This is a genomic window from Nocardia sp. NPDC050408, from assembly GCF_044458905.1.
Taxonomy (GTDB): Bacteria; Actinomycetota; Actinomycetes; order Mycobacteriales; family Mycobacteriaceae; genus Nocardia.
Genome location: NZ_JBITIL010000008.1, coordinates 173,015 through 228,103, shown reverse-complemented (window position 1 = coordinate 228,103; position 55,089 = coordinate 173,015). Strand labels below are relative to the sequence as shown.

Annotated in this window: 59 protein-coding genes and 6 pseudogenes (2 of these 65 only partly in view); 45 read left to right on the top strand and 20 right to left on the bottom strand. The window is 63.8% G+C overall.

Annotated elements, in window-relative coordinates; genetic code table 11:
- The 10 genes from ACIBJI_RS24580 to ACIBJI_RS24535 all read left to right on the top strand — a co-directional run.
- Positions 1 to 273, top strand: the 3' portion of a protein-coding gene (locus ACIBJI_RS24580; RefSeq protein WP_397086065.1) for a hypothetical protein. 603 nt of this gene lie to the left of the window's left edge; 273 of the gene's 876 nt are visible here — the last part of the coding sequence; its start codon lies off the left edge, out of view; the stop codon is at positions 271 to 273.
- Positions 274 to 345: 72 nt separating this feature from the next.
- Positions 346 to 1,287, top strand: coding sequence for a hypothetical protein (locus ACIBJI_RS24575; RefSeq protein ID WP_397086063.1), 942 nt, complete (start codon positions 346 to 348; stop codon positions 1,285 to 1,287).
- A gap of 46 nt (positions 1,288 to 1,333) precedes the next feature.
- On the top strand, positions 1,334 to 2,254 hold the full coding sequence (locus ACIBJI_RS24570; RefSeq protein WP_397086061.1) for a hypothetical protein: 921 nt from the start codon (positions 1,334 to 1,336) through the stop codon (positions 2,252 to 2,254).
- Between the two features lie 145 nt (positions 2,255 to 2,399).
- Positions 2,400 to 3,269, top strand: coding sequence for a hypothetical protein (locus tag ACIBJI_RS24565; protein WP_397086059.1), 870 nt, complete (start codon positions 2,400 to 2,402; stop codon positions 3,267 to 3,269).
- On the top strand, positions 3,266 to 4,531 hold the full coding sequence (locus ACIBJI_RS24560) for a hypothetical protein (protein WP_397086057.1): 1,266 nt from the start codon (positions 3,266 to 3,268) through the stop codon (positions 4,529 to 4,531). The genes ACIBJI_RS24565 and ACIBJI_RS24560 overlap by 4 nt, the downstream gene beginning before the upstream one ends.
- A 64-nt stretch (positions 4,532 to 4,595) precedes the next feature.
- A complete protein-coding gene (locus ACIBJI_RS24555) occupies positions 4,596 to 6,446 on the top strand; it encodes a type IV secretory system conjugative DNA transfer family protein (protein WP_397086055.1) in 1,851 nt (616 codons plus the stop codon).
- Positions 6,443 to 7,339 (top strand): DUF4913 domain-containing protein, encoded by an 897-nt coding sequence (locus tag ACIBJI_RS24550; protein ID WP_397086053.1) that lies wholly within the window; start codon positions 6,443 to 6,445, stop codon positions 7,337 to 7,339. The genes ACIBJI_RS24555 and ACIBJI_RS24550 overlap by 4 nt, the downstream gene beginning before the upstream one ends.
- Positions 7,336 to 8,280: a hypothetical protein gene (locus ACIBJI_RS24545; protein WP_397086051.1), complete on the top strand. Its 945-nt coding sequence runs from the start codon at positions 7,336 to 7,338 to the stop codon at positions 8,278 to 8,280. Before ACIBJI_RS24550 ends, ACIBJI_RS24545 begins: the two co-directional genes overlap by 4 nt.
- Positions 8,277 to 9,218 (top strand): hypothetical protein, encoded by a 942-nt coding sequence (locus tag ACIBJI_RS24540; protein WP_397086049.1) that lies wholly within the window; start codon positions 8,277 to 8,279, stop codon positions 9,216 to 9,218. The genes ACIBJI_RS24545 and ACIBJI_RS24540 overlap by 4 nt, the downstream gene beginning before the upstream one ends.
- A 229-nt stretch (positions 9,219 to 9,447) precedes the next feature.
- Entirely contained in the window at positions 9,448 to 10,299 is an 852-nt protein-coding gene (locus ACIBJI_RS24535) for an MBL fold metallo-hydrolase (protein ID WP_397086047.1), read from the top strand.
- A gap of 128 nt (positions 10,300 to 10,427) precedes the next feature.
- Here ACIBJI_RS24535 and ACIBJI_RS24530 read toward each other — a convergent pair whose 3' ends face one another.
- The gene (locus ACIBJI_RS24530) at positions 10,428 to 10,793 is read right to left on the bottom strand and encodes a hypothetical protein (protein WP_397086141.1); all 366 of its coding nucleotides are present in this window, start codon (positions 10,791 to 10,793) and stop codon (positions 10,428 to 10,430) included.
- On the opposite strand from ACIBJI_RS24530, the gene ACIBJI_RS24525 reads away from it, so the two are divergent.
- The 4 genes from ACIBJI_RS24525 to ACIBJI_RS24510 all read left to right on the top strand — a co-directional run bounded on the left by ACIBJI_RS24525 (position 10,683) and on the right by ACIBJI_RS24510 (position 13,305).
- Positions 10,683 to 11,126: a GNAT family N-acetyltransferase gene (locus tag ACIBJI_RS24525; RefSeq protein WP_397086135.1), complete on the top strand. Its 444-nt coding sequence runs from the start codon at positions 10,683 to 10,685 to the stop codon at positions 11,124 to 11,126. The genes ACIBJI_RS24530 and ACIBJI_RS24525 overlap by 111 nt on opposite strands.
- Before the next feature lie 75 nt (positions 11,127 to 11,201).
- Positions 11,202 to 11,654, top strand: a complete 453-nt coding sequence (locus ACIBJI_RS24520) for a hypothetical protein (protein WP_397086045.1) — start codon at positions 11,202 to 11,204, stop codon at positions 11,652 to 11,654.
- Positions 11,655 to 12,084: 430 nt separating this feature from the next.
- A complete protein-coding gene (locus ACIBJI_RS24515; RefSeq protein WP_397086043.1) occupies positions 12,085 to 12,414 on the top strand; it encodes a hypothetical protein in 330 nt (109 codons plus the stop codon).
- Positions 12,415 to 12,912: 498 nt separating this feature from the next.
- Entirely contained in the window at positions 12,913 to 13,305 is a 393-nt protein-coding gene (locus ACIBJI_RS24510; protein ID WP_397086041.1) for a hypothetical protein, read from the top strand.
- Positions 13,306 to 13,480: 175 nt separating this feature from the next.
- On the opposite strand, the gene ACIBJI_RS24505 is transcribed toward ACIBJI_RS24510, so the two are convergent.
- The 5 genes and pseudogenes from ACIBJI_RS24505 to ACIBJI_RS24485 all read right to left on the bottom strand — a co-directional run bounded on the left by ACIBJI_RS24505 (position 13,481) and on the right by ACIBJI_RS24485 (position 16,423).
- The gene (locus tag ACIBJI_RS24505) at positions 13,481 to 13,657 is read right to left on the bottom strand and encodes a group II intron maturase-specific domain-containing protein (RefSeq protein ID WP_397086133.1); all 177 of its coding nucleotides are present in this window, start codon (positions 13,655 to 13,657) and stop codon (positions 13,481 to 13,483) included.
- A pseudogene (locus tag ACIBJI_RS24500) lies at positions 13,653 to 14,006 on the bottom strand (reverse transcriptase domain-containing protein); the annotation flags it as partial. The gene ACIBJI_RS24505 and the pseudogene ACIBJI_RS24500, both read right to left, overlap by 5 nt.
- Before the next feature lie 99 nt (positions 14,007 to 14,105).
- A complete protein-coding gene (locus ACIBJI_RS24495; RefSeq protein WP_397086039.1) occupies positions 14,106 to 14,525 on the bottom strand; it encodes a hypothetical protein in 420 nt (139 codons plus the stop codon).
- Positions 14,522 to 14,701, bottom strand: a complete 180-nt coding sequence (locus ACIBJI_RS24490; protein WP_397086037.1) for a hypothetical protein — start codon at positions 14,699 to 14,701, stop codon at positions 14,522 to 14,524. The genes ACIBJI_RS24495 and ACIBJI_RS24490 overlap by 4 nt, the downstream gene beginning before the upstream one ends.
- 381 nt (positions 14,702 to 15,082) lie before the next feature.
- Entirely contained in the window at positions 15,083 to 16,423 is a 1,341-nt protein-coding gene (locus tag ACIBJI_RS24485) for a lipase family protein (protein ID WP_397086035.1), read from the bottom strand.
- A gap of 614 nt (positions 16,424 to 17,037) precedes the next feature.
- Here ACIBJI_RS24485 and ACIBJI_RS24480 point away from each other — a divergent pair.
- Both ACIBJI_RS24480 and ACIBJI_RS24475 read left to right on the top strand, forming a co-directional pair.
- Positions 17,038 to 17,523: a MarR family winged helix-turn-helix transcriptional regulator gene (locus tag ACIBJI_RS24480; RefSeq protein WP_397086033.1), complete on the top strand. Its 486-nt coding sequence runs from the start codon at positions 17,038 to 17,040 to the stop codon at positions 17,521 to 17,523.
- A gap of 89 nt (positions 17,524 to 17,612) precedes the next feature.
- Positions 17,613 to 17,891, top strand: a pseudogene (locus ACIBJI_RS24475) (carboxylesterase family protein); the annotation flags it as partial.
- A 40-nt stretch (positions 17,892 to 17,931) separates the two neighbouring features.
- Here the strand turns inward: ACIBJI_RS24475 and ACIBJI_RS24470 are convergent.
- The 4 genes from ACIBJI_RS24470 to ACIBJI_RS24455 all read right to left on the bottom strand — a co-directional run bounded on the left by ACIBJI_RS24470 (position 17,932) and on the right by ACIBJI_RS24455 (position 19,972).
- On the bottom strand, positions 17,932 to 18,204 hold the full coding sequence (locus ACIBJI_RS24470; protein ID WP_397086139.1) for a hypothetical protein: 273 nt from the start codon (positions 18,202 to 18,204) through the stop codon (positions 17,932 to 17,934).
- Positions 18,205 to 18,384: 180 nt separating this feature from the next.
- Positions 18,385 to 18,786: a RidA family protein gene (locus tag ACIBJI_RS24465; RefSeq protein WP_397086030.1), complete on the bottom strand. Its 402-nt coding sequence runs from the start codon at positions 18,784 to 18,786 to the stop codon at positions 18,385 to 18,387.
- Between the two features lie 47 nt (positions 18,787 to 18,833).
- Positions 18,834 to 19,487, bottom strand: coding sequence for an NAD(P)-binding oxidoreductase (locus tag ACIBJI_RS24460; RefSeq protein ID WP_397086028.1), 654 nt, complete (start codon positions 19,485 to 19,487; stop codon positions 18,834 to 18,836).
- Positions 19,488 to 19,540: 53 nt separating this feature from the next.
- Entirely contained in the window at positions 19,541 to 19,972 is a 432-nt protein-coding gene (locus ACIBJI_RS24455; protein WP_397086026.1) for a VOC family protein, read from the bottom strand.
- Between the two features lie 129 nt (positions 19,973 to 20,101).
- Here ACIBJI_RS24455 and ACIBJI_RS24450 point away from each other — a divergent pair, with 129 nt between their 5' ends.
- Positions 20,102 to 20,770 (top strand): GntR family transcriptional regulator, encoded by a 669-nt coding sequence (locus tag ACIBJI_RS24450; protein WP_397086024.1) that lies wholly within the window; start codon positions 20,102 to 20,104, stop codon positions 20,768 to 20,770.
- A gap of 58 nt (positions 20,771 to 20,828) precedes the next feature.
- Positions 20,829 to 21,088: pseudogene (locus tag ACIBJI_RS24445) on the top strand (2Fe-2S ferredoxin); the annotation flags it as partial.
- A 25-nt stretch (positions 21,089 to 21,113) separates the two neighbouring features.
- On the opposite strand, the pseudogene ACIBJI_RS24440 reads toward ACIBJI_RS24445, so the two are convergent.
- Both ACIBJI_RS24440 and ACIBJI_RS24435 read right to left on the bottom strand, forming a co-directional pair.
- Positions 21,114 to 21,508: pseudogene (locus tag ACIBJI_RS24440) on the bottom strand (excinuclease ABC subunit A); the annotation flags it as partial.
- Positions 21,509 to 21,591: 83 nt separating this feature from the next.
- A complete protein-coding gene (locus tag ACIBJI_RS24435; protein ID WP_397086131.1) occupies positions 21,592 to 22,131 on the bottom strand; it encodes a CarD family transcriptional regulator in 540 nt (179 codons plus the stop codon).
- Positions 22,132 to 22,745: 614 nt separating this feature from the next.
- Between ACIBJI_RS24435 and ACIBJI_RS24430 the strand changes: the two genes are divergently transcribed.
- The 7 genes from ACIBJI_RS24430 to ACIBJI_RS24400 all read left to right on the top strand — a co-directional run bounded on the left by ACIBJI_RS24430 (position 22,746) and on the right by ACIBJI_RS24400 (position 28,682).
- Positions 22,746 to 24,416 carry a CocE/NonD family hydrolase gene (locus tag ACIBJI_RS24430; RefSeq protein WP_397086021.1) on the top strand — a complete coding sequence of 557 codons (1,671 nt, stop codon included), beginning with the start codon at positions 22,746 to 22,748 and terminating at the stop codon, positions 24,414 to 24,416.
- A complete protein-coding gene (locus tag ACIBJI_RS24425; RefSeq protein WP_397086019.1) occupies positions 24,409 to 24,954 on the top strand; it encodes a flavin reductase family protein in 546 nt (181 codons plus the stop codon). The genes ACIBJI_RS24430 and ACIBJI_RS24425 overlap by 8 nt, the downstream gene beginning before the upstream one ends.
- A gap of 70 nt (positions 24,955 to 25,024) precedes the next feature.
- On the top strand, positions 25,025 to 25,552 hold the full coding sequence (locus tag ACIBJI_RS24420; protein WP_397086017.1) for an aromatic-ring-hydroxylating dioxygenase subunit beta: 528 nt from the start codon (positions 25,025 to 25,027) through the stop codon (positions 25,550 to 25,552).
- A 50-nt stretch (positions 25,553 to 25,602) separates the two neighbouring features.
- Positions 25,603 to 26,982: an aromatic ring-hydroxylating dioxygenase subunit alpha gene (locus ACIBJI_RS24415; protein WP_397086015.1), complete on the top strand. Its 1,380-nt coding sequence runs from the start codon at positions 25,603 to 25,605 to the stop codon at positions 26,980 to 26,982.
- Positions 26,983 to 26,986: 4 nt separating this feature from the next.
- A complete protein-coding gene (locus ACIBJI_RS24410; RefSeq protein ID WP_397086013.1) occupies positions 26,987 to 27,229 on the top strand; it encodes a dihydrodiol dehydrogenase in 243 nt (80 codons plus the stop codon).
- A complete protein-coding gene (locus ACIBJI_RS24405) occupies positions 27,229 to 28,488 on the top strand; it encodes an NADH-ubiquinone oxidoreductase-F iron-sulfur binding region domain-containing protein (protein WP_397086011.1) in 1,260 nt (419 codons plus the stop codon). Before ACIBJI_RS24410 ends, ACIBJI_RS24405 begins: the two co-directional genes overlap by 1 nt.
- Positions 28,485 to 28,682 (top strand): ferredoxin, encoded by a 198-nt coding sequence (locus ACIBJI_RS24400; RefSeq protein WP_397086009.1) that lies wholly within the window; start codon positions 28,485 to 28,487, stop codon positions 28,680 to 28,682. Before ACIBJI_RS24405 ends, ACIBJI_RS24400 begins: the two co-directional genes overlap by 4 nt.
- Here ACIBJI_RS24400 and ACIBJI_RS24395 read toward each other — a convergent pair.
- Positions 28,663 to 29,394 (bottom strand): GntR family transcriptional regulator, encoded by a 732-nt coding sequence (locus tag ACIBJI_RS24395; RefSeq protein ID WP_397086007.1) that lies wholly within the window; start codon positions 29,392 to 29,394, stop codon positions 28,663 to 28,665. The two genes, ACIBJI_RS24400 and ACIBJI_RS24395, sit on opposite strands and share 20 nt — an antisense overlap.
- Positions 29,395 to 29,678: 284 nt before the next feature.
- On the opposite strand from ACIBJI_RS24395, the gene ACIBJI_RS24390 reads away from it, so the two are divergent.
- Both ACIBJI_RS24390 and ACIBJI_RS24385 read left to right on the top strand, forming a co-directional pair.
- Positions 29,679 to 30,257, top strand: coding sequence for a phospholipase (locus ACIBJI_RS24390; protein ID WP_397086005.1), 579 nt, complete (start codon positions 29,679 to 29,681; stop codon positions 30,255 to 30,257).
- A 235-nt stretch (positions 30,258 to 30,492) separates the two neighbouring features.
- Positions 30,493 to 31,185: a GntR family transcriptional regulator gene (locus tag ACIBJI_RS24385; protein WP_397086003.1), complete on the top strand. Its 693-nt coding sequence runs from the start codon at positions 30,493 to 30,495 to the stop codon at positions 31,183 to 31,185.
- 94 nt (positions 31,186 to 31,279) lie between these two features.
- Here ACIBJI_RS24385 and ACIBJI_RS24380 read toward each other — a convergent pair whose 3' ends face one another.
- Entirely contained in the window at positions 31,280 to 32,254 is a 975-nt protein-coding gene (locus ACIBJI_RS24380) for an alpha/beta hydrolase (protein WP_397086001.1), read from the bottom strand.
- Between the two features lie 166 nt (positions 32,255 to 32,420).
- Between ACIBJI_RS24380 and ACIBJI_RS24375 the strand changes: the two genes are divergently transcribed.
- From ACIBJI_RS24375 to ACIBJI_RS24310, 14 genes are all read left to right on the top strand, one after another.
- Positions 32,421 to 33,908, top strand: coding sequence for an aldehyde dehydrogenase family protein (locus tag ACIBJI_RS24375; protein WP_397085999.1), 1,488 nt, complete (start codon positions 32,421 to 32,423; stop codon positions 33,906 to 33,908).
- Positions 33,908 to 34,690: a hypothetical protein gene (locus ACIBJI_RS24370; RefSeq protein WP_397085997.1), complete on the top strand. Its 783-nt coding sequence runs from the start codon at positions 33,908 to 33,910 to the stop codon at positions 34,688 to 34,690. Before ACIBJI_RS24375 ends, ACIBJI_RS24370 begins: the two co-directional genes overlap by 1 nt.
- The gene (locus ACIBJI_RS24365; RefSeq protein ID WP_397085995.1) at positions 34,687 to 35,085 is read left to right on the top strand and encodes a nuclear transport factor 2 family protein; all 399 of its coding nucleotides are present in this window, start codon (positions 34,687 to 34,689) and stop codon (positions 35,083 to 35,085) included. Before ACIBJI_RS24370 ends, ACIBJI_RS24365 begins: the two co-directional genes overlap by 4 nt.
- Positions 35,082 to 35,429 carry an EthD family reductase gene (locus ACIBJI_RS24360; protein ID WP_397085993.1) on the top strand — a complete coding sequence of 116 codons (348 nt, stop codon included), beginning with the start codon at positions 35,082 to 35,084 and terminating at the stop codon, positions 35,427 to 35,429. Before ACIBJI_RS24365 ends, ACIBJI_RS24360 begins: the two co-directional genes overlap by 4 nt.
- On the top strand, positions 35,426 to 36,811 hold the full coding sequence (locus tag ACIBJI_RS24355) for an amidohydrolase family protein (protein ID WP_397085990.1): 1,386 nt from the start codon (positions 35,426 to 35,428) through the stop codon (positions 36,809 to 36,811). The genes ACIBJI_RS24360 and ACIBJI_RS24355 overlap by 4 nt, the downstream gene beginning before the upstream one ends.
- 5 nt (positions 36,812 to 36,816) lie before the next feature.
- Positions 36,817 to 37,554, top strand: coding sequence for a cysteine hydrolase family protein (locus ACIBJI_RS24350; protein WP_397085988.1), 738 nt, complete (start codon positions 36,817 to 36,819; stop codon positions 37,552 to 37,554).
- Between the two features lie 105 nt (positions 37,555 to 37,659).
- Positions 37,660 to 38,724, top strand: a complete 1,065-nt coding sequence (locus ACIBJI_RS24345) for an LLM class flavin-dependent oxidoreductase (RefSeq protein WP_397085986.1) — start codon at positions 37,660 to 37,662, stop codon at positions 38,722 to 38,724.
- A 39-nt stretch (positions 38,725 to 38,763) separates the two neighbouring features.
- The gene (locus ACIBJI_RS24340) at positions 38,764 to 40,827 is read left to right on the top strand and encodes a hydantoinase/oxoprolinase family protein (RefSeq protein WP_397085984.1); all 2,064 of its coding nucleotides are present in this window, start codon (positions 38,764 to 38,766) and stop codon (positions 40,825 to 40,827) included.
- Positions 40,824 to 42,680 (top strand): hydantoinase B/oxoprolinase family protein, encoded by a 1,857-nt coding sequence (locus ACIBJI_RS24335; protein ID WP_397085982.1) that lies wholly within the window; start codon positions 40,824 to 40,826, stop codon positions 42,678 to 42,680. Before ACIBJI_RS24340 ends, ACIBJI_RS24335 begins: the two co-directional genes overlap by 4 nt.
- A gap of 12 nt (positions 42,681 to 42,692) precedes the next feature.
- Positions 42,693 to 43,754 carry an LLM class flavin-dependent oxidoreductase gene (locus ACIBJI_RS24330; protein ID WP_397085980.1) on the top strand — a complete coding sequence of 354 codons (1,062 nt, stop codon included), beginning with the start codon at positions 42,693 to 42,695 and terminating at the stop codon, positions 43,752 to 43,754.
- Positions 43,755 to 43,846: 92 nt separating this feature from the next.
- Positions 43,847 to 44,638 (top strand): alpha/beta fold hydrolase, encoded by a 792-nt coding sequence (locus ACIBJI_RS24325; protein ID WP_397085978.1) that lies wholly within the window; start codon positions 43,847 to 43,849, stop codon positions 44,636 to 44,638.
- A 79-nt stretch (positions 44,639 to 44,717) separates the two neighbouring features.
- Positions 44,718 to 45,206 carry a hypothetical protein gene (locus tag ACIBJI_RS24320; protein WP_397085976.1) on the top strand — a complete coding sequence of 163 codons (489 nt, stop codon included), beginning with the start codon at positions 44,718 to 44,720 and terminating at the stop codon, positions 45,204 to 45,206.
- A gap of 123 nt (positions 45,207 to 45,329) precedes the next feature.
- Complete coding sequence (locus ACIBJI_RS24315) at positions 45,330 to 46,187, top strand: SDR family NAD(P)-dependent oxidoreductase (RefSeq protein WP_397085974.1); 858 nt, start codon at positions 45,330 to 45,332, stop codon at positions 46,185 to 46,187.
- 206 nt (positions 46,188 to 46,393) lie between these two features.
- Positions 46,394 to 47,164, top strand: coding sequence for a hypothetical protein (locus ACIBJI_RS24310; RefSeq protein WP_397085972.1), 771 nt, complete (start codon positions 46,394 to 46,396; stop codon positions 47,162 to 47,164).
- Positions 47,165 to 47,243: 79 nt separating this feature from the next.
- On the opposite strand, the gene ACIBJI_RS24305 is transcribed toward ACIBJI_RS24310, so the two are convergent.
- Entirely contained in the window at positions 47,244 to 47,501 is a 258-nt protein-coding gene (locus tag ACIBJI_RS24305) for a hypothetical protein (protein ID WP_397085970.1), read from the bottom strand.
- Positions 47,502 to 47,577: 76 nt separating this feature from the next.
- A complete protein-coding gene (locus ACIBJI_RS24300) occupies positions 47,578 to 47,742 on the bottom strand; it encodes a transposase family protein (RefSeq protein WP_397085968.1) in 165 nt (54 codons plus the stop codon).
- Between the two features lie 371 nt (positions 47,743 to 48,113).
- On the opposite strand from ACIBJI_RS24300, the gene ACIBJI_RS24295 reads away from it, so the two are divergent.
- The gene (locus ACIBJI_RS24295; protein ID WP_397085966.1) at positions 48,114 to 48,641 is read left to right on the top strand and encodes a hypothetical protein; all 528 of its coding nucleotides are present in this window, start codon (positions 48,114 to 48,116) and stop codon (positions 48,639 to 48,641) included.
- Between the two features lie 191 nt (positions 48,642 to 48,832).
- Positions 48,833 to 49,669 carry an IS5 family transposase gene (locus ACIBJI_RS24290; RefSeq protein WP_397085965.1) on the top strand — a complete coding sequence of 279 codons (837 nt, stop codon included), beginning with the start codon at positions 48,833 to 48,835 and terminating at the stop codon, positions 49,667 to 49,669.
- Positions 49,670 to 50,172: 503 nt separating this feature from the next.
- On the opposite strand, the gene ACIBJI_RS24285 is transcribed toward ACIBJI_RS24290, so the two are convergent.
- From ACIBJI_RS24285 to ACIBJI_RS24270, 4 genes and pseudogenes are all read right to left on the bottom strand, one after another.
- Entirely contained in the window at positions 50,173 to 51,198 is a 1,026-nt protein-coding gene (locus tag ACIBJI_RS24285) for an LLM class flavin-dependent oxidoreductase (RefSeq protein WP_397085963.1), read from the bottom strand.
- Positions 51,199 to 51,316: 118 nt separating this feature from the next.
- The gene (locus ACIBJI_RS24280; protein ID WP_397085960.1) at positions 51,317 to 51,700 is read right to left on the bottom strand and encodes a nuclear transport factor 2 family protein; all 384 of its coding nucleotides are present in this window, start codon (positions 51,698 to 51,700) and stop codon (positions 51,317 to 51,319) included.
- A 243-nt stretch (positions 51,701 to 51,943) separates the two neighbouring features.
- Entirely contained in the window at positions 51,944 to 52,717 is a 774-nt protein-coding gene (locus tag ACIBJI_RS24275) for an NAD(P)H oxidoreductase (protein WP_397085958.1), read from the bottom strand.
- Positions 52,718 to 53,409: 692 nt separating this feature from the next.
- Positions 53,410 to 53,484, bottom strand: a pseudogene (locus ACIBJI_RS24270) (hypothetical protein); the annotation flags it as partial.
- On the opposite strand from ACIBJI_RS24270, the pseudogene ACIBJI_RS24265 reads away from it, so the two are divergent.
- Together ACIBJI_RS24265 and ACIBJI_RS24260 are read left to right on the top strand one after the other, a co-directional pair.
- A pseudogene (locus ACIBJI_RS24265) lies at positions 53,471 to 53,779 on the top strand (ATP-binding protein). The pseudogenes ACIBJI_RS24270 and ACIBJI_RS24265 sit on opposite strands and share 14 nt — an antisense overlap.
- 618 nt (positions 53,780 to 54,397) lie before the next feature.
- Positions 54,398 to 55,089, top strand: partial view of an LLM class flavin-dependent oxidoreductase gene (locus tag ACIBJI_RS24260; RefSeq protein ID WP_397085955.1) — the 5' portion only. The gene runs 469 nt beyond the window's last position; 692 of the gene's 1,161 nt are visible here — the first part of the coding sequence; the start codon lies at positions 54,398 to 54,400; its stop codon lies off the right edge, out of view.

Here is a 55,089-nt window from a genome sequence, read left to right as displayed (position 1 = left end):
TCCGATACCGCAGCAGCCGGGCAACTACCACTAGCCCCGCAAGAGCTGATCGCGCTCGCCGAGAACGCACTCGACACCACGACCACCCGCGCCGCAGACCCGGACCCGACCCTTGATGCGACCAGTGCGCGGGCAGGGGATGGGGCTGTGATCCACACGGCGATCGAGCAGGCGGGCCTGAGCAGCGACACCCACACCACACACCTGGACGAGGCTACCGATCCGCCATCGCAGCCACTGCCGCTGACCACAGTGCGCGGCATCGAACCGTAACCGACAGGAGTCGCATATGAACACACGAAACACAATGCAGTGCAACCAGATTCGACGACCAGGGAGGCGACTGTGAGCGGAGTGTCGCGACCGTGGGAGTCGCTGCCGCCGTGGAAAACTCGACTGCTCGAGCAGGTACAAGATCTGTCGTATCACCATCAGCGGGTCCTGCATCACGGTTACCCCGACTACAACCTCACGCCCGGCAGCGATGACACGCGAGTCCGTGTTTGGCTGACCCAGCTGCGGGAACTGGACGCCGAACGCGAGCAGGCCGTGATCCGCGCCCGCGCCAACGGACTTCCCGAACCGATGCTCGAGCAGGCCCGCTCGCTCGGTGATCACGGAATCCGCTGGAACGCTCGCCAACCACCGCCGCCGGAACCTGCGCGCGGAACCGACGTGGCGCGCGAGGCGATGCTTGACAGTGTCGCGGACGATGTCTGGCAGCTCGAACACACCGCCGCCATCCTCGCCGCGCACCGGCAACGCCGCATCGCGGCCGGGATTCACTCTGAATCCCGGCCGGTCGCGGCGAGCCAGATCCACACCAACATGTCCGCGCTGTGGGTGCGCGCGGCCGACACCGCCGTCGTCGCTGACCTCACCGATACCGAACGCGCTCAGCTGTGGGGCCGCGACGCATCGGCCTGGCGAACTCTGGTGGAGGCGACGGTCAATCGCTACAGCGACACGGTCCTGGAACAACACTGGCGCACCCGAGCGTGGCCGGGGATCGAGTACGACGCCCGAGAGCACATGCGCCCCATCGACAGCAGCGGGCCGGGCCGCACGGTCTTTCCTGGTGAGCTCCCACCGACACCACGGGCGATGATCGACCACGCCCAACAGGCGCTTGCTATCACCGATGCCGCCCGCGCCGAAGGGCAGCTCAGCGAGGCAATCGCGGCGGCACGGCTGGACGAGTTGACCCGTAGTTGGGGGGCTGAACCAGTCGGAGAGCCGGATATCACCGCCTCGGGTTCGACACGCAATCTGGACCGGGACTTCTGATGGCACTGGTGGGCATCGATTGGTCGCGGGAGCAGGAGTTTCGATCGTGACCGGTCCTGACCTGACACCTCACCAGCGTGAACTCGCACGGTGGCAAACCGAGTTGCTGCGACGAATCCAGCACCTCGAAGGTGAACACACCCGCATCTCGCGGCTGGGGTTGCGCGGTTACGACGGGCCCGACCCGCAACTGGAATGGACCACACATCTGCAAGCGCTGAGCGCCGAACGGGAATCGGTCGAACAGCAAGCGCTGCAAGCCGGGGTCAACCCCGACTGGATCGCCGATGTGCGCGAGCTCGGATCCCGGACCGCGACGGTGCCGCAGCAGGTCGAGTTGCCGAGCGCATCGAGTGAGGTCCGAGGGTTCTGGTTCGACATGATGGCCCCGGATCTTTGGAATCTGGAGCGGATGGCGTATCTGGCCGCCGCCTATCAGGACCGCGTCGCCACCGGCCGAGCAACGTTCGAGATATCGTCCACCCAGGCGAGGCATTTCGAGCGCACTATGCGCGTGCATCACCAGCGGGCGACCGCGTTCGCGCACATGGCGCAGGTGAGCGCGGCCGAGGGCCAGCAGTTGTGGGGGATCGGGCGAGCGGGCTGGCTGAAACTCCACAACGCTTACGTCAGCGCGCAGGACGAAACCGGGCTCCACAACGAACTACGCACCTACATGAGCGCGGACCCGGGATTGCCGCTGCCGCCGTATGTCGCGGTCGACGACGACGGTCAGCCGATCCCGAGAGCCCACAGCGTGCCACCGGCACCGGAGCAGATGATCGCCGACGCCTACGCCGCCATCCGCACACAGTTCGTCGAGGACGCCCTCGCTCCCGACACGGCTATGACCGCCGCGATCGAGCAGGCACTGCCACCAGGACAGGTCGGGCAATGGAACAGCGAAACCACTTCCACCACCGAGGTATCACCGCACGCCCATAAGGAGGTCGGCCCCGAACCGTAACCATCGACACCGCAAGAACCTTCGCGCCCTCGACCGTAGGTGCCGGTCAGGGGTGGGCAGCCACACAATCCGCCGGGGACATCAGAAATCAGCCGCGCGATACAGCTTCAGCGTCGCGGCCCACTTCCGACGAGGTCGAAAGATGATGTCCGACGACACATTCCATGACAATCCCGAAACACCCACCACCACGGCCAGTTCACCCCCGAACCCTGGCGATACGGCCGTAGCTCAATCCCCGCCCACCGGTTCGTCCCGATCCGCGCTGGATACATCCCCCGCGCAGGTGGAAAAACTAGCCCTGGAACTGTTCGAATCCGCCGAGCGAACCAGCCGGACGTCGAGTGAGCCGGGCCGATCGTCGGTCGCTGACGATGAGGCCGACGCACTCTACACACGCCGATTGCGGGAAGTGCAAAACCTCGCCGCGGCAACAACTCTGCTCTCCGACGCGCCACCGGGTGAGCACAGTGATAGTGTGCCAGCCCAGCTGGATGCGCTGACCGTGGCGTTGGGGCAGGCGCGTCGCGATGCGCTGGCCGACGGAGTCGCCGAGGACGATGTCATCGCGGCCGAACTGCTGGGCACCGAGGGCACACCGTGGGCGGCACACCCGTCGCACCGTTGGCTGGGCAGGATCGAACGCCTCGACGCCCAAGCTCAAGGGTTTGCTCGGGAGGCATTCGAGTACCGGCAGCAGGCCATGCAGTTGCGCATACAGGTCATCGGGCAAGACACCAAGATCCTCGGACTCGAATACCAGGTCAGTACCAGCCACGCCACACTTCGAGAGTTACTGGGGGACAACGCTATCCCCGAGGCCACGTCCGACCCGGCCGACGGTGGCGTCGCAGTTGGCGACGACCTCGAGCGCCACGCGATGGAGTCTGGTGCCGAAATCGGTGAGGCCATCGACGTGACATCGCTGGACCCCGGCGGTGGGCGTTGGGCACCGGAAACGCGATCGCCGCAGCAGGATTCCCCAGCGACCCCGGGTTGGGAGCGGGGGCTATGACGTGGTTGGAACAGCCGCGCGGCTACCAAGATCCGCTCTACTACGCCGACGCGGCCTCCGATACCGAGCAGCACCTACGCGCCGACTTCGCCAAGCACTACGCGCTGCGCGAGATCGCCCCCTACGGCGAAACACCCGCAGATGTCGCGCGGCTCGAGAACTCCGCCGTCGGGCTCGCCGCACCATGGATCCACCACCCCGCGGCGCAGTGGCGCACCCTCTGGGGGCAGATCGACGCCGCGACAGGGGAATGGGAAGCCGATCCCGAGGCGGCGCGCCGATATTTCGACAGCATCGCACGCTCCCAGCAAGCCGGGGATCGCAGTGTCGATGAGCTGACTTGGCGCACCCTGCGCCAGGCCCGCGAAATCACCGGCCACACCGATGGCATCGCCTACGGCTCCAGCCAGGACCAGGCGAGCTGGCGAGCACCAGGACCGCAGTTACGTCTCATCACCAACACGACCGCCCCTCGAGCCCAACCGTCTCCAGATACTCCGGCGGCCTCGATGCAGGGGACTGGACCAGCGTTGAGCGCGGTGGATCGTGCGTTGGGAGCCAGGCCGGGCGCGCAGTTGTTGAGCATGGACGAGGTCGGGGCCGTCATCGACGGGATCGACCTCGCCCTGGACTGGGAGGAGGAACTCGGAGACCGCGACGGCACCGAACAGTTGGCACGCCAGGCAGCGCTGCTGCGCGAAGTGCAGGACCTCACGGCCGAACACTCGCGCGTGGCGGACGGACACGGCGAACCGATCCAGGACCCGCAGGCTTTCGTCGAGCACGCGGAATCCATCCTGGCTCAGCTGCATCGCGCCCGCGCTGAGGCCGTCGCTGGTGGGGTCGAGCACTCCGATATCGACCTCGCCTACCGGGCGGGGTTGGACGGCACGTATTGGAGCGACCGTCCGGCTTTCCCTCATTTGGGGCGTATCGCGCAGCTTGCCGCCGAGCGCGACGACGCCCGCGCCGAAGCTGCCACCCTGCGCGGCGTCGTGGCCGATCTGCGCAACCAACTCGCCCGCCACGCAGCCGCGCCCACCAGTACCGAAACCGCAGCCGCACCAACACTCTCGACGCCCACAACCGCGAACCCCACCATCGGCGCCGACGCCACGGGCGCCGGTGGCGCCGCGATCGGCGCTGCCATCGACGCCGCCATACCCGACGGCGCGGGCAACGACTGGGACACCGCCACCGAGCCCGCCGAACCGGTCCGCGGCAGCCTCCGGGCAGAGGTAATTGAGGAGGCGGTTCGGTGAATCGCATTGTCGCGCAACATAATCCGCAGCCTTTTTCGTGCTCGTACTCGAGGAGTTCGCGATCATGATTTCCACACGACAGGCCCGTCGCCGCACTGTGGGTGGGTTGGGACCCGAAACCACCGCGCTACTGCTGTTTTTGGCCGTCATGGTGCTCGTGATGCTGGCGTGGGCGGCGTTGAGTGCGGGTAGTTGGTGCGCCGGGCTGCCGGTGACCCGGCACCCGGTGGTGGCACTGCTGCAAGTGGCGATCGGTCAGCACCCATGGCCGTGGCAATCCAGCGTCGTGGCCGCCGTGTTCGCGGCGCCGGTCGGGGTGCTGGTTCGGATGGGGTGGCGATCGATGGGTTCGCGGCCGCGCATCGACGCCGCCGCCCGCACCATGCACCGCCCCAGTGAGATCACCATGGCCACCCAAGCCGCCAACGCCGCCGCCGCGACGCGGCTCCTACGTGATGCGCCACCGGAAATCCGAGCGCTGAAGGGGCCACCACTGGGCGCAACGGTGCAGGGCGGGATCGAGTTGTATGTGCCCGCGGAGATGGGTGTGGTGATCGCCGCTGGTCAGCGCACCGGCAAAACCATGGTCTGGGCGGTGCCCGCGGTGCTCGCGGGATGGGGGCCGGTGCTGGCGACCTCCAACAAACCCGACGTGTATCGCCACACCGTCGGTGGGCGAGAAGAACAGGGCTCCCGGATCTGGTTGTGTGATCTGCAGGCGGTCACCGGGACGGTCCAATGTTCGTTCTGGGTCGATCTGCTGGCACAGGTGCAGACTTTGCCCGCCGCCCGGAAGTTGGGCGGGTTCTTCATTGCCGACTCGAATGCCGAAAACGCCCGCGTGGACGCCTACTTCGACGGTGGCGCGCGAGAGTTGCTGGCGCTGTATATTTTCGCGGCAGCGTGTGCGGGTGGGGATCTGATACACGCCGCGGAATGGCTCGGCCGCGATCAAGACCAAACCCCGGTGTTGATACTGCGCGACCACGACCACCCGCGTGCCGCCGAACGGATCCTGGAAGCCCAAAGCCTCTACGCCCGTCAGCGTGACGGTCTGTTCGATATGGCGCGCCGGTATCTCAATGTGCTGACCCACGAAGGCTATGCGCGGATGGTGACCCCGCCCCAGCGGCGCATCATCAAAGCCCACGAAGGCCCCGACAACACCGTGGTCCTCGACATCAGTGACGGCGAGGAAGTTCATGACTTGCCGCAATTCCAGCCTCGCGAATTCGTCACCAGCAACGACACCCTCTACGCGCTGTCGATGGCCGGACACGACAGCGCGACCCCGCTGACCGCGGCGCTGATCGGACAGATCCTCGAAGCCGCCCTGACCGCCTCGCGGGCCAGAGCTGATGGGCGCCTCGCGGTTCCGCTGCTGGCGGTGCTGGATGAAGCCGCCAACTGCGCACGCATCGCCGAGCTACCGGAGTACTACACCTACTGCGCAGGCTGCGGAATCATCTTGATAACCATCCTGCAAGTCCTCGAACAGGGCGAAGCCCTGTGGGGTGCGAACGGTCTGAAGATCATGCGCGCCCAAGCCATCGAGGTCTACGGCGGCGGTATCGCCGCCCTGGACTACCTCGAACACTGGTCACGAATGACCGGCCCACACGACGTCGCTGAGCGCTCCCGCAGCTACGGTCCCGGCGGGGTCACCCGGTCGTTGACCTGGCGCTCCGAACCGATCCTGGATGTCGCCCAGCTAGGGGCGCTACCCAAAGACCGCGCAGTCATCCGGTTACCGAACCACGGGCCGCTGCTGGTGAAAAAGGTTCCCTGGTACCACAACCCCGACCTCGCACCCCAGATCGAGCGATCCCTGGCCCGATTCAAGGACCCCACCGCCGAGACCGTCATCCCGCCGACGACCGGGACCACCGATCCCAGCGCGGGGAGCGCGACATGAACAGCCCGGCGCCAACTGCACCCGCAGCAGGCGGCCCGAAACCGAAAGGCCCACCTCAGCCACCGGCGTACCGGCACTTCACCGAATTCGCCGACAAATGGTTACTACCGATGGTCAATGTCCGACTCGCCGAAGCGAACCGAGAAAACACCTACACCTGGTGCAGTCAATGGTGGCGCCACCGCCCCGTCGCGGTCCGAATCGCGCACCTGCACAACGGTTTCGAAGCCTCGCGGCGTAGCAAATCCGGCAGCGCGATCAGCACCTATGTCCTCAACCACGTCGACCCGCATTTCAACCTCATCCTCGACGCCGCGAACGGCCCCCTGTACCGGTGCACCCGCACCGAACACAACACCGTCCCGTCGCTATCGGCGGACCCAGTGCTCGCGAACTGGTTCGGCACCCCACCAACCCCCACCCCGCAAGCGGGCACCGGAAGCGAAGCGAAACCGCAACCGCTGTTCGCCCATTACAGCGACTTCGTCACCGACTGGCTGCTGCCGGTCACCGCTGTCCGTATCACCGCGAACAACCGTGAAGGCCACTACACCTGGTGTCGGCAATGGTGGCGCCACCACGAGGTCGTCCTGCGCTTCGCCGCCATCCACTCCGTGTTCGAAGCCGCGCGCCGCGCCGAGGACAAGACCGCGATGTCGAGCCTGTTCGTCAGCCACATCGACCGGCACATGCGCCGAATCCTCGACGCCGCACAAGGACCGCTACACCTGTGCACCCCACAACGACACATCGAACTGACCGGACTCCCCACCACCGCGATCGCACCAGCCTGGTTCGGCATCGACGGCACAACAACCCCGATCGAACACCTCGGATGGGGACCCGACTTCCGGGCCCTCGCGCCCGCCTCACCGCCAGAGGCACGACCGTGAGAACGCCGACCCGCGCGCAGGCGCGAGTGCTCAAAGCCCTGCAGAACCAGACCAAGGCGTTGAACACCATGATGGCCAACGCAACTCGCCGCCAGCAGCAGACCGGGCAAAACCCGCCACAGTCCTGGTTCGAGGACTACCACGGCCGCGCGATTTTGCGTGAGGAACTGATCAACGCCGCCCACGCAGGCGGGATACCCGCTGCGTGGATAGACCACGCGTGTGAGCGCGGCGAACGCGGCATCAGTTGGCGCCCCGAGCTGTACCTGCGCGCCCCCGACGTCCTCGACTGGGACCCGATACTGGCCGCCCTCACCGCGGACGTGCACCGGCTGTGCCAGTGGAGCGCCCTCGAGGTCGCCTACCACCAGATCGGCCAAGCCTCCGACACCGACATCGGCACCAACTTCGATCGCAACCTATGCAACCTGCGCGAACGGACCACTGGGATAGCGAACCTGCTCGGCCTCACCGCCGAGCAAGGTCAACAATTGTGGGGCACCACCCCCGATTGGGCACAGACGGGATCAGCAACACTCGACGGTGTTCCCGTGGAGGAACTCCTGCAGTGCTGGCACGCCGTCGCACACACCGACACCCGCGCCTACGCACTGCAAGTCATCGCCTTGGCCGCCGCCGCAATCACGACCGAATCCGCGGCGGCACTGCCACAGCATGAACAGTTGGCCGCCGCGATCGATGTCCGATTTGTCGCCCCGCAGCAGCTTTTCCGATCCGCCGTCATCACCGGCAAAAGCATCGACACCGCGATCAATACTGCGAACCTGATCAACAGCATTGGGGCCAACACCGAAACCGCCATCGGCGCAACACTGTTCAGCGACACAACCAGCACGGACCCGCTCAGCTTCGACACCGCCACCGACCGTGAGATTTCAGGCCCGGAATTCCTATCGCCGGTTCATGGAAGCGAGCCATGACCGGGCCGGGGTCAGCGCGACGCGTTGGCGATATCGCAGCCGAGCAGGCGGCAATGCTGCATCGTGTCCACCAGCTCGCCGCCGAAGCCGCTCGACTGCAACACAATGTGAAGTCCGCAGCGAACAACAGTGCCACCAGAATCGACATACTCGCCCAGATCGTCGCCCTCGATCGCGACCGGGACCTGACCGAAACCCAGGCCCGCGCACGAGGCGTGCCCCGTAGCTGGGTCGATCTCGCGCGCCGCGTTGGACAGACCGGCGGCGCCTGGACCGACGAGCAACTGCTCCCAACACCACGCCCAAAACCCAAGCGCCGCAGCATCGCGCGCGTCATCGCCGACACCACTCAGCTCACCGACATGGCCGCGATCACCGTCGCTCGCGAACACCTGCTCGCCACCAACGGCGTGACCGGTGAGCCTGAACCTGCTGCAGCCCAACAGGTACGGCGAAACATGCAAGCACTTTGGACACGTGCAGCTGCCACCGCCACCTCGATCGGGATGGGCCGCACACAACGCGCCCACACATTCCACACCGCCATCGGCGACCTCGAACAGCGACTCGGCCGCTACCTCCAATACAGCCTCGAGGACCTGGATCCACAGTGGCGCAGCTACAGCACCCCCACCATCGCCGCCGCCGTGCGACGCTCACTGACCAGCCTGCGCCGCGCCGACCGCGACACCAACAGCTCCAACAACGGCACCGACGCCGAGCAACCCCCGACGCCGAAGGCACTCCTCCAACAAGCACTCCACGCCCTGCACACCACGTTGGTCGACCGATCCGGATCCCAAGGTGCCGAGATCAACGCAGCAATCACCGAGGCGCTACCTCCAACGACGTCCTACGGCTGGGACTGCGCTATCGACACCCTCGCCACTGAGACCAACGCACCTGACCCCCACTGCGACGCCGGACCCGATCCGTAGCGGGCAGGGAACCGATTCCGGTTGGCCGACATCCAAATTCATGGTGAGGACCCCAATACCGATGTATCGGCGTCAGCGCTGCGGTGGCCGAGATATCGACCGCGCCAACCCGCCCATGACCCGCCCACCGGGCCGCGGCCGCGAGGACCGCCGCCCCCATCCACACAGCCCCCACCCTGGTCGGACCCGAAGCCGACCGGCCTGCACACATCGTGAAGGAGATCCGTTGATGACAGTCAGTCCTGACCGCCTGACCCGTCCTGGCGCCTTGCGTATCTTCGAGTTCGGCGACCATCGCATCACCTATCTGCCCGACGGTTTCGCGACCCTCGACCCCTGCGCCTGGCTACCCGAATCCACCGAACAGTTGTGGCGCGACCACCTCGCCTTACTGAACGCTGAAGGTGACCTCACCGCCAGCATCGGCGGCTTGCTCGTCGAGCACGGTGACCAGAGCTTGCTCATCGATACCGGATTCGGACCATCGCAGATCCCGACACCGTTCGGGCTGATGGTTGGTGGACAACTCTTGGAAAGCCTTGCCGCCGTGGACAAAACACCCGCCGACATCGACGTGATCGCGCTCACCCACCTGCACCTCGATCACATCGGCTGGCTGTGGCAAACCACGCCCGCCAGTCCGTTCGCCGATACCCCGGTCCTTGTCGGGGACACCGAATGGGACAAACGCGACCTCGCTCTCGTCGACGGAATCAGCCCGCAGATGCTCGACGTATTCGCCGACCACGTCAACCCGATCGCCGATGGCGAGGACATCTTTCCCGGCGTGCGCGCCATCGCCACACCCGGACACAGCCTCGGCCACACCGGGTTCGTGATCAGCTCACGCGGACACCGCCTCATCGCGTTCGGTGACGCCATGCAAACCCCCATCCAGATCAGCCACCCGCACCTGACCGCAGCACCCGATGACGACCCCGCCCAATCGGTGAACACCGCCAAATGGCTCCTCGACGAACTCACCGCGCCCTACACCCTGGGTTTCGGACTCCACTTCGCTGACGTGCAACTCGGATCCGTCACCGACATCGACGGCGTGAGCACCTGGCGACCGCAGTGACAACCCCCGCCATACCTTCGCCGTCCACACGTCCCACTCGTCTGCCTGGCGATGCGGGGCAACCGACCAAGGCAAAAACACATCAGACCTACCACCGCGACAAGGAGACTCCCGTTCTGTCAGTAGCTCTACGAACCACAGACCCTTTCCAGGCGCAGCGGCCGTCGGTGGTGATCCGCCGTGCCCGATGCCGTGCCGAATTGCTGAAATTTCGGCAGTGGCATGAGCTCGCGGGTAACACCGGCGCTCGCGCTGCCGCCCTGCATCTCGCCGACCTCAACGATGCCGGTTTGCTCTCGGCCGCGTTGAACGGGGGGCCTTTGCCGTCGGAGCACAGCGCCCTCGGGCGTGGTGGTGTCGCTGCCTTGGCAGCAGCACGAACGATGGCGCTGGTCGCGGTTGCAGACGGGTGCCTCATCGGCGGTCTGATCGCCGGACCACTGATCCCGCTCGCGCTTCAATTGGCTGCGCACGGTCCACACGCAGTAGTTCATGTTGCTTTGAACACCATCATGATTCGCGCCGTCGCGGTGCTACCCCAACACCGCAGTTACGGGGTTGGCCGCGCTCTCCTACGTGAGGCCGTTGGGACCGCACGCCGCGCCCGCGTACCGATCATCTACGGACAGTTCGACACCGCCACAGCCGGCCTGGACGAGTTCTATCGACGTTGCGGAATGATAGTGACCAAGCCCGGGGCGGCCTTGGCCTTCAGTGACTACCTCGCGGCACCGGTAAGGCACGTCCCTCCGACGGGACACGCCCTGTTCTACCTACCCCTGGGGACAGTGGATCGGATGCGTGAATGCTCTCGCCCCGCGCGGTGATCAGTTGGCGGTGCAGGGCTCTGGATCATCTCGCTCGACCGGGCGGCGAATGGGCAATACTTGTCGGCTGTGGCGATGCCGACGTTGCGAGAAATAGCCGAACAAGCCCAGAGCGACGGACACGAGACGCTGAGTCTGGGTGGGCCGCTCGTGCGCTATAGCAGCATGAACACCAGCGAATTTGACGCCTGTATGGACTGGTGTGCACAGCTGTGGATGCATGCGGATGAATACGACGACACCGCAGTGAGCGTGGGCTGCATCGACTTCCTCACCATCCGCCTCGGCCGCGAGCACATCGGTGCCGACATCCTGGACTCCTACTCCCAAGGGGCTGTGGAATTTTCACCGCTGTTCGATCGCGAATGGCTCGACGACCAGGTACAGCAGCAGTTCGAAGCGACGCCGATCAACGATGTATTGGTGGTGCTGACCGCCGAGCTCGCACCGCCGGTACGCGGTCACCAACTCGGAGCTTGGATGATCAGCCAGATCAGCGACCGAATGCTGTCCTCCCACGACGGATGATCGTGCTATCCCCGATACCCGACCAGACCGATGGAACGTCGGCTGCCGGGCGGTGCGCCACGCAACAGGCTGGACCGATACTGGCGCACCAGTGCCCTCGTGCCCATCGACGCGCACCCAGAATTCGTCTGCCAAGCCGCCGCCTACAACGCCCTCGACAAAGCCCGCACCGCTCTCGCGCGCGTTGCTGCACAAGACATCACCGCCACGGTCCAGGCGATACACCGATACGACGCACCACTCGCATCCACGACGACTGGGACTGACCAGCCACATACCTGTGCAATGCCCGGAACCCCGAGTCGGGTCGCACGTCAGCCGGATCAGGCCGAAGAGCGTCGGCGGCAACGGTGGTTCCGATCGGCCGGCGGGCGTAGCCGGTGCCTGTTATCGACCCGGCAGAACATCCATGCCGGGTAGCGTTGTCGGGATGGGGACGAAGGCTGACCGGCGAGTCCGTCGCGAGCGGGTGGCCGCGTACCACGAGACGCAACTGGGTGAGCTGATCGAGCAAGTGGGGCGGGCCGTGGACCGGTTGCGGGCGGGCGAGCTGGACGTGTTCGAGGTCGATGAGGTGATCCACCGGTATCACCGCGCCGCCCAGCGGTTATGGGTCTTCTGCGGTCAGTCCGGCGCGCAGGTGGAATCGGCTGCCGACCTCATCGAGCGCATGGGCGTCACCGGTGAGGCGATCGACTGGTGGCAGCGCGGGGGAAACAGTCGGCTGATGGTAGATGAGTTGCTGCACATATCGACCTGACCGAGATCCGCCAGCGTATCGAGGATGTCGAGAAAGGCTGGCCGCAGCAGTAGATCCTAGGCCGCCTGTACGAGTACATCGCCGGCCTGTCCTCACGCGAACAGAACCGCGCCAGGCGACGCGCGCTTACCGCGCCACGGAAAGCCGAGCTCGGGCCCTTCCGCGGCGCCTGCCGGCCCCGGACCGCGCCCCGTCTGTCCGCAGAGGCCAGCCTGGTATCGGCCTGTAGACGCAGGTGCGTTTCGGCGATCGAGTCGGCCACCTGGCTGAGGAAGCAGTCGCGCTGTGGGTGCGAGCTTTCGTTGCACCGACCGTACGCTCTGGCGGCAGATCTCTGCTGATCCAGGCCTGACCGATTCGCACGACCCCAGGTAGTCGAAACGATGTAACCAGCATCACGGACTCGGCAATTTCTGGTGTATTTGGTTGGCGCACTGTAGATTTCGGTGGCAGGCAGGGGCGGGAAGGGCCCGTCCGGAACTTCATGGGGGTTTGGTTATGTCCGGCAATTTCGACGTCCGTGGTTCCGATCTCGAGGATGAACGGATCATCGCGGAATATCGCGGTACCACCGAACACGTCAGCGACGACGGGGACCTGGCTGAGGCGGGCATGATCTCCGAGGTGGACCTACGCCTGTTGGGCTACCGCAAGGAAGACTTGGAGTCGCTTTTCGGTCCCCGCACCGAGATCACAGCAAGTGGTCGCCAAGTATGGAACCTCGACCACGTCCTAGCGGTCGAAACGCAACAGCTGGCACCGTTTCGCGGACGCATCATGCGGGAGCTGCGATACTGCCTCGATATCGAGACCGCCCTCGAGACACTTGAGCACCTGTTCGACAGACTGGCCGGCCCGCGATCGAACGGCAGAAACATCGAGGCAGGTTAGTGTCGGAATCTGGTGTGGGCGAAGCGTTACCACAGCCCGTGGATCTGAACACCATTGATTGGCAATCCTTCACGGTCGATGTCGAGTTGAGCGGTTCGATCGTCGCCAGAGCTGAGCCGGATCGGGGAGTCCTTGGATGGTCGGGTTCGGCCCAGTACCCGATGGGTGCTGAGGACTACGACGAACAGGGCCACCCACAGCCTGGCGGCGCTCCTGCGGTGAGGAACCGGCGCTTGATTTTCCGCCAACCCAGGCGCGGGTGTCGTGCATACAGCCACCGGACTACAGCGTTCCAGACGTAGTCGTCGAGATAGCGGTAGGTGGCTGTGGAGAACCCCGTGTCGGAAGTAATTACACCAGCCCCGAACCACGCGGTTCAGGTACCAAATCAGTTCGTGCAGAGAATGATACGGTGATCCACGGCGGCGAGTGATACGCCGCACTTTCCCGATGATCGCGTTGAGCGACTTCTTCGACGGGTAGGTGTAGATCACCCTACGTGCGGTCCCGGCCTTGGTGCGCCGCTGGATGCGCCACCCGAGAAACTCGAAACCGGAATCTATGTGCGTCACTAGGGTTTTCGCATCCGACAGGCGTAGACCCATCGGCGCGAGCACCCGCGCAACCTCCTCGCGGGCCTGCTCGGCGTGCTCACGCGCGCCGTGTACGAGCACCACGAAATCGTCCGCGTAGCGGACCATACGGAATGTCGAGCCCCCGCGTCGGTGCAGACGCCCTCACGCCTCGCCCTCGGGTACTTGGTCCCGATTGCGAAGGCGTCCCACTTGGCTTGATAGTGGTCATCCATCACCGACAAGGCGATGTTGGCCAAGAGCGGCGACAATACGCCCCCAACGCAGTTGGAAATGTTCGCCCTCCTGGTCGGTGTTGCCGGTCGAGGGGGTGCCGTTGCTGGTGCGTTCGCGGATGGGGATGCGGTGGCGGATGGTGATCTTTTCGGGTCCGATGAGGACGTCTTTGACCAGCAGTTTCAGCACGCGGCGGCGTTCGTCGACGGTCGTGGTTTCGGCGTTGTTGTTGAGCTGGGCGAGGAAGCCTTGCAGGTCGGCGGCGAGTGCGAGGTAGGCGTCGCGGTCGGCGAGCTGGGCGTCGAGGGCGTCGATCTGGTTGCGCAGGCCGGTTTCGCGGGCGCGTAGGTCGGGCATGCGGGCGCGCAGCTCGTCGATGGTGATCAGTTGTTCGCCGAACGCTTCGATCATCCCGGCGATGCCCGAACGCGCTTTGGCCAGTGCGGTTTCGAGCCGTTTGTGTTGAGCGACAACGGGATCGGATGTTTCGCGGTTTGCAGGCGTTTGTCGATCTCGGTGTGGATCAGTTGTGGGTCGGCCAGCAGGGCGGTGATGTGGTCCCAGCTCGAGGCCGTCATGCTGGTCATGAAATGTTGATCCTATCTCGCCCCGCGTCAGGCCGATTTGCTGTGAACCAGTGGACTCAACTCAGCCTGACACGCAGGGTCCGCGCCCAGAAGAACATCGGCGACATCAAGAACGATGCGGGATCGGCGGGGACCACGGGTATTAGCGGGGGTGCCCGCTACTGCACTGCCGGACACTCACTTCTCAAGCTGCTCCCGTAGTGCGTGGAGTGTCGGGAGGTCGGCAGCTCGTGGCCGTTGAACGTTGCGTGGAATACGAGCGACGTTCAGCACCGGGTTGTGAAAGATGACGTCGTGGCGAACGGCAAAGCCCATCATGCCCTTGAGAATTACCTTGTGCGCCCGTGCCTTCGCAGGCCAAGTTCTTTCGCCGCCGCAGTATCAAGCGGCGGCGGCGCGGTCGGTGCGCCGAAGCGGTCCGCGGGCGGCGGCCAGAGGTCGGCCGAACACGACGCGTAGTGCCGTCAAAGCCAATTCGGCAAATCCGCGCACACCAGGCGCCATCGTAGCGACGGACCATACCGTGTGTGTGTCGGCGGGCGGCAACTGTTCGCCTGCGAATCGGTCGGCAAGCCAGCGCAGGCTCATCGGCGTCGAGAGTGGCAGGAGTGTGAAGTGGTCGCTGCACCGGTCGCGCAGGTAGGTGACGTGGGTGCCCCCGCGCCGGTAAAGGTCGACTTGTGCGTCGATTCCCTCGATGTGGACGATCTTGTCCCGCACGGGCTGGACGACCAGCAGCGGGCATCGCGGGGTGGATCCGCCGAGCCGCAGATCGTCCAGCATGCCTTGCAGTTCCGGTTCGGCCATGATTTCTTCCAGGGGTTTGTGCAGGTAGTTGTCAAAACTCTGGTTGGCCAGCTGCGCCAGCGCGGTAATCGGCGGCAGCTTCTGCGCGCGAGCCAGTAGTCGGTGTCCTTCGGGGGCCAGATTGGCCTCGATGACTTGGTCGAGGATCGGGTACAGCGGCCGTAGCGCGGCGATCACGATGGCGGGGAAGCCGGAGTAACGGCCACCGTTGAGCCGGATGAACACCTGCCCGGGATCCCCGACAGGCGAGCCGAGGACGGCGCCAACGATGGTGATTTCGGGGGCATAGGTGGGTGCCATCTCGACGAGCCAGGAGCTGGCCAGCCCGCCACCGGAGTAGCCCCAGACACCGACCGCGGTGTCGGCGTGCAGATTCAGTGGCTCGAACTGCAGGGCGGCCCGGATACCATCCAAGGCGCGGTAGCCGGGCTCGCGTGGAGCGCCGAAATTGCCGGCTCGACCACCGTGGTCTGCGATACTCACCGCCCAGCCTCGCCGCAGCGCGCCGGCGACCAGCAACCATTCCGCCTGCGTGACAGAACCGCGGGCGCGGGCACCGCGCTGCAGGACGTAGGAGGGGTCGCAGCGCTCGGTGACGGCATCGATCGCCGATTGGAACGCCAATAGCGGCCGATCGGGATGCGGTGAAGCACCTGGGGGCAGTAGCACAGTCGTGACCGCGGCCTCCCGCCGGCCGTGCAGGTCGTTACTGCGATACAGCAGCTGCCATGCCGAAACCTTTTGCGGCACAACCCCGAACAACGCCACATCGATGGGGCGGCTCCGCAAGATCGCGCCAGGTCTTCGCGCGGCCAGATCCACCGGTGGTCGATAGAAAGGGTCTTGAGAAGGCAACAGCGGGTTGTGCCCGGCCTGCCATCGACCGCGGACATCCAGACGCATTCCAGCGAACATCACAAACCTCTTGCTCGGTAAAGGATCAACGAAGGTCGCTCGCCGGACAGTTCGGCCGATCGGGCAACGAGAGGCACGATGTGCCGAGTTCTGGCGACACGCTGGTGTCGTGGATCGGGTAGGTCGGGCTTTGGTCGCGAGAGGAGGTCATCCGGTCCAAGGAAATCGTTTTGGAGCAGCACCGTTTGCTGAGGTTGCTCGTGCACGCGAGCGGGGAAGACGACCCCGTGCAGACGCTGCTGCGCGGGATGTTCACGGCGACGGGAGTGCCGGTCGGCTCGGTCCCGGAGACTTGAAGTGGTCGGCAGCGATGCGGACGGCGTCGGCATGCTGGTCTTTGACCCGACCATGCTCGAGTGGATTCTGTAGTCGATGGTGTAGCTGTTCTTCACGTCCATCTCATACCGCCTCCGTTGTCGTAGCGGTAGATGAATCGCTGCCCACCAAGCCGGTCAACTCGGCCATCGGTGTCCCGTGGTCCTCGGTTAGATGTGGGGTCGGTGCTCATCGAATGGGCTCCTGGGATGGCTGGGGCCGCGAGCGCCCAAGAAGCTAATGCTTTTGCCGCAAAATTAATCACGAATGCCCGTCTGATGCAAGTGCACAATGAATTCATGGATGTCATCGCCGTGCGAGCTCGACCGATGCCGGAGTCCGACTTCGAGGCCCAGCTCAGCGCCCTGCTCGGGCCGTTGCGGCGTGCGGTGCTGCGTCGCACGCGGGCCGCCGAAGGGTTGCCGGACCTGCCGGAACCTCAAATCGAATTACTGCGGTTGCTGGTGGCCGCCGACGGCCTGACGCCCACCCGCGCCGCGAGCGAACTCCGGATGGCGCCGTCGACGATCAGCAACCTTGTCAAGACGATGGTCGAATCGGGGCTGCTCGATCGCAAGCCGCTGTCTTCCGACCGGCGTGGCGCGATACTGATGGCCTCTACTCGGGCGCGGCAGTTGCTCGACCGGTATGACCGAGCCAGCGCCGAGATGCTGCGCGAAGCTCTCGACGGGCTCCCCGCCTTCGACCGGCCTGCGATCGAGTCCGCACTGCCCGCGTTACAGCGGTTGCTGGCCATTTTGACGAGTGGTCCCGACGCCGAGTAGCTACCGCGATCCAATTCGTCCGATCCCTCCCGGGGTCGACGACTGCCCTGTAACTTACTTTTGTCACAAAAACAAATTATTTCAGGTCCGTGCCAGCTGCCCAGCCATCGGGTACTGTCGCCGCCGACGAAGGTCCGGCTACCGGTGGAGTGATCCGAGGCGCGCGCGTCGACGGGGTGATCGAGTATCTCGGGGTCCCGTTCGCGGCCGCCACCGGGGGCGTCAACCGTTTCGCACCGCCGAAGCCCGCCCGGTCATGGACGGGTGCGCTCGCAGCCACTGCGCATGGTCCGCAATGCCCGCAATCACCTCCGTTGCCGTGGATCCCGGCTGTGCAGAGCTCGAGCGAGGACTGCCTCAACATCGATGTCCATGTCCCGGAACATCCTGCCGCGACCAAACTTCCGATCATGGTGTGGTTATACAGCTCGGTCCGGGGACGACCCTGGCATCGCGGACCATGCCGCCGGTGGACACGTCGAGGAGGTCGACGCCGCGGGCCTGCAGCTTCTCAGCGAAGCGGACGGTGTCCTCGCCGGTCCAGCCCTCGCGAGTGTCCTCGGGGTTCTCGGTCAGCCAATCGGTGGCCGAGGTGCAGAACAAGATCGGCAGATCCTCGGGCCACACCGCGCGGACGGCGCCGACGACCTCCAGGGCTGTCGGCCATTGCGGTAACGGCATCTCGGGTCGGGATGGAAGCCGTGGCTGATGACATATATGCCGGGCTCCGCGGTGGCCGCCGCGGACACTGCGGCTTCGCGGTCGTGGTCTCCTTGCGACTGACGCATGGCCACGCTCTGTCAGGAGTTTGGTCAGGATGGGGGATCTTGCCGTGCCGTCCTGCGATGACGGCACCAATGATCAGGCCGGCAAGCGGGTGTCGAGGACGAAGTTGACCTCGATGAGCTGGCCGGGGAAGAACAGCGAAGCGACGCCGACAGTGGAACTGGTGGGTCGGTGTTTTCCGAAATAGGCCAGGTTCGCCGCGGCCATCGCCATGGTGTACTTCGGTAGGTCCACGATGAACTGGGTCTCGGAGACGACCTGGTTGCGCGTGGTGCCGTAGTGCGCGAGCACCTTCTCGAAGTTCTTGTAGGACTGCTGGAGCTGAGCATCGAAGTCGCCCGGGTAGAGGAAGTTGCCCTCGTCGTCGTGCGAGAGCTGCCCGGAGACATAGATGGTGTCGCCGACCTTGATGGACTGGGCGAAGCCGAACTCTTTTTCACCGGAGACGTCGTGGCTGTAGGAATCTATGGCGGTCAATGGTTCTACGCCTTGTTGTCGGTGCGGGTTATGGACGGGTGTGGCAGTCAGGCGGCCGTGAGACGGGCGACAGCCTCTGCGATGGGGGTGTCGCCGGAGGTGAGTTCGACGATCACGCGATTCAGGCGCGGCTCGTGCAGGGCGGCGTCGATGAACGCGGCGACGTCATCGCGGTGCACATCGCCGTACTCGACGGCAGGGCCCGCCGTGACACGGTCGGTGCCGGGGGTGTCCAGGAGGGTGCCGGGGCGGACGATCAACCAGTCGAGCTCGGTTCGGGTCAGGTACACCTCGGCGGTCTTCTTGACCTTGATGTAGTGCTCGAAGCCATCGCCGGCCTCGCCGCCGCGCAGCGCGTCGGGGAACACAGAGACGAGCACGAACCGCGGCACCCCGGCGAGGGCAGCCGCCTCGGCGGCCTTCTGCAGGCCCTTGCCGTCGATGAGAGTGGTCTTGTCCTTGCCGGTGCCGTGTGCGCCGGCCGAGAAGACCACGGCGTCATGGCCGCGCATCTTCTGGGCCAGCTCGTCGACCGAGTCGCCGATGAGATCACCGATCACCGCAAGCCCGCCGCCCTCCCGCACGGTCTCGCCTTGAGCGGGCGCCCGGTGCATACCGGTCACCGCGTCCTCGCGGGCGGTGAGGAATTGAGTGAGGCGGCGGCCGACTCCACCAGCCGCGCCGATCTGGAACACCTTCATGAGCTCGTCCCACTTTCGTGTGATGGGTGTTGGGCGGGGAGATGGGTCAGCGGTCAGGTGGCGAATATCTGGGAGTCGTCAGCGAACGCCTTGAACTCCAGAGCGTTGCCTGCCGGGTCGAGGAAAAACATCGTCCATTGCTCGCCCTGCTGGCCTTCGAAGCGGACGTAGGGCTCGATGACGAACTCGCTGCCCGCAGCATGCAGCCTTTCAGCGAGTCTGTGGAACTCCGGGACTGTCAGGACCAGCCCGAAGTGCGGCACCGGGACGGCGTGACCATCGACCGGGTTGTGCACGGTCTGCGGGCGTTCCGGCGCGAGATGGGTGACGAATTGGTGGCCGTGCAGATTCCAGTCCACCCAGGTCTGCGCGCTACGACCTTGCTCAAGGCCCAGCACCTCGCCGTAGAAGCGGCGTGCGGCGTCCAGGTCGTCGACGGGCATGGCCAGGTGGAAACGCGGGATCGAGGAGTCGAGAACGGTCACGTCAGCGCCCTTCTGATAGCGGGAACGGGGAAGGTCGACTGACCGCCGACCTGATTGCCCTAATGTTGACATTACGACACTAGTTGAATGTTAACATTCAGGCAATGCTTGAGGAGGTGTAGTCCGGACATGAGTAACCAGGGCAAGGTGGTCCCGGCACGGCGTCGGGGTCTCGCCGACGAGGTCGCCGACCGCATCCGTGAGGCCATCTTCAACGGGGCCTACGCACCGGGTGCGCAGCTACGCGAGGTGGAGCTGTCCGGTGAGATGGACGTCAGCCGTGGGCCGGTGCGGGAAGCGCTACGACTACTGGAGAGCGAAGGCTTAGTGCACTGCGCCTGGCATCGTGCGACGACGGTAACGACCCTGTCCGCCGAGGATGTGGCCGAGCTCGACAGCCTGCGCGGCGCGCTGGAGGATCTCGCCGTCGCCCAGGTAATCGCTCGCGCTTCGGACGAAGATCTCTCTTCCATCGCCAAAACAGCCGACATAATGGAGCGCGCGGTGGACGCCCACGAGATGGTGCGCTGCGACATCGCCTTCCACGACGCGATATTCGCCGCCGCGGGCCATCATCGTCTCGCCGACGCATGGGACGGCATACGGTGCCAGGTCCACCTGTTCCTGCTGACCCGGATCGGCTTGACTACCGAGGGCTACCTCGACCGCATCCCCCGCGAACACCGCGAGCTCGTCGCCGCGCTGCGCCACCGCGACACCAACGCTGCCCTCGAACTGTTCGCGGCGCACCGCCGTCACGCCGTTGACTTGGTCGTCGGCACCACCACCCCGGGCTGACCAGCGTGTCGGCGCTTCAGCTGCCAAACCTCGGCCGAATCAGAGAAGGGCCGCGCGCCGGCCGGGGTTGGAACTGCATCCGCAGTACGTCATGGAGAACGGCGTCGATTTCGCGCATTTCAAGTTCATGCACAAGACGCTGTTCGCCCCGGAATTCACCCACCACGACTTCTCGGGTCCGGTCTCCTATGTCGATTTCACCATCGCCTTCAACGAGTTGGTGAGCGAAGGCGAGGTCGACAGCGGCGTGGAATCGATCAACGCCGGACTCGGCTGCTCGATCACAAAGAGCTGGGCATGGTCGACAACCGCACCATGCGGGTGCGTTCAACACCCATGTGGCGGCGATGACCGAACCGCAGTCAAGACAGTGCGCAGCGCGCGAGCGTAGAGCAGGCGCAGGTGATCGTAGATCTCGGTGATCGTTCCCACCGCGGAACGCGGGTTCCGATTGGTGGATTTCGAGTGACACCGCCGGCGAGAGCCCCTCGATGATGTCGACCCCTCGATGAGGTCGACATCAGGAGGATCCATCTGGCCGAGGAACATCCGCGCGTACGCCGACAGCGACTCGATATAGCGTCGCTGCCCCTCGGCGAAGATCGTATCGAAGGCCAGGCTGGATTTTCCTGACCCGGACAGGCCCGTGAACAAGATCAGGCTGTCGCGCGGTAGATCCACCTCGATGTCTCGCAGGTTGTGTTCGCGAGCGCCGCGGACGATGAGGCGATCAACCACTGTGTTCCTGTTCGGTCAGATGGCAACGGCCACGGTCGCGGAACAACCCTGATGGGCCCACACCGCGGTGGGCTTGCGGTCCGCTAGCGGGCGTGCTCGGAGCCGAGAGCCGACACCGAATCCGAAGCCGAGCTGTCCGGCGGCGCAGGTTGGCCCGCCAGGATCGAATCCACGATCTCGTCGGCTCGCTCGGTCGTGATGCCCAGCGCCAGAGCGAATTCCGTGACGATCGGACGGCGCGCCGACCGCAACTGGCGCTTCTCCTCGAACGAGAGGTCGGACGTCGTGGAGCGTCTGGTGAGGTCACGCGCGACGTCGGCTGCGTCGACCAATCGCCCCGTACTCAGCTTCACCGCGCCGTCCTTGAAGCGCTGTATCCAAGTACCACGGGAAGGTCGCGACGGAGACTGGAGACGCTCGGTCAGCACGCGTAGGTCCTCCGGGCACATGACGGGCCGTAAACCGACGACGTCGACATTGGCTACCGGGACCGCGATCGTCATACTCGAATCCAGCATGGAAACGGACATGTAACTGATCGCGTTGCGACCATTGCGGATGCGTTCGAAGAACTCGGTGACTCTTCCGGGTCCGTGATGCGGGTGAACCAGGAGCTGATCCAAGACGATTGACAAGAAGTACTCGGCTTCGTTGCAGGGTCGTCGTCATCCACGAGGAGGTGCCGCCGCCCGCAGGGCGGCTATACGTCCTTGTCACCGTCAGGCCGGCTGTGGCTCCGGTGAACATGAGGCGGGTTGAACCACATTGGTGGCCACCGGCCTCACGGCTTTCGACCGGTCCATCATTGCACGTCGCCATCCACCAGTGGGGGTGTGATCTCTGTTACTCCGAACGAGCAAGGGCGCTGTGGTATCGCCCCGGACGCCGGCGTTCCACCGTGGGAGAAGTGCTGCACTCCGAGGTGCTGTCGGAACGCAAGTCGGCGTCTCCCGATTTCACCATAGGTGACCAGACGCGGTCTGATATAGCCTATAGCAAGCGGCGGGTGATGAACCGGATCTGTCGAAACCGTGACTTTTCTGGCCGCTCCCAGATAGATTATAGGCTATATAGACGGTAATCGGCTGCGCACGGGAGGAATCATCCCAGGTCAAGGCCCCATCGGTGCGCCAGGGCGGACCCAGTCGTCCGGTGCGACCAGACCGTGTCAGCGAAGAATGCCAACTCATATGCGTGACGGCGGGGAGCCGACCGGCACCCTCGGAAGGGAAATCGGATGATCGAAGAGCGCGACGTGTTCGTGTCCATGCGTGACGGGACCAGATTGAGTGTGGACGTGTTCCGTCCGGACGGAGATGGCCCGTTCCCGGTTCTGGTGGCGCTCGGCCCGTACGGCAAGGACATCCAGTCGCTGCCCATTCCGCCACAGCCCCCGCAGTCACCGGTCTATGCGCGTGAGATCGAGGCTGGTGACCCGCGCTTCCTCACCGCCAACGGCTATGTACACGTGATCGCCGATGTGCGTGGTGTCGGTCGATCTGACGGCGAGTACACCGGCTGGATGTCGGCCGACGAGGCGCGAGACGGGCACGACTTGATCGAGTGGGCCGCTGGGCAACCGTGGGCCGACGGGAACGTCGGAATGGTGGGCGTCTCCTACTACGGCGCAATACAGCTGCTCGTCGCCGCCACTCAGCCGCCACACCTGAAGGCCATCATGCCGTGGAATGCGCCGACCGACTTCTATCGCGAGGGCAGCCATCATGGTGGGATCCTGCACCCGTTCTTTCAGCAGATATACGCACTCAAGACCCGGGGCAGGTTGGCTTCGCAACTGGCCCAGAGCCTGTCATCTGACGAATTCGCCTCGTTGAGCAGAGATGTCGCGGACGACGACGATCTGAAGATGTACCCGGTGTTGTGGAACATCGCGCGGAATCCCGACCGGCTCCCCCCCTTCTTCGACATCTTGGCGCAGCCGCTGGATGGACCGTTCTACTGGGAGCGATCCGCCTACACCAAGTACGACAAGATCACCGTTCCGGCCTACTGCTCGTCCGGCTGGTGGGCGTACGGCCACATGCATCTGCGTGGGGCATTCCAGAACTACGCCGGAATCGCCGGTCCGACGAAGCTGTACATCGAGAGTCGGGTCGAGGCGGCGGCGCCGATGGACGACGAGTACAACGCCGAAGTCGTGCGGTGGTACGACCACTGGCTCAAGGGTGAGTCGAACGATGTCATGGACGAGCCTCGTGTCCGTGTGCACGTTCGCGGCAAGGGCTTCCGCAATGACACCGACTGGCCGTTGCCTGCGACTCGATGGACGGACTACTTCCTGGGCAGGTTCGGAAGGCTCTCTCCCGAACCGGAACCCGTCGCCGGCCATCCGGACATCTTCTTGCAGCAACCGGTTCAAGAGACGCCCAAGGTGAACACCCTCGAGTACGCCACCGGCCGACTGAACGCCGACCTGGAGGTGGTCGGTCCGGTGGCGCTCTATCTCCACGGTGAAATAGATGCGACCGACACCAACTGGATCGTCTCGCTCCTCGACGTGGCTCCCGAGGGAACACGAACCGAGCTCACCCGCGGGTTTCTCAAGGCGTCTCATCGCGCATTGGACGAGTCCAGGTCTCGGGAGTGGTTGCCGTACCACCCTCACGACAAGGAAGTGGACGTAGAACCCGGCAAGGTCTACGAATATGCCATCGAACTCAGTCCGGTGGCGAATGTCTTCCGTAGGGGACACCGGATCGTGCTGTCCATCTCCTGTCAGGATCACGCGCAGTGGCCACCGGCTGACCCGGAGATCGGCGGTCGTGGCCACCTGCCCTGGCACGTGTGCTCGTCCTCGGTGGTCACGCATCGGGTTCATCACGGCCCTGCGCACCCCTCGAGGCTCATCCTGCCCATCGTCCCGCAGGCGGGCGCCGACGATGCCTGATGCCTCCATCGCCCCGACTCCGCCCGACGCCACGCCACTCAGTGACGTGGAGTTCCGTGAGGCTGTCGCTCACTTCTGCTCGGGTATAACGGTATTGACTGCAACAGTTGATGGTGCTCCGGTAGGTATGACCTGTCAGTCGTTCTTCAGCCTCTCGATCGACCCGATGCTGGTGGCGTTCTCGGTGGCGAAGACCTCGACCACATATCCGGTGATCCGCGCCGCGGGACGGTGTTGTGTGAATGTACTCGCACATGATCAGGCGGGCGTGAGCCGGCAGTTCGCCCGCTCGGGAACCGACAAGTGGTCCGGCATTCGGTGGGATCACTCGCGCCATCTGGACAATCCCGTCATCGATGGTGTGCTCGCGTGGTTCGACTGCGAGATCGAAACAGAATACGAAGGCGGGGATCACCTCATAATTTTGGGCAAAGTCCGTGGGCTCGGCGCCCGTTCAGAGGCACGCCCCCTCCTTTACTACCGGAGCGCATACGCACACCTCGAGCATGGGACGGGAGAACGTGCGACATCACCGTGAGTGTCTCGCGGACCGCCCGCACATGCTCGAAACACCAATCTGACATCACAGCGCGGAATGAACGGAAAACATGATGGATCCGAAGGATACGGGTCGCGATGCGAGTATCCCCGAAGCCTGGGAATGTATGCAGTGGCTCTGGCGCGAGGCGGAGATCCTCGACGCGAACCAGGTACGCGAATGGCTCGGATTGCTGACACCTGATATCGACTACAGGTTGCCGATACGCGTCACGCGCGAGCGGGACCGTGGCTCGGAGTTCAGTTCGTCGGGCTATCACATATTCGAGGACTACGACTCGTTGGTTGCGAGAGTGGACAGGCTGGACACCGACTTCGCCTGGGCTGAGGATCCCCCGTCGCGCACGCGAAGGATCGTCAGCAACATTCGCGTCACCGTCGCGGACGATTCCCTCTACTACGTCAAGTCGAACTTCTTGATCTTCCGTTCGCGCCTGGACTCGACATCGTATGAGTTGCTGCTCGGAGAACGACACGACCAATTGATCCGAGATGCGGACCGCCTGCGGCTCAAGCGGCGCGTGATCCTGCTCGACCACACCACCCTCGCCAGCAAGAACTTGGCGATCTTCTTCTGAAAGGGATCAAGATGCACACTCCAGCAGAGTCCAGTCGAGTCGATGGCATCGTGAACGAGGTCGCCGGGTCGATCAACGACGGTCTTCTACCAGTATGGGTCTACTCGGACCCGGACATCCACCAGCGTGAACTCGAGACGATCTTCACCCAGTCGTGGGTCTTCGTCGGCCATGACAGTGAGATCCCCAGTCGCGGTGACTATGTCCAGCGCCAGATCGGCCGGGACAAGTTCGTTCTCGTTCATAGCGAGGACGGCGAGATCCGGGTTCTGTTCGACAGCTGCCGCCACCGCGGTGCGATGATATGTCGAGCGGAGAAGGGCAACGCCTCGCACTTCCGGTGTTCGTATCATGGTTGGACGTACAACAATTCGGGTGCCTTGGTCGGTGCTCCGGTATTCAAACGTGCTTACGGCAAAGAGGGTTTGAACAAGGCCGACTGGAGTCTCTACCGCGCCGCCAAGGTCGCCAGCATCCACGGCATGATCTTCGTGTCGTTATCCGAGGATGCACCCACACTCGACGAGTATCTCGGTGACATGAAGTGGTATCTGGACATGGAGTGGGGAATCGCCCCAGATGGCTGGGAGGTGATCGGTGAGCCGCAAAGGTGGATGCTCAACACGAATTGGAAGCTCGGCGCCGAGAATTTCAGCGGAGACGATTACCACACGTTGTTCTTGCACCGGTCCATGATCGAGCTGGGTTTCCTCCACAATTCCGATCTGAAGGCGTGGCACATCCAGGCCGGGAACGGACATGCGATCTCGCACTTCATGTCGCAACCGGACAAGCCGGGTCCGCGCTTCTGGGGTTACGACCCCGAGGTCGTCGATTCCCTGTTCAAGCCGGATCTCGTGGACGACGCCACGTTCGATGCAGCCAGACACACCATCGGCGACGTGGGCAACGTCTTCCCCAACCTCTCGTTTCTCTCCTTCCCGTTGCCGCCGTCGCCGGCGGTTCCGCCGCAGGGTCTGAAAGTTCTCCGCCTCTTCCAACCCACGAGCCCGGACACGTGCGAGGTCGTGAACTGGATCCTGGTCCCGAAGGGGATGTCCGAGGAACTCAAGGTGCTGAGCCAGCGAGCGGTGATCATGAGCTTCGGTTCGTCCGGACTGTTCGATCAAGACGATTCCGAGCCTTGGGAGTCGATATCGGCGACCGGTCGGTCGGTGTTCGCGCGCAAGGTCGGTATGCGTACGAACTACACCATGGGACTTCCCGGGGTCGGCGAGGCCAAGCGGGTCGACGATCACCCCGGGCCGGGTGTCAAGTACTACCCGGCTCTGGAGGAAGGGGTGATGCGAGGCTTCTGGCGTCGTTGGGCGCAGTATCTGGGTGGACCCGGTCAAGCGTCGCCGGCGGCGATGTCGGCAGAAGAACAGAATGGTCACCCCACGTCGGATCCCACCGGAAGCGCAGTGTGAGGACATGGCTGATTCAACTCAGGACGATGCCGTCGAGTACGGCGAACCCGTCCAGATCAGCAACGAGTTCGCAACGATCAGGGTGAGGAAAGTGCACACCCGCAACGGTGAGCGACTGGAGATACATTCGCCGCGACTGGGTTACTCCATCCGCCTCGATCCGCTCGAATTGGAGAGTCTTACCTGGCAGACCTCCGAGACGTTCTCGAAGCTCCTCGAAACTCCATACGGGCCGGAGGGATCCTGATGCTCGGCGCCATCCTGCACGCCGGGGCGGATGATCGGCTCTTGCAGCACCGCAGTGAGAGGGAGACGTGGCAGGACTATCTGTCCACCACCGGTGTTGTCTCGGCGCGTGGCGAAGAACTGATCGATCGTCTGGAGGGCGATGACCTCCGCGGACGCGGCGGCGGGGGGTTCCCGGCCCACCGCAAGTGGCGCGCGGTCGCAGCGGCGGATGCGCCTCGAGTGGTGGTGGCAAACGGTGAGGAAGGCGAGCCGCTCTCGGTGAAAGACCGGTATCTGCTGCGACTTCGACCGCACCTGGTCATCGACGGGCTCCTACTCGCCATCGAGGCTGTCGGAGCCGGTCGAGGGATCATCTATCTGTCTGATGTCGACGCCGAGATCGCGGTGCGTTCAGCGTTGACGGAGCGTTCTGATGCCGACGGGGTAGAGGTCTTCCGGGTCGCACGAGAGTACGTGGCGGGTGAGGAGAGTGCTTGCGTACGTGCTCTCAGCGGTGGGCCCGCGCTGCCGAGCGAGAAGCCCCCTCGTCCGTTCGAACGAGGCGTCGACGGCCGGCCCACTCTGGTCCAGAACGTGGAAACCCTGGCCCGCGCAGCGTGGTTGGCGCGACAACCGGGCGAGAGTCTGCCGCGGTACGGAACCGCGCTGGTCACCGTGAGCGGTGACTGCGCGCATCCCGGCCTCTACGAGGCGCGTCTGGGTACACCGCTCAAAGAGATGTTGACACGGTCTGGGGCGCCGGGTGACCTGCGCGGCGTCATGCTCGGGGGCTATTTCGCCGGTCTCGTCGGTCGCCGCGCTCTCGACCTCTCGCTGGACTTCGACGAACTCCGACGGGAGGGAACAGGTCTGGGCTGCTCGGCCATGCTGGTGCTCGGCCCCAATCGGTGCGGGGTCGGGATCGCAGCGGCGGTACTGGACTTCTTCGCCGGTGCGAGCAGTCGACAGTGTGGCAGCTGTTTGAAGGGAACCGCGGCGATGGCGAGCGCCGCACAGCGGCTCGCCGACAGTGCGCCCGAACCCGAGGATGTGACCCGACTCCAACGGTGGTCGGAGACGCTCAAAGGTCGTGGAGCGTGTTCCCTACTCGACGGAGCCGCTCAGACGGCCGGCGCATTGCTGCGCGAATTCCCTTTTGACGTCGCACTCCATGCGTCGGGCGGGCGATGCTCGCGGTGTCATGACGCCGATCACCACGCTTTCATCTCGGCAACCGCCGATGTACACCTTGTCTCTGATGTGAAGGATCCGACATGACCAAACTCCGCCTCGATCGCACCCTCTGCGACGGATATGGAACGTGCGCCGATGAGTACCGGGAAGCGATCGAACTCGACGAGTTCGGTTACGCACAGTTGACGCTGACCGACACCATCCCTACGGACGAGATGGACAAGGCGCAAGCCGCGGTCGCCGCGTGCCCGAAGCGGGCTATCTCGCTGGTGACGTAGCGGCCCGCGATCGCGTCGAACCGCGCCCGGGCGAACCTCCTGCCCGGGTCTTCTCCTCTTTGGCGTCAGCGGAGGTCTTCGGGGCGTTGTCCCGTGCCTCGATGGTGTGGTTTATCGCTGCTCTCGCCTCATCGAGATGGGTTCGCATCGAGAGTTCTGCGCGCGCCGGATCTCCGGATTCCACAGCCGCAACGATGTCGCGGTACATGTGCGGAAAGGTCAACGAGTAATCGCGCAGCGCATGCTGATACCTGTTGGACTGGTCCCACAATGCCGTCAGATGATCGATGAGGATCGGGTCGTGCGATGCGTGGTAGATGGACGAGTAGAAGTCTCGCATCGCACGGATCCGGTCGTCCGGATGGTCGTCGAGCGCGTCCACCGCCGCGCGCATCGCGATGCGATCGCGTTCGAGATGGTGGACAGCGGCGTATCCGGCCGCCATCGTGTCGAGTTCGGCGCGGACATCGAACAACGGCAGGAATTCGCTGAGATCCAACGAGGCCACCGTCGCATAACGATGTGCCGGCATGCGGACGAACCCTTCGCTCTCCAGGCGTCTCAGGGCCTCGCGTACCGGCGTCGTGCTGATGCCCAGGTTCGCCGCGACCTGCTCTTGGTTGAGCACACTCCCCGCGACCAACGTGCCATCGAGTATCTGGTCGCGAATAACGGTGTACGCGACACTCGCCTTGCTCTGATACCGCTGCATCGGGTGACGCCATCCTCCCGGCGAGAACATTCAATTTGAAGAAGGCGGCTCAGGGCCGCCGACTGATTACAGACTATACGATGTCGGGCCGGGAATCCGGAGACCTCGGCCACCGCGGTCCGGCCCTACAAATAGCCGTTTCTTGCGCCTTACAGGTTACAGTCTATAAAATATGGCTTCCGCCCGAGTTCTGGGGTGGATGCCGACGATGCTGCAAGAGTGCCGGGTCAGTGGCCGCCATGCGGTCCGGTCGGCGCAACCCGACGAAGAAGGAGAGGCTCGCAGTGGTCAAGCCGATCGGACACACCATCCCACCGCTCGAGGGGTTCGTCCCCAGGCACGACAAGGACCTCAGCGTCTTCGCCCAGATCTTCCCTCAGCGGGAGGGAGTGAAACCCGAGACCACCAACACCGAGCCCCATCAACAGGTCACGCAGCACGGCGACGCCCGTTTGTGGGATGAACTGAGGTATCGGTGTTTCACGCAATTGCCCGGCGTGGTGCCGGTCGACAGTAAGATCTCGATTCCCGGCGCCACCGCGTTGTGGCTCGAGAACCCGCCGACCATCGGGCCTGCGGATGCATTCATCATCGAACGTGAATTCGCCCATCTGCACCCGCATCCTGATGCAAGCCTGCACCTGCATCTTCCGCTCGAAATCGCAGTGTTCGCCATAGCCGGAGGCTGGGCTGAGCCGCACATCGTGGTGTGGCTCGGTCTGGCCTCGCCGGGGGCTGTGATGGTGTACGCCCCGCGCGACGACGAGGAGCTCGAAGTCGTGTGGAACCTCATCCAGGAGTCGTACCGGTACGCGATCGGTGAGGCGCCTCTGTTGAAGCGGGAACCGCAGATCAACGCGTAAGACCCACGACGGCACGTGGACCGCACTGGGTCCGGAGTTCGCTCGTGCGAAAGATCGCGACATCACCATGCGTGACGCGTCAGAACCCGGCCAACGGTTAGGATTGATCGGGTGCTGGCATTCGGTGGGTGTCGGATCGCGAACTGGTCAGTCGGCCTGCAGCTCGAAATCGGTGATGTGGCTGTGGGATCGACAGCGATGGGGCGCGTCGGGATGGCGTAACGGAGGGATGGGCATGGCGGAGTCGATCGGTAATGCGGGGGAGAGCGGCATCGGCGCTGCGAGAATCCCCTACAGCAGCAAAGTCGACAGCGCTTACCGTTTGCTGCGGGACTACATCCTGTCGGGAGCCATCGCGCCGGGCACGCAGCTGAATCAGGCTGCGCTGGCCGACGATCTACAACTCAGTGCGACGCCCTTGCGCGAAGCGCTGCAGCGACTCGAGGCCGAAGGACTGGTCCGTGTTCGCGCCCATCGCGATGTCACGGTGACCCCGGTGGTGATCAGCGAAGTGAAGTCGATCTTCGCGGTACGTGGACGGCTCGATGAATTCTCCATCCGGGAAGCTGCCGCGAATCTCACCGAGGCGTCGCGAGCCGCGATCACCGGTGCCGCCGACGACGAAGGGCTGTGGGCGAGTGACCCGGTCGTGGCGGAGCGGCAGTTCCATCGGGTTGTCTACACCAGTGGCGGCAATCAGGTCCTGGTGAACCAACTCGACAGCCTGTGGGACCGCACGGATCGGTACCACTACGTGTTCCGAGCGCAGTCCGATCGCACCGACCACGATGGTCATCGGGCCATGGCGCTGGCGCTCACGACCGGGGATGTGGACACCGCGGTCGCCGAGATGCGCCGCCACGTCGAATCGGAAGTCGAATTGATCGTGGAGCGTGCCCAGTCCGCAGCCACGATGACGGCGTCGTAGTCTCGCTGCGTCTCCTGGCCGCGGACTCCGAGCAAATGATCGGCCCGCCGGACCCCGGGAGCGGGAGGCGTGTGCAGACGCCTCCCGTCTCAGGTCACGCAGACAACCACGCGAGGATACGAGACCATTCGGCGTCGACCCCCGGAAGCTGGTTCTCGGCAAGAAGCAGCATCTCGTGGTCACCGCCTGCGAACACCGACAGTGTGACGTCGACGCCCGCGTCGGCGAGCGTTGCGGTGAGAGCGAGCGACTGGGGCAGGGTGCTGTCCGCAGAGCCGCAGGCGATGAATGTCCGTGGGAAGTCGTCGACGTTGTCCGCACGGGCGGGGCTGACCAGTGGATCCGAGTGCTTGGTGAGGAACTGGGGTCCGAGGTAGGCGAGGTTGACCATCACCTCTGTCGTCCCGGGCCCGGATGTCTTCTCCACCAAACGTTTCCCGAGATCGAAGATCCCGCACAGCAGGAGTATCTGATGGATCGGCAGCGGCGTGGCGTCCTGGTGTTCAGCTGCGGTGAGTGACGTCATGCCGCTGAGGAAGTAGGACGTCGCCGCGGCGGTGAGGTTGGCGCCGGAGGAATCCCCACCGATGCTCAAGCCCTTCGCGAGGTCGATCCCGAGGCGTTCGGCGTTCTGTCGGAGCCAGTGAGCCGCGTAGACCGTGTCCTCGAGCGCCGCAGGGAAGGGGTTCTCGGGGGCCAATCGATAGTCGATGCTGAGCACCACGAACCCCGCTGCCGCGATCCGCATAGCGGCGCGTCGCACCATCCGAGCATTCCAGATGCAGAATCCGCCACCGTGCAGGAATAGGAAGACAGGCAGTGTGTCCGGCGTCGGCTGCCCCTGGTCATCGCACGGTCGATACAGTTCGCCGGTCAGGGTGGTCGAACCGTTTCGTAGGGTCACCGCATCGTCGACGACCACGGCACCGGGGGGATCGGCCGCCGGAGCGAGTGTTTCGTAGAAGGCGCGACGGTTGGCAATTCCGTGGATCGCCACGCGCAGGGGCTCTGACGTCGGCAGTGGTGCACCCACTACGCCCTCGATCCATGAGCCAGTTGTTCGTGCCATGACATCTTCCTCACTGTTGACCGGCGGTGTACGCCACTTCGGTTGCGAGCGTGAACCCTTGCAACTCGAGAATCGGGCCGCTACTCTGTCAGATTATAGGCTATGGAATGTAGGCGCTACCCGTCGATTGATGTCGGCTGAGGTGGTGGAGACAAAGGAGCGGCGCATGACCGACTTGGACTCGCTTCCACAGATTTCGGTGAATCCGACGATGTTGTGGATAGCGGGCGAGTGGCGAGAGGCGTCGACGAGAACTACGTTCGAGCGTCGTAGCCCGGCGGACGGAACCTTGGTCGGGATCCACGCGGACGCTGCTGTGGCTGATGTGGCGGAAGCCATTGCGGCAGCGCGCCACGAGTTCGACCACGGGAGCTGGCCCCGCATGAACAGCGCCGGCAAAGCCGCCGTGTTCCGAAAGGCCGCTGAGATCGCGCGCGACCGACGCGGCTCGTTGAGCGAACTCGTCGCGCGCGAGGTCGGCAAGCCGATTGGCGACGCGGCGCGCGAGGTCGACCAACTTGCGATGGCTCTGGACTATTGCGCCGGAGCGGTTTTCGACCTCCGCGGGGAGGCGGTGACCAGAGAGAGCGACGAGGGCATCGCCCTCGTCGTGTACGAGCCCGTCGGTGTGGTCGCGGCCATCACCTCGTACAACTTCCCGGTCAACCTCGTGACGGCCAAGGTGCCGTATGCGTTGGCGGCTGGTTGCACGGTCGTACTCAAGCCGTCGGAGCTGAGTACCGGGACCGCGATCGAGGTCGCTCGGATCCTCCTCGATGCCGGGTTACCCCCGAACGCCTTGCAGCTCGTGTCGACAACCTCCACCGAAGTGTCCCGCGCCTTGGTTTTGAGCAACGACGTGGACAAGGTCGCCTTCACCGGATCAACGGCCACGGGTCGCGCCATCATGCGTGACGGTGCGGAGACGATCAAGCGATTGACACTCGAACTCGGGGGTAAGGGGCCGATCGTCGTGTTCGATGATGCGGACCTCGATGCCGTTGAGGCAGCGATCTTCTCGAGCATCTTCCAGATGGCGGGCCAGGTGTGTACGGCAGGGTCACGACTGCTCGTCCACGAGTCCGTTCATACGGAGATGGTCAGCCGTGCTCGCCGTGTGGCCGAGAACGTGGTCGTCGGCTACCCGCTGGACCCGTCGACCACGATGGGTCCGTTGGCCCAGTCCGCTCAACTCGACGGCTTCCGCACCCACGTTGCCTGGGCCAAGGAAGACGGGGCCACGTTGATCATCGGCGGCGAGGTCTTGACCGAAGGCGCCTATGCGCATGGGCACTTCGTGACCCCTACGATCTTCGACGACGTCGCACCCGACTCACGGCTTGCCCAGCAGGAAGTCTTCGGCCCTGTTCTCGCGATCACCCCGTTCGCCGACGAACGCCATGCCATCGAACTGGCGAACGGGACCGAGTACGGACTGAAGGCGACCATCTGGACCCGAGACAGCGCACGTCTGCTGCGAATGCTCAAGGAAGTGCGCGCCGGAATGGTGATGGGCAACACGACCGTGGCCACCGTGCCGCAGGTCGGAGTGCCGTTCGGTGGCTACAAGCAGAGCGGACTCGGCCGCGAGTACGGCTCCGCCGGAATCGTCTCCAGCTTCATGGAGACCAAGACGATGTTCATCAAGCTGTGATGGCAGCCGACGCACCGACGACCTCGGCTCGGGGGCCTCTGAGCCATCGCGGCGTCGTGGGCCTACTCACGCCACCGGCGAACACCACTGTGGAGCCCGAACTCGGCGCATTGCTGGCCGAGGGCATGTCGCTACACGCGACACGGATGCCGGGTCGCAACGCGGAGGACACCAGTATTGGTCTGCGAGAGCGGTTCCTGGGATATGTCGATGCCCTGGCGGACGCGTCGGACTCGTTCGGGGGAATGCGACTCGATGCCCTGTTGTTCGCGTGCACCGGATGCAGCTATCTGGTGGGAGCGCCGGGCGAACAGGACCTGCTCACACGGATGCGGTCCAGCGGAGCACCTCACGTCCAAACCGCCGCTGGGGCAGTCAGAACCGTACTGGAGCGGGCAGGGATCACAAGTCTCGCTCTGGTGAGTCCCTATCCGGAATGGCTCACCAGAGCCGCCGTCGACTACTGGACCTCGTACGGCTACGTCGTCACCGACGTCGTTTCCGCGAGTACCGGGAACTCGATTTACACCATCCGGACCGACGAGGTGATCTCAGCCGTCCGGCAACTGGCGCAGACCGAGGCCGAGTCCATCATCCTGTCGGGGACCGGGATGGCCACTGCCGTGGCCATGGATCAGCTGTATGGAAACACTCGCGCACCGCTGCTGTCCCCGAACACCTGCGCAGCCTGGTGGTTGACGTCCACGCTGGCACCCGATGCGATGGCGGATTCGCCGCGCATCATCAGGAACATCGACCACCTGTCGGGGCGACGCCGATGACGGACTCGCTCACGTTGAAGCGGCTTCAAGTTTTGGCCGAATTCGGCGATGCCTACAACCGACACGATGTGGACGCGATCATGGCGTTGATGTCGCCGGAGTGTGAGTTCCTCTCTTTTGCAGGCCCGGAGACCTGTGGAGAGCGATTCATCGGCTGGTCGGCGGTGCGAGCGCGAGTCGCCGACGGTCTCCGCGAACTCCCGGGGGCTCGATGGATCGGCGCACGCCACCACGTTGTACAGGATCGTGGCTTCTCCGAATGGACCTTCACGATGCCGCTTCCTGACGGCGGCGAGGTACAGCGAGACGGGATCGACGTGTTCGCCTTCGATGGCCTGCGCATCGTCAGCAAGAGCACGTTCCAGAAATGGGTGACGAGGAGCGAGGACTCATGATCAAGGTCACTCTGACCTATCCGCGACGAGGTGACGTTCGGTTCGACACCGACTACTACCTGGGTCACCACGTTCCCCTGGCAGCTCGTGTGTTCGGTGCGCTCGGGGTCCGGCGTATCGAGGTGGAAGTGGTGGTCGACCAGGTTCGGGCAACGGAACCGGACGTGTTCGCCGTCACCAATCAGTACTGGGACTCCCTCGAACAAGCTCGGGCCGCTTTCGCTGATCCTTCCGTCGCCCAGGTCCGTTCGGACGCTCACAACTTCTACGACGCGGGGCCGCCGACGGTCCGCTACAGCACTCTCCACATCGCCGAGATCCCACAAGAGGACGCCAATACATGAGCACCACAGAGACTTTTGATCTTGTCATCCGCGGAGGCACCGTGGTCAATGAATACGCGGCGATCCGGGCCGACGTCTACATCTCGGATGGCCACATCGCGGCACTCGCCGACCCAGACGCCGCACCGCTGCCGGCCACCGAAGTCGTCGACGCCACGGGACTCCATGTGCTGCCCGGGATCATCGACGCGCACACACACTTCCGGACCCTCACCAAGCACTCGGACAATTTCGCTCAGATGGCCCGATCGGCGGCGTACGGCGGCATTACCACGGTGTTGGCGTTCATCATGGGCATGAAGGTGTCGCCGATGCGACCGCTGGAGCGGGCGGAGATGTTCGTCCAGGAAGCTGCCGGCGGTGCTGCCGTCGATTACGGCTTCCATCTGGCCATCACCGACGAGCCCAACACCCTCGAGGACCTGCCGAAGCTCGTCGACATGGGCATTAGTTCGTTCAAGATGTTCATGGCCTACCGCGCTCGTGGGATGCAGATCGACGACGGCATGATGCTGGAAGCGATGCAGACAATCCACGCCCTCGGCGGTCAGCCGATGATCCATGCCGAAGCCGGCGACCTCGCGGACAAGCTGGAGGCCGGGCTGAAGTGCAAGCAGACGGTGCGTGCCCTCGCGGACGGGCGGCCCGCGTGGGTGGAGGCCGAGGCGACGCGCCGAGCCCTCTTGATCGCCGAAAAGGCCGGGTCCGTGCCCTACTTCGTGCACGTGTCCTGTGGAGAAGCGTTGGCCGAGATCGGCATCGCGCGGGCGCGCGGACAGAACGTCATCGTCGAATCATGTCCTCAGTACCTCAACCTGTCTGTCGACGACTTCGAGCGGCTCGGCGTCCTGGCCAAGATCGCGCCTCCGCTCCGCGAGCGTGGCCAACAGGAGGCGATGGTCGCTGCGATCCTGGCTGGACAGGTTCAGGTCGTCGGGTCTGACCATGCCCCGTACACCGCCGCCGACAAGCAGCTGGACGACGTGTGGGCGGTACCGATGGGCGCACCGGGTACCGAGACGCTCATCGTCTCGACCTGGCGCGCAATCCATCAGGCAGGAGGTGACATCTGCGAACTCGTTCGGGTGCTCTCGGCCGAGCCGTCACGGATCTTCGGCATGTATCCGTCGAAAGGTGTTGTTGCCGTGGGTAGTCTCGCAGATCTGACCCTGGTCGATCTGCGAGCCGAGACCGTAGTCGACGGTAAGACGCAGCACAACACCTCTGGCTACTCCGTGTACGAGGGCCTGCGCTCGCCGCTGGCCGTGCACTCGAGCTTCCTGCGTGGGCGCCCGCTGCTCCGCGGAGGGGAACTCGTGTCAGAGGATCTGGGCGCTTTCGTGCCCCGTGGTATCGCGCACGCTGCAGGCAGCGTGCGGTGAGCGAGGTGGCCGAAGGATCGCGGGTTCCCGACGGGCTAGAACTGGTGCCGGCCTGGCGAGATCACCTGTCGGATCAGGACAGGGCAGTCGTTCTGGCGGCCGGCTATGGTCGGCAGGTGCAGGCCGGTTCCCATCCGGCTCTGGTGCTCGTCGATTTCCAGTACGCCTACGTCGGCGACGACCGGCCGATCGTGGAGCAACTGTCCGATTGGCCCTCGGCAGGTGGTGCTGCCGCATGGCAGGCACTACGGACCACCCTTCCGGTTCTCGAGCGTGCGCGAGCGAGCGAGATCCCCGTGTTCCTCTCCCGCATCGGCTATCCGGCGTCAGAAGCCGAGCGGAACCCGTTCGCTCAGAAGCGTGGCAACGGTACGGGATTCGTGTTGGGTTCGCGCGGGACCGAACTCGTGGAGGAGCTCGGCCGCGACGACAATGATGTCCTGGTGACCAAAACCGCCGCCAGTGTGTTCTACGGCACGGATTTCGACGATCAACTGCGTCAGCGGGGGGTCGACACCCTGGTGGTGACCGGACTATCGACGAGCGGCTGTGTGCGGGCGACAGTCGTCGACGCTGCCGCTCGCGGTTATCAGGTGATCGTGCTGGGCGACTGTGTCGCCGACAGGATCACGGCATCCCACGACCTCACATTGTTCGACGTCTGGCTCAAGTATGGGTCGGTGTGGTCAGCAGCCGAGGGGTCTAACTACCTGAGCGGATTCCGGGCTCCCTCGGTTCCGTGATACGCCAGGACGAGGTTTCGCCATTCCGCTGCACTGTCAGCAAATAGGTTATAGGCTATAAAACAACACTCCGCCGCGGGGTATCGCACGACGAGGAGAGAACCAATGCGCTTCGGACTACTGCAAGGGGCCCACTGTTCTGCTGGTGTGACACCGCAGCAGCGGTACACCGAGATCATCGACGAGGCGGTGTGCGCGGAGGAATCCGGATTCGAGTTCTATGCCACTGCAGAGCAGCATTTCGATCCGGGCAGTGGGACCACCACGATCCCGGCCAGCGAGATCATCCAGGCGGCAGTGGCCGCGCGTACCAGTGTGATCCGCCTGATCTGGGCGTCCGCCGTGCTTCCGATCCACCACCCGATTCGCGTGGCGGAGAAAGCGGCGACCCTCGACATCATCTCCAAGGGGCGATTCGAACTCGGTACTGCCCGATCGAACGACCTGCCGACCATGCGTGCATTCGGCGTCGACCCGGCGACGACGCGTGATCGCTGGGAAGAGGCTCTGGGGATCGTGATCTCGGCGATGGTCGATGGCGAGGTCGATCACGATGGTGCGTTCTGGCAGATCCCGAAGACCACGATCAGTCCGCAACCGGTGCAGCGTCCCCACCCGCCGCTGTGGTACGCCTCGACCAGTCTGTCGGGGCATGAGGTCGCCGGCTCGCTGGGGTTGGGCGTCATCAGTGGTAACAGCCTTCCGGGTGGGTGGGATTACGTCCAGGAGGCCGCCGACACCTATCGACGAGCCGTGGCGCAGGCGAAGCCGATCGGTGGGGCGTCGGTCAACAACGGTGTGATGGGTTTCTGCTTTGCCGCGCACGTCAGTTCCAGCAGAGAACAAGCACTCCGAGAAGCATCTGCGACCGTCGAGGCGATTCTGGAGACGGTGACGAAGATGTTCAGCCGCCTGGCCAAACAGGGCGCTGGCTATGAATACATGCGCGAAATCGAGGCGATCTACGAACGACGCGACGACCTCGACTACATCATCGACCGCGCACCTTACATCTCGGTGGGCACACCCGACTTCCTCGTCGACCGCTTCAAGCGGATGGAACTCATGGGTTACGACCGCATCGCACTGCGTATCGACGGGATGCCGCACGAGACGGTGATGCAGTCGATTCGGGCGTTCGGTGAGCACGTTCTTCCGAACTTCGCCTGAGTACCACAACAAACTTCATCGGAGAGGCTGACAACAGTTATGCGCCAGGTATGTATCGACGTCGGCGGGACCTTCACCGACTGTGTCGTGCAGGATGAGAACAACCGTCTACACATCTTCAAGAGCTCGACGACGCCGGACAATCCTGTCACCGGAGTGCTCAACGTGCTCGCCAAGGCCGCCGGGGGCTTTCAGGAATCCCCGCCTGCGTTCTTGAAGAGTCTGGGGCTGCTGGTTCACGGAACGACCCTGGCCACGAACGTCCTGCTAACCGGACGCGGTGCGCGGGCGGGCTTCATCACCACCGAGGGGTTTCGGGAGGTGTTGCCCATGCGCCGCGGAATCAAGCACCGCAATCGGTCGATGTTCGACCAGTTCCAGGATCCGTACCGTCCACTCATCGACCGATCACGCATCCTCGGTGTCACCGAGAGGATGTCATACACCGGGGAGGTGCGGACCGCCCTCGACGAGAGCGCGGTGGCGGATGCCGCCGAGCGGCTCGTCGCCGACGGTTGCACCTCGATTGCCATCGGGTTCCTGCACTCGTATGCCAACCCGGTACACGAGGCCCGGGCCAGGGAGATCGTCGCCGAGAAGTACCCCGACATCCACGTGGTGACGTCGAGCGACGTCCTACCCGCATGGCGAGAGTTCGAGCGGTTCTCTACGACCGCGGTCAGCGCCTACATCGGCCCGACAGTTCAGCAGTACCTGCGGGAGCTCGAGGAGACACTCCGCGACCAGGGACTGGCGGCACCGTTGTTGATCATGCTCGCGAGCGGACTGATGCAGACCATCGACGAGTGCGCTGACAAGGGCGTGCATCTGATCACCTCGGGGCCGGCGGCGGCGCCGTTCGCTGCCCTCGCGGTCGCGGAGGAACACGATCAGGGTGACGTTCTCGAGGTCGATATGGGAGGCACGAGCTTCGACCTCTGCCTCATTCGCGACCGTAAGGTCCCTACCACGACCGAGAGCTGGGTCGGTGACGAACGCGTCGCTATCAAGATCGTCGACGTCGAGACCATCGGCGCGGGTGGCGGTTCGATCATCTGGGTCGATGCTCTGGGTCTGATCCGGGTCGGTCCGTCCAGCGCGGGCGCGGATCCCGGCCCCGCCGCGTACGGCCGGTCCGACCTTCCCACCGTCACCGACGCGGATCTCGTGCTGGGATATCTGGACCCGGATTACTTCCTGGGCGGGGACATGTCGCTGGACCGCACCCGATCCACCGATGCGCTGGCGAAGGTCGGAACCCACTTGGGGCTCGACGCCACCTCCACAGCGGCCGCCGCGTTCGAGACCGCAACCGCGGTCATGGCGGATGCGGTGACCGAGATATGCACTCGGCGCGGACATGACGTACGGTCGCTCACGCTCGTCGCCGGCGGCGGAGCCGGAGGTCTGCACTCGGCTCCGATCGCTGAGCGCCTCGGGATCCCTACGGTCATCTTCCCGCAGATGTCAGCGGCGTTGAGTGCGTTCGGGATGATGACCATGGACCCCGGCCAGGAGTTGACACGATCGAATGCCAGCCTCGGCGGTCAAGTAGACGTCGATCACGCCCGCGATGTCTTCACCGAGCTGGAAACCGAAGCGGCGGCGAATTTCCGGCGTTCGGGTTTGGCGGTCGGTTCCATGTCGACCGTGCGCACCGTCGACCTGCGCTACCAGGGCCAGTTCCACGAATTGTCCATCGAGGTCATGGACGAGGATCTGCAGGCCGGCGACTTCGCCACGGTCATCGAACGGCTGCACCAAACGCATGAGCGGCTCTACGGTTATGCCCTGCGCTGGCGCACCGTCGAACTCCTCGCATACAACCTGCGCGCGACCGTGGTCCGGCCCTTCCCGTTGAAGTTGGCCACCGAAGCCGATGTGGACACCACGTCCGACGTCGCTCTGCGTCCGGCTCGTCGGGCGTTCATCGATGGGGCGATGACCGAGATCCGCGCTTACGACGGGCTCAAGCTCGCTCCCGGGCACGTCATCGTCGGGCCGGCTCTTGTCGACTCAACGACGACCACGGTGCTGGTGCCGCGCACTTTCACATGCCGTGTCGACGCTCAGCGCAATCTTCTCCTGGAGGCACAGTCATGACCACCACCGTTCCCGCGCACACAGAGGTCGAGATCGATCCGACGACCATCTCCACGATCTGGCATTCCCTGCAGACCTCATGTCGCGAGATGCGCCACATGATCGAGCGCACGGCACAGAGCTTCCTGATGGCGCAACTCAAAGACGTCAGCGTCGGGCTCTGGCGCGCCGACGGCGCCACCGTTGCGATGCCCGAAGGCCTGCCGTCGCAGTTCCTCGGCACGAAGTTCGCCATCGAGGACATCCTCGAGCGGTTCGGTGACGACCTGCACCCTGGGGACGTCATCCTGACCAACGATCCGTTCAACGGCGGACACAGTCCGCACCTGCCCGACTGGGGGTTCATCCGCCCGATCTTCTTCGAGGGTGAGCTACTCTTCTTCACCCTCGTTCGCGGTCACGTGATGGACACCGGGGGTTCCTACCCCGGAGGCTATTTCCCCAACGCCTACGACATCCATGCCGAAGGCCTGTGCATCCCGCCCACCAGGGTGGTGGCCGGCGGCGAGGAGCGCACCGACGTCTTCGAACTGATCTTCAACAACGTCCGGTATAAGGACGAGATGCGCATCGACTGCAAGTCGATGATCGCAACGACCTCGTTCATGGAGACCCGCGTTCAGCAACTGCTGTCGCGCTACGGACGCGACGTCGTCCTCTCCACCATCGAACAGATGATGGACCGCACCGAGAACGCGATCCGAGCGGAGATTGCCCGCATACCGGACGGCACCTATCAAGGTGAAGCCGCCACCGACGACGACGGTACCGTTCTCGACGAACCGGTCTGGGTACGAGTCGATCTCACCATCGACGGTGAAGACATGACGATCGACTTCTCACGGAGTGACGGTCAGCGACCCGGCTTCATCAACCGGGTCTATGCCACCACCTACGGAACCGCTGTGGCGTCGGCGATCCTGTTGTTCGACCCGGCTCTCGCCGACTACCACAACGAGGGGTCGCTGCGTCCCATCGACGTCATCGTGCCCAAGGGAACCGTCACCAATGCGCGGTACCCCGCCACGGTCGGCGGGAACCCCGTGGCGCTCGGGACCATCACCATGGAGGCGGTGACACTCGCCCTGGCCAAGGCACGACCCGATCGTGCCATGGCGGGCTGGGGTAAACATCGCGGTGACTACACCAACGGTCAGGACCCCCGTACGGGCAGGCCGTATGTGCGAACCACCTTCGATTACGACGGTAGCCAAGGTGCGGTCTGGGGACACGACGGCTGGCACGGCCCCACAGCGATGGGCACCCTCGGTTCGGTCATCCGGGGCAATGTCGAAGAAGCCGAGATCCGGTTCCCGTGGCTCATCACCCAGATCGCCGCGGTACCGGACTTCTCCGGAGCCGGTCGATGGCGTGGTGGTTGCGGCATCGACTGGCGCGCAACGAATGAGGGCAGCGGCGGCAAGATGGCAACCGGTAGCTCGGACGGTGACGCCATGCTGCCGGCCGGTGTTCTCGGTGGCGCCTCGGCACCTCCGTCGCGCACATTCCTGCGCCGCGACGGTGAGCTCATCCGGGTCAAGCCGCACCGGATGCAAGATTTCCTTCCCGGTGACGAGTTGATCAAGCTCAGCTCCGGTGGTGGCGGTGTCGGTCGGCCATTCGATCGAGACCCCGAAGCCGTCGCCGACGATGTCCGCAACGGTTACGTCAGTGCCGAAGCTGCTCGCACGATCTACGGAGTGGTCATCGACGATCGCACCGGCACCGTTGACGAAGCGGCCACCAGCTCTCTTCGCGACGGACCGCAGCCCGACATCCGGATCGAGGTCGACGAAGAGCGACTCGGCATCCGTCTGGTCACCGCAGATTCCACACTCACCGACGAAACCTGATCGGAGTACGCCTTGAGTTCCCAGCGATCGACGTCCACGCCCCCCATCCGACTCGGGATGGTGATGGCCATCCGCAATCACCCGGACCACCCCTATCCGATCAACGAGGTCTACCGGGACTACCTCGATGACGCGGTCATGGCCGAGTCGGAACTCGGCTTCGATCGCATCTGGCTCAACGAACACCACCTCTCTCGAGATCAGTACGCCCCCTCGGCATTTCCCATCCTGTCGGCCATCGCCGCCCGGACGGGTTCGATCCGCCTCGGCACCGCTGTGAGTTTGTTGCCGTTCCACAACCCATTGCGTCTGTCCGAGGATGCCGCGACCGTGGACATCATCTCGAACGGGCGGCTCGACCTCGGGGTCGGCATCGGCTCGGCACCGGTCGAATACGAGACATTCGGTACGAAGCGAGAGCAGGCGTGGAGGCGGACCTGGGAGGCCGCGGACCTCATCCGTCAGATCTTCGAGCAGGACGTGGTCGATTTCGACGGCGAGATCTTCCAGTATCACGGCCTCACCCAGACCACACGGCCGATCCAAGAGCACGTGCCCTTCTGGTGGGGCGGATACGGTCCGAAGAGCATGGCTCGTGCTGCTAAGCGCGGCTACAATCTCATCGGCTGCGCCTCGGAGGTGTTCGAGAACACTCTCGACGAGATCGGGCGGGATCGGGCCACAGCTCAGATTGGTCAGGTGACCGCCGTCCACATCGCGCCGACCTTCGAACAGGCCTGGGACGAGGCGCAAGACGGAATCCACTGGTGGCTGAACTACCACCGCGAGAACACAGGGCATCCGGCCGGCATGACCGATCAGGGGCCGGTCATGCCCGGCCTTCCTGAGGCGAAAAAACTGCGAGACATCAAAGATCTCGTGTTCGTCCCGGGAATGCCGATGTACATCGGCACGCCCGATGCGGTGATGGAAGGGCTGCTCGCTGACGTCGCGGGCCGCAACGGTCGGATCACGGAGCTGGCCCTGGCCTTCCGGCATGCGGGCATGCGGACTCCCGAGGTACGCCGATCGTTGGAGTTGTTCCGCACGGAGATCATGCCAAATCTTCGGTGATGCCGATCCGAGAGTCACCAGGCAACAGCGAACACCGGGACAGTGACTGCAGCGGCAGCCGCCGACCGTTCACATAAACAGGAGAGAACGTGATGATCACGAAATCACAGGACGGTACCGCCATCGGCTTCCGCACCGAGGGCACGGGCGCGCAGGGAGTGGTACTGGTACATGGCTGGTCGTGTACGGGAAGTATGTGGGGCGACGTTCTGTCCCACCTCCCGCACGACGGGCGTACCTTTGTCATCCCCGACCTGAGGGGCCATGGGTCGTCGTCGGCCGACGATATCGAGTCGTCCGTGCGGCGTTACGCCGAGGATGTTCTCGCTGCTGCCGATGCGGCCGGCCTGTCCCGATTCATCGTCGTCGGCCACAGCATGGGGGCGAAATACGGACAGTACGTACGCGTCCTCGCACCGGAGCGCGTCGTCGGTTATGTGGGAGTGGCACCCACACCGTCGGCGTTGGTGGAGGAAGGCTCGACCGAGGAAGGTGTCGAGCACATGGCGGGTGCTGCGAGCTCTGCGGAGGCGTTCGCGGGCCTGCTGAACTCCATCGCCAAGGGGCCGCTGTCCGACGAAGTGCTCGGACCGCTGGTCAGCGATGCAGGCGCGACTCCCAAAGCAGTTCTCGCTCAGTCGATGCGCACATTCTCGCGAGAGGATTACACAACGGAGCTGCAGAACGTGCCCAGCGTTCCGGTCTTGATCATCGGTGGCGACGCAGACCCGATCTACCCGGCAGACGTCGTGAATGAGCGGGCGGCGATCGAGAACCCGCATGCGAAGGTGACGTTCCTCGACGGCGGCCACCTGCTGCCCCAGGAGTGCCCGCGCGAGCTTGCAGCCCTGCTCGACGAGTTTTTCACAGCCAACAACGCGTGACGATGTTGCCCTTGTGGGTCGATCAATCGACTGACGAGGGAATTTCGGCATCTGCGATGGACGTCTGAGGAGGTCGTGCATGGTCCAGCCAGAGAACAAGCGTCTAAAGCTCTTCGTCAGGGTGGTGGACCGGGCGCCGCGCGTGGAGGTGATCGCGACGGTCGACGATGGGGAGCGTTCGAGCGTTCCTGCTCTCATCCACTGCCATGATCTCGCCGCGGCCCAGCGTATCTCGCACGACGTGAAAGCCTCAGGATGTGAGGCACAGCGCTCATCGCCGCTCCTGCTGGTTGTGTACGGCACGACAGACCTCGATGACGACCCCGGCCGTGTCCACGTTCTCGAGAGACCACGAGCCGTCGTGAGTCTCCTCATCGATGTCCAGCTGCTGGGGATGGCGGATGGGATCGTGCTGGTGTCCTCCTCGGACAGGGCCGCAGCCCTGCAGGACGAGATCGCACAAGAACTCGCAGAGCGCGGAATCGACCACTACGACGACCTGCCCGGTTACGAACTCGTGCCCGATCTCGACAGGTCAGCCATCCCCCGGGGCACCGCGGTGCGCTGAGAACACTCGTAGTAGCACCGGTTTGATCGGTCGCGCCAGGACGGCGCCCGTCGTCGCCAGAGACGGCAGGGCAGCAACATCAATATTTTCGACAATGTTTCACTTGAGAGAGGTCATAAGATCATGGGTTGGTTGGACGGAGAAGTGGCGCTGGTTACCGGCGGTGGATCCGGTATCGGCTTGGCGGTGGTGCGACGATACGTCGCCGAGGGTGCACGCGTGGTGGTCGCCGATCTCGATCCCGCTCGACTTGGCGAGGTCCAAGACGAACTCGGTGACCGGGTGACCACGGTGGTCACCGACGTACGTGACCACGCACAGAACGTCGCCGCTGTGGCGAAAGCAGTCTCGGTGTTCGGTAAGTTGGATGTCCTGGTCGCGAACGCCGGCATGGGCGTCGGATTCGCCGAATTGGCAGACATACCTGGGGAATCGATCGACACATCCTTCGATCAGATCTTCGCGGTCAACGTAAAGGGCGTGATCTCAGGAGCGAAGGCGGCGTTACCCGAGTTGCTGAAGACGCGTGGAAGCATCGTCGTCACATTGTCGAACTCGTCCTTCTTTCCGGATGGCGGCGGAGTCCTCTACATCGCCAGCAAGCATGCTGCGCTGGGTGTGGTGCGACAACTGGCACACGAATTCGCCCCGTATGTCCGGGTGAACGGCGTGGCGCCCGGAGCCACGCAAACGAACTTCACCAACCTGGACGTCGGCGTGCCGGCCCCGGCCGGTAAGCCCCAGGCTGACGGCGACGTGAGTTTGGCGGATCAGATCGCAGAACGGATCAGGAACGCTTCTCCCTTGCGGGTTTACTCGGAGCCGAGTGACCACGCAGCCGCCTATCTGCTTCTCGGGTCGCGGAGTCAATCCCCGTCGATGAGCGGGACGGTCATCTCTTCTGATGGTGGTCTCGGAGTGCGCGGCATCAGGCGGACCCGTGGAGGCGACGACCTCCTGCACCGAGTCCTGGGCGAGTGAACGCACCATCCGGGGCGTCAGGTGGTCACGAGCGGCTGTCAACACTTTGTGCGGTCCTCGATCCGCTCACCTGAAGCGGCCGCCGTGGAGTGTTTCGGTGCGTGAACTTCTCCGATCGTTGCTGGACATCCGCACGGCGCATCGGTCGCACGCGAACATTCGGGCCGACAGGCCACATCACCGATTTCGATCTCGAGAGGGAGAACGTGGCGACTGCTACTGCCGCACAAACGATCAATCGCGTCTTCGCGCCGATACAACAATTCAACCGAAGCTGGATGCAGGCCGAGGCAACCGGGGCATATGGTGTCGAGCTGGGGTTCGCATCGAGTAGCCACTTCTGGCTCGTCGGGAGGGCCGGCGTTCTCGGCGCCTGCTCGGACGAGGTCGCCGCGTCGGCGCTGGCGTTCCAGCCCTTGGATCGAGTTCGAGCGGCCTGGCACGGAGTTCCCGAGACCCTCACCCATTACGAGGTCTCCCTTCGCTACCGCGACGTACTCGCGCGGCGAGGCGATGAGGTTCTCGGTAATTTCGATCCTGAGACAATCGAGAGCATTGACGAGATGGGACGACGGGTCATCGACGCTGCGCCCGCAGCGCTCGGTGGCATCTTCGCGGGCTGGCGACAGGTCGCGCTGCCGGGATCAGATGCCGGACGAGCTGCTCTGACGATCCATGTGCTGCGTGAATTGAGGGGTGCCGCGCACGTCACCGCGATCCTGGCGTCCGGGCTCACCCCACTGGAAGCCGTTCTCGCGGCAACAGACCCGCCGCCGCGTACCGGCCCGGCCTACGCCGAACTCATGGGATTCGTCGGCCCCTTCCGCGACCCGGAGGAGTATCGACACCAGCGCATCGAAGCGGAGGAGCTGACCAAGTCGATGCTCGAGCGGTACTTCGCGGTGCTGTCTCCCGACGAGCTGGCACAGTTCGGCGACGCTGTCGAATCCGCAGGTGCGGCAGCAGCAGCGAAATGAGGCGCGCGAGAATCGGCCGGTCGATGGAGCGCTGTCGCCGATGACGCCGTTCAACTGAGACGGCATCGTCCGAACTCCGTCAAATTTCCGCTTCATCAAACGAAAGAGACAGTCTGCACAAAGCGGGTGATGCTGAAAGTCGGCGCTGCTGAGCAGAACTGGGGATATGTCCGCTGTGAATGCCGATGTCGATCGTCTTCAGGCGACGTACGTGCCCGCCGAGCACGGATTGGCGTGGTGGGGTGTGGACGACATCCCCAGTCGATGGAAGCAGCGGGGCTTCCAGCCCGGCCGTCTCGACACCGTGAGACTCGCGGTCCTCGTGGACGACGGTCAAGCCGACGAGCGTGCAGACCTGCGTGACCGACCTGTCCGTGATCGCCCGAACACTGGCCGATCTGTGCCGAACCAGATCACCTGGCCTGCAACCGGATACACACCGCCCGCCCGCCGATGCTCAAGTCTGCCAGCTGCCGCTCGTAACGGCTGTGCACGCGATCGGACACACCGCCGCATTCCGGGCAGGCAGCCGATCCGGCGTGGCTGCATGCTTCCAACCGGATCGTCCGGCCACTCATATCGACTCCATCGACGCGGACACCCGACAGATGCGGTGACAGCAACCCGAACAGCGACTCCAACACGCCAGCACGACCGAGCAGGGTCTATATCCGAATCTGCTGTGTACCAAGGGTTCGACACACCCAAGATCATCGAAAGTGCGCCAGAGCCACTTTCTCATGGCCACGGACATCCCTATGGTCTCGTGAAACGTGTGCTGCCGAGGCGCATTCGTCCTTGGGCGTGTATGTATCGCTAAGTGCCTGTGAACAAACTGATCGTTTAGCTGGTTCGGCAGTGTGAGCTGCGGAAATCTCTGGCGGGCTTCCGGGTTGGTGGTTGGCGGCTTATCGTCGGTGCCGGGGCCTGGAGTTTGCTGGAGGCGGCGATGGTGGCGTGGCGTGAGGAGCTCGCCCGGCGGGAGGCCGCGGCCGCTGAGGAGGTCGAGCGGTTGCGGCGACAGATCGCGGAGTTGACAGATCAGCTGAATGACCGCGAGGGATTGTTGTCGAGGCTGGTCGTCACCCGCGAGACGATGAACGAGATCCTCTCCGCTGGTGGTGGCCTCGATCCTGCGGGAGACCTCAGCCAGGGTGAGGAGTCCGGTGATCAGGTGAAACCTGTGGCGCAGCAGCCTGTTTCGGGTGGTGTCGGATCTGGGATCGGGTTGGTGTTGGTGCCGCCGCGCAGGGCCGGGGTGGAGGCGGCGGTACTGCCGGGCGATTACTGCGACATCCTGGCGGTGCTCGCGCAGGGTGGTGTTCGTGGGTTGCGGGCCGGGCAGGTCGCGACCGAGTTGGGGATCGCGGCGACCGATCGGTCGAAAGTGGAAGGGCTGCGGTCGAAGCTGAAACGCCTCGTCGCGCGGGGTTGGGCTGTCCAAGCGCCGTCGGGGGCGTTCACGATCGCCGAATGAGGTTGGCGTAGTGGGTGGTTGACAGGCTGGTTCCCGACCCTGCGGTGTGGCACCGTGGCGGGGGCGGGACCTGGTGGTAGCCAAGCAGTCACCACAACCCCTGCACCCCACGAGGTCCCGCCGATGTCGTTCTACTCTGCAACCCTGTCCGCTGGCATCGGTATCGGCGAAAACGGTTGCGGGTGTGTGGCGTGCCGGTTCGGACACGGCACCCGCCGCCCGCCGCCCGCCGCGACACCTCCGACACCAGCGACGCCCAATGGCGGGTGCTCGTGGCGGTGTTGCCCTGGCCGGTCTGGCTCGACGGCGCCGGGGGCCGGCCCGAGGAATACTGTCGCCGCCACGTGATCGACGCGATCTTCTACCTCGCCGACAACGGCTGCAAATGGCGTAATCTACCTGTCGATTTCCCGCCCTGGCGCACCGTGTATGCCCTGTTCACGCGCTGGTGGCGCGGCGGAGAAGTCACCGCGGTCCACAACGACCTGCGCGAGGCGCTACGCCAAGCCGACGGCCGCGACCTCGAGCCAAGCGCGGCGATCATCGATTCCCAGACCGTGCGCGCCGCCGAAACCGTCGGCGCCGCAACCCGTGGTTTCGATGGCGGGAAGAAAATGAACGGACGTAAACGCCACGTCGTCGTCGACACCCTCGGGCTGCTGCTGCTCGTGCACGTCACCCCGGCCAGCGTCCAAGACCGCGACGGCGCCCGACCCGCCCTGACCCAGCTGCGCGAGTTGTTCGCCACGATCGCGCTGGTCTGGGCCGACGGCGCCTACTCCGGCCAACTCATCAGCTGGACCCGCCAGCACCTCGCCCTGACCCTCAGCATCGTCAAACGCAGCGACCAGACACCGGGATTCGTTGTCCTGCACCGCCGTTGGATCGTCGAACGCACCCTGGCCTGGATCACCAGACGACGAAGATGCGTCCGCGACTACGAACGACTACCCGAACACCACGAAGCCATGGTCACCTGGTCGATGATCATCCTCATGTCCCGCCGCCTCGCCCGCACCCGAAAATGAGCAGTTTGTTCACAGGCACTAAGACCAGCGCCAAAGCGCTGGCAGGTCTGTCGACAGCGGATTTGACAAGGATTAGGGACGCATTTTTGGCCGACCCGGGAGCACCGCCGAAGAGCGTACGACTCGCGACGGCCCGGAGCGTCAGCGACTGTTCTCGGCCGCGGCCCGCATCGCCCGCCACGCTCGCCGAACCCACCTCCGGTTCTCGGCGCACTTGGCCCTACACCGAACTGAACCTGACCGCGCTATCCCGCATACTACCCGGCTGACCAGCACGAAAACGTCCCCACAAGCGAAAGGAATCGAACCACCTCGGGCCCGTGGAAAGCCCGCAGCCAACCCGCTGAACAGGCACCACATCATGCCGCCCCGCGACCGAAACGGCCGCAAAAAACCAATCCGAATCCATCAGGCTGAAAAATCACCCCGACGAAAGATCCGAGCTAGGCGACCGCGAATGCTCGCTGACCAGAAACAATTCGCGGGCACCGTCACCCGTGGGGTTATTGCAGATGGGGCATAATCTCGGCGCGGAATAACTCCATTGACCGTTCCACCTCCGGTGTGCGCATGCCAGGTAGCCGGAAGTGAAGTGCCAGTTGACTGATGCGCCCGCCCCTGCCCTTGATGTCGGCGAGCAATTCCTCTCTGACGAAATCAGGGGTACCAATGTAGATGGGCATTCCCGGCATGAATAACAGACCGTCGACGTTCCTAAGCCGTTCAGGGGCAGGGAGGGTCTCCAAGGGGCCCGAGGACGTGTAGCCAGCGGGCCAATTATTCCGCGTTCGGTGGAAGTTCATGTACCAATGCGCACCGTACTGGGCCTCATCCCATGCCTGCTCGCGGGTTTCGGCAACGTGGACGGCAGTGATCTGAGCTACTTCGTGGTCGTCAATCGACTTTCCAAGATTGATCAATGTTTCGTCATATACGTCACTGGCGGCAGCCAGCACGTGATAACTGCGCTCAGCAGCGCGTTTCATGCTGTTCCGGCCGAAACCGCCCCACCAGATTGGCAGAGAAGGCTGTACTGGTCTGGTGTTCTGCCAAACATCCTCATATCGGTAGTATTCGCCGGCGAAGTCGACACGCTCGTTCTTCATTACGCGCTCGATGAAATCCGCGGCCTCCCACGTTCGCCGCCACGCCTCCTCCCTCCTTGTGTTGAAGGTCCGGTACTCTACCAATGACGAGCCAATTCCGATACCCAGATCAACCCGGCCGCGAGAGATAATATCGAGTACGGCCGCATCCTCCGCTAGCCTCAACGGATCATGAAATGGCACATTGACGACACCGGTACCTAATCGAATCCGTTTCGTCCGAGAGGCAATGGCCGCTAGCGTCACCATAGTGGACGGGCAGAGGTTGTCGGGCGAGAAGTGGTGTTCATTAATCCAGAGGTGATCGAACCCGAGACTATCTGCACGAACGCCGTCTTCGATGTAATCGGAGTAGAGGTCGGCAAGAGAATAAGGATAATCAGGATGATTCCTCAATGACAGAACAACACCAAGCTTAACCACCGAGGGTCTCCTTCGCTTAGATCGGGCACATGGTAGCGATCATGGTTTCTGCGTCACTGAAATCGTGAAATTGTTAGTCTAAAATTCGATGCTTCATTCGGTTACGAATCTAGTGTTTTCAACCTTCAAGAGCCGAGAATAGGGGAGTGTTATCTGCAACCATGCGATGCTCGGCGAAACGCCCGTCGGTCAGCACAAAAATATCCACTGCATTCGCGCTGACGGAACGTCCATCAAGGAGGTTCCACACGCCGATGGCTTCAACAATGATTACATCGCCGTCTTCCCACGCATTTGCTATATCATGATGCAGAGACCGAACGCGCCTTAATATCGGAATGAATACTTCTAGCAGCTTCTCACGGCCATGGATTGCCGGATCATTGCCGAAAGTCAGTGTGATGTCTTCGGTATAGTAACTGCTGATTCGATCGCGGTCGGCAGACTCGATCGCGTCATAGTATCTGGTTAGGAATTTTAGTGTGGCTTCACTTGCACGCACGTTGATCCTTAAGCGCTAATAATTGGACGAAAGTTCGGTCCAGCCGTTCGAGACTGCGATGGATACCCCGGTTGTCCCCTCCTTTTTGTTGCTGACTTCGGGGAATACGAGGTGGCCGTGCGGAATCGACGTAGCCGAGACTGGCCATGATGTCCGGCATGACCGATCCTGGCCATGAGGCGCAGGTCGGCACAAACGATTACGTCGTTGCACACCACGGGTCTTGTTTCAGATTAGTAGGCGTCAAGGTCGGCCACCCGCCCGAAACTGAGCGGAGACTGCTTCGGGTGCGGTCGCCGTGATGAATTCGTCGACAGTGGTCTTTGCTCGCTGGTGAAATTGCCGATACTGTTCGTCGCGTTCTGCGCCGATAGAGGCTGCGTCGATGTACATGGTTCCGTCTTTTGTGAAACGATGGCGATGCTCTTCGGAGTCCGGAAGTAACCCGACGGTCGAGAAATCAAAGCCGGAGTAGTAGGCGACACCTTGATTCAACGAAACGTCCAGGGCGCTGCGAATGAAATCAAGTGCGAAGTCGTCGGTTGCGCTCGACAATGCCAGCCAAAGCATGCGTTTTCCGGCGAGCCGAGGTTGGCTCCGGCCATATGCGAGTCCGTAATTCCACACCCGATCGATCCAGCCTTTAAGGATGGCTGGGATATGAACCCACCAAATTGGGAAGACCGCAACGACGAGGTCTGCCTTCAGGAGTCGCTTCATGTGTGACTCGACCTCCACCGAGTAGGTCTTTTCCCGGTTGTCCCAATCGGGCTCGTCCTCAACCGTCATCCGAGGATCAAATCCCTCGGAGTAAAGATTGAGCTCATCAACGTGGTAACCGGCCTCCTGGAGTTGCTCAGCCGCGCGGCGAGCGGTGTACGTGGTTAACGAATCAGTCCGGTGATGCGCAACGACCACGAGGGCATTTCGCCCAGCCTCCCCATTCCTATCCGGGTCGTTTTCTGCCGCGCGACCTACGCCGATGTCCTCTGGAGCGTCGCGAGTGTCACTGGTCATCAGTCGTTCCCTTTCGCTTCACAGGCAAGCGTTTGCTGTTGCCTTCCACGCCAGCCAGGCAGGTCCTCGGCGGCTCAAGATTGAATACGTGCGGCAATAGCTTCTCCATCGTCTCAGCACATCCGTGCTGGTGGCGCGGCCCAACTCCGCCCAAGAACGCCATACCCTATAGACTATATGCTCCAGCATATATGGTCTGTAGTTAATGGACGGAAGTGTATTCATTCGCCAATTGATGGTCAAGGGGCACTTTGGTGCGGATTCATCGGAACCCCGTCGACGCCCCACTGGCCCGCGCCGCAGCCAGGAACCGCTCCAACACCGATGCCGACAGATAGCTGCAGCCAGATCCGTGCTGGTCATCCACCGGTTCAGCTGACCCATCAGGGCGAGATGCTTGGCAATCGCACCGAGCTTGTGCCCACGCGCCAGCAGCTCCTGCTCGAACCCAGCAGCGAATCCCACCAGCGGACCCTCGCCAGCCGTTCACCCAGCGTTTCCCATCATCGCTCCTCTCCGGACACGGAACCACCCTGCTCCCGCAACCAAAGAGTGCGACCCCCCGGAGTTATCCCGAGCCAAGAACCAGCAATCAAAACTAACCACACACCGCCACAGCGACTCTCATGTCAACCACCCACGACATCGGGATAATCACCGGGTCGGGGTAAGTCCAGGATCAACACGTGCGGGCGAACATCGCCGCCGCGGCGAGCGACCGCATGACTGAGCGCTTGTGCGACATGAGTTTTCCTGACCGGCACCGGCAAGACTCACCTGGCGATCGGGTTAGCGATCCGGGCCTGTCAGGCCGGGCACCGGGTTGCGTTCGCCGCCGCCGAATGGGTGTCCCGCCTGGCCGAGGCCCATCACGCAGCCGGTTGCAGGCCGAGCTGATAAAGCTTGGCCGCTACCCGGCTTCTGGTGGTGGACGAGGTCGGCTACATCCCGTTCGGGAACGAGGCCGCGAACCTGTTTTTCCAGCCGGTCTCCTCCCGCTACGAACGCGCGGCGCTGACGGAGTCTTCGCTGTCCGACGCCCTCCGGATTGCGGACATGTGAGCCGCCCGCAGAGCTCGAGCACTGGCGTTCCCAGCGCCTTCGAGAACTTCTGATAGGTAGATGCCTCGGGCGCCAGACGAACAATAATGCGACTTGCGCCACAATTCGAGCCTATATGTTGTAGCCTATGGGCAATCAACCAGTTTCACCATGTTCAGGGGATAGCGAAATGACCGTGTCACCACGGCCGGCCAAGTTGGCCTCCGATGTTCAGTCGTCCGGGCCCTGCTCGCCTGCGCCGGCGTGCCTTCTCGCCGATTACCTCATTGCCGACGCTGTTCGTCGCTGATGTGGCGACCTGGGATGCCTCATGAAGAGGTCTGGCAACACAGTGTCCACGTTCGTCATGGCCTCGTGTGAGCGGTGGCGCTCGAGCCCATGTACGCGGACGTGCCGGCACGAACAGTGCCGAAACTGCCTTCGCGCGTTCAGGTTTCATACGTCGCTGATGTCAGACTCGCAACCTCTGAGCTGGCCACGACCGACAGGCGACGGGGATGGAGGCATCACGGGAGCCTCCTGCCTCCGCCACGGCCTCGCGCCGTAGAGCATCACCTCGAACGATCGTCACCGTCAGCGGGAACGCGCGGTGTTGATCCCGGGCGCAGGGACGCGACCATGCGTGGGGCAATTGCCCTGGGATTTCAAGGAAGTCGCCGGCTTCCGGTCTCCCGGCCCTCAGTACGTCTCAGCACAATCGAACGCCCCAATGTAGTAGGAGGAAACCGTAACGTGCCCAAAAAATCACTGGGAATCATCTTCACGATCAGACAGAACCCCACACGGCCACGCCCGCTGTACGACATCTACAACGACTATCTCGACGATGCCGAGATCGCCGAGAACGATCTCGGCTTCGAGTACTTGTGGGTGAGCGAACATCATCTTTCCAGCGACAGGTGGTGTCCGGCGCCTTTCGCGATGCTCGGCGCGGTCGCCTCGCGTACGAAGAAGATCCGACTCGGAACCGCTGTGCTCGTGCCGGCCCTCCACAACCCCCTGGAGGTATCGGAGAACTTCGCGATGCTCGACAATCTGTCCGGTGGTCGTATGGACATCGGTGTCGGGCCGGGCGCGTCACCGGAGGAGTTTATTGCGTTCAACGTTCCGCAGAGTGAATCATGGCGTCGCACATGGGAGCTTCTCGATTTCGTCGGGAAAACCTTCACCGAGGAGCGGGTCACCTTCGATGGTGAGTTCTTCAAATACGACGACGTTTGGCAGAGCACGAAGCCCATCCAGAATCCGGTGCCTGTGTGGTGGGGCGGGTTCGGTCCGAAGAGTCTGCGACGCGCAGCCGAGCGTGGCTA

What these genes read in the sequence shown, in the direction of transcription:
- ACIBJI_RS24395 (WP_397086007.1), bottom strand. Translation starts at nt 29,394, where the DNA reads ATGCAGCGGTATCAGAGCAAGGCGAGTGTCGCGTACACCGTTATTCGC.
- ACIBJI_RS24385 (WP_397086003.1), top strand. Translation starts at nt 30,493, where the DNA reads ATGGCGGAGTCGATCGGTAATGCGGGGGAGAGCGGCATCGGCGCTGCG.
- ACIBJI_RS24460 (WP_397086028.1), bottom strand. Translation starts at nt 19,487, where the DNA reads ATGAAGGTGTTCCAGATCGGCGCGGCTGGTGGAGTCGGCCGCCGCCTC.
- ACIBJI_RS24335 (WP_397085982.1), top strand. Translation starts at nt 40,824, where the DNA reads ATGACCACCACCGTTCCCGCGCACACAGAGGTCGAGATCGATCCGACG.
- ACIBJI_RS24490 (WP_397086037.1), bottom strand. Translation starts at nt 14,701, where the DNA reads ATGACCAGCATGACGGCCTCGAGCTGGGACCACATCACCGCCCTGCTG.
- ACIBJI_RS24470 (WP_397086139.1), bottom strand. Translation starts at nt 18,204, where the DNA reads ATGCCGTTACCGCAATGGCCGACAGCCCTGGAGGTCGTCGGCGCCGTC.
- ACIBJI_RS24560 (WP_397086057.1), top strand. Translation starts at nt 3,266, where the DNA reads ATGACGTGGTTGGAACAGCCGCGCGGCTACCAAGATCCGCTCTACTAC.
- ACIBJI_RS24515 (WP_397086043.1), top strand. Translation starts at nt 12,085, where the DNA reads ATGGGGACGAAGGCTGACCGGCGAGTCCGTCGCGAGCGGGTGGCCGCG.
- ACIBJI_RS24430 (WP_397086021.1), top strand. Translation starts at nt 22,746, where the DNA reads ATGATCGAAGAGCGCGACGTGTTCGTGTCCATGCGTGACGGGACCAGA.
- ACIBJI_RS24420 (WP_397086017.1), top strand. Translation starts at nt 25,025, where the DNA reads ATGATGGATCCGAAGGATACGGGTCGCGATGCGAGTATCCCCGAAGCC.
- ACIBJI_RS24555 (WP_397086055.1), top strand. Translation starts at nt 4,596, where the DNA reads ATGATTTCCACACGACAGGCCCGTCGCCGCACTGTGGGTGGGTTGGGA.
- ACIBJI_RS24275 (WP_397085958.1), bottom strand. Translation starts at nt 52,717, where the DNA reads ATGACCAGTGACACTCGCGACGCTCCAGAGGACATCGGCGTAGGTCGC.
- ACIBJI_RS24355 (WP_397085990.1), top strand. Translation starts at nt 35,426, where the DNA reads ATGAGCACCACAGAGACTTTTGATCTTGTCATCCGCGGAGGCACCGTG.
- ACIBJI_RS24345 (WP_397085986.1), top strand. Translation starts at nt 37,660, where the DNA reads ATGCGCTTCGGACTACTGCAAGGGGCCCACTGTTCTGCTGGTGTGACA.
- ACIBJI_RS24295 (WP_397085966.1), top strand. Translation starts at nt 48,114, where the DNA reads ATGGTGGCGTGGCGTGAGGAGCTCGCCCGGCGGGAGGCCGCGGCCGCT.
- ACIBJI_RS24360 (WP_397085993.1), top strand. Translation starts at nt 35,082, where the DNA reads ATGATCAAGGTCACTCTGACCTATCCGCGACGAGGTGACGTTCGGTTC.
- ACIBJI_RS24510 (WP_397086041.1), top strand. Translation starts at nt 12,913, where the DNA reads ATGTCCGGCAATTTCGACGTCCGTGGTTCCGATCTCGAGGATGAACGG.
- ACIBJI_RS24405 (WP_397086011.1), top strand. Translation starts at nt 27,229, where the DNA reads ATGCTCGGCGCCATCCTGCACGCCGGGGCGGATGATCGGCTCTTGCAG.
- ACIBJI_RS24320 (WP_397085976.1), top strand. Translation starts at nt 44,718, where the DNA reads ATGGTCCAGCCAGAGAACAAGCGTCTAAAGCTCTTCGTCAGGGTGGTG.
- ACIBJI_RS24380 (WP_397086001.1), bottom strand. Translation starts at nt 32,254, where the DNA reads ATGGCACGAACAACTGGCTCATGGATCGAGGGCGTAGTGGGTGCACCA.
- ACIBJI_RS24450 (WP_397086024.1), top strand. Translation starts at nt 20,102, where the DNA reads ATGAGTAACCAGGGCAAGGTGGTCCCGGCACGGCGTCGGGGTCTCGCC.
- ACIBJI_RS24300 (WP_397085968.1), bottom strand. Translation starts at nt 47,742, where the DNA reads ATGAGTGGCCGGACGATCCGGTTGGAAGCATGCAGCCACGCCGGATCG.
- ACIBJI_RS24565 (WP_397086059.1), top strand. Translation starts at nt 2,400, where the DNA reads ATGTCCGACGACACATTCCATGACAATCCCGAAACACCCACCACCACG.
- ACIBJI_RS24495 (WP_397086039.1), bottom strand. Translation starts at nt 14,525, where the DNA reads ATGATCGAAGCGTTCGGCGAACAACTGATCACCATCGACGAGCTGCGC.
- ACIBJI_RS24480 (WP_397086033.1), top strand. Translation starts at nt 17,038, where the DNA reads ATGGATGTCATCGCCGTGCGAGCTCGACCGATGCCGGAGTCCGACTTC.
- ACIBJI_RS24370 (WP_397085997.1), top strand. Translation starts at nt 33,908, where the DNA reads ATGGCAGCCGACGCACCGACGACCTCGGCTCGGGGGCCTCTGAGCCAT.
- ACIBJI_RS24425 (WP_397086019.1), top strand. Translation starts at nt 24,409, where the DNA reads ATGCCTGATGCCTCCATCGCCCCGACTCCGCCCGACGCCACGCCACTC.
- ACIBJI_RS24340 (WP_397085984.1), top strand. Translation starts at nt 38,764, where the DNA reads ATGCGCCAGGTATGTATCGACGTCGGCGGGACCTTCACCGACTGTGTC.
- ACIBJI_RS24410 (WP_397086013.1), top strand. Translation starts at nt 26,987, where the DNA reads ATGGCTGATTCAACTCAGGACGATGCCGTCGAGTACGGCGAACCCGTC.
- ACIBJI_RS24365 (WP_397085995.1), top strand. Translation starts at nt 34,687, where the DNA reads ATGACGGACTCGCTCACGTTGAAGCGGCTTCAAGTTTTGGCCGAATTC.
- ACIBJI_RS24400 (WP_397086009.1), top strand. Translation starts at nt 28,485, where the DNA reads ATGACCAAACTCCGCCTCGATCGCACCCTCTGCGACGGATATGGAACG.
- ACIBJI_RS24535 (WP_397086047.1), top strand. Translation starts at nt 9,448, where the DNA reads ATGACAGTCAGTCCTGACCGCCTGACCCGTCCTGGCGCCTTGCGTATC.
- ACIBJI_RS24325 (WP_397085978.1), top strand. Translation starts at nt 43,847, where the DNA reads ATGATCACGAAATCACAGGACGGTACCGCCATCGGCTTCCGCACCGAG.
- ACIBJI_RS24520 (WP_397086045.1), top strand. Translation starts at nt 11,202, where the DNA reads ATGCCGACGTTGCGAGAAATAGCCGAACAAGCCCAGAGCGACGGACAC.
- ACIBJI_RS24540 (WP_397086049.1), top strand. Translation starts at nt 8,277, where the DNA reads ATGACCGGGCCGGGGTCAGCGCGACGCGTTGGCGATATCGCAGCCGAG.
- ACIBJI_RS24550 (WP_397086053.1), top strand. Translation starts at nt 6,443, where the DNA reads ATGAACAGCCCGGCGCCAACTGCACCCGCAGCAGGCGGCCCGAAACCG.
- ACIBJI_RS24530 (WP_397086141.1), bottom strand. Translation starts at nt 10,793, where the DNA reads ATGAACTACTGCGTGTGGACCGTGCGCAGCCAATTGAAGCGCGAGCGG.
- ACIBJI_RS24525 (WP_397086135.1), top strand. Translation starts at nt 10,683, where the DNA reads ATGGCGCTGGTCGCGGTTGCAGACGGGTGCCTCATCGGCGGTCTGATC.
- ACIBJI_RS24315 (WP_397085974.1), top strand. Translation starts at nt 45,330, where the DNA reads ATGGGTTGGTTGGACGGAGAAGTGGCGCTGGTTACCGGCGGTGGATCC.
- ACIBJI_RS24485 (WP_397086035.1), bottom strand. Translation starts at nt 16,423, where the DNA reads ATGTTCGCTGGAATGCGTCTGGATGTCCGCGGTCGATGGCAGGCCGGG.
- ACIBJI_RS24375 (WP_397085999.1), top strand. Translation starts at nt 32,421, where the DNA reads ATGACCGACTTGGACTCGCTTCCACAGATTTCGGTGAATCCGACGATG.